The following is a 56,775-nucleotide window of genomic DNA, read 5'->3' as shown; positions in this document are numbered from 1 at the left end:
GGGTGCCTCGGGCGTGCCGGACGGCTGCCGCGGGTCGGTGCCCGTGGCGTCGGTCACCGATCGCTCGGTATCGGCCATGTCGTTCAACTCCCCTTCGCTTGACGCCTGCTGAACGTCCACGGGGCGCCGTGGCCGTTGGCTCGGGTCGGGGTGCGCCGGTCCTGCGGCGCCGTCCCGGAGCGGTGGTCCGTCTCGCGGCGGCCGTGACCCTGGCGCGCCGGGCCCACCAGTTCGGCGAAGAGACCGCGGGCCTCGACCAGCGCCTCCCGCATCTCCTCCGTGCCCGCGCCGTCGCCCCCGGCCCTCGCCGGCACGACGACTACCCGGTGCACCCGGCGGTAGCCCTGCACCTGGTCGGCATGGTGCACGGAGAGCGCCGCGAGCTGCTCCTCGTACTGCGCGCCGTCCGGGAAGCCGCGGGCGCCGGCCAGTTCCGCGATGAGCCGGTCCGCGTCGGCGACCGCGTCCCGCGGCGAGTCGACGAACCGTTCCTGGACGGCCGTCCAGCGCGCCTCGTACCGTTCGCGCTCGGCCGGCTCCAGCGGCCGCTCGCGCAGTCCGCCGTGCCGCTCGACGCGTTCGGTCAACTCCCGCTCGGCCGCCTGCACATCGCCGTCGTATCCGGCCACGGTCCGGTCGTACTCGGGCCCGAAGCGTCGCTTCAGGCCGCCGCCGTGCGCGCCTCGGGCCCGCAGGGCCAGGACGGCCGTCACCGCGACGACGGCCACCACGATCAATATCAGTACGATCATCATGCCTGTCGACATGGCTGCCTTCCGTGTCTCGGCCCAACGGGCCGGTTCCTGGATCGGGTTACCCGGAAGGCACCCCGCAAACGGCGGCCGCGCCGGACCGGCCCCGGGGGCGACCGGGTGCGGCGGCCCGGCCTCCCGGTATTCGGTTGCGGGCCGGGTGGGCCCGCTGGCGAGAATGTCGGTCATGACCTGGACCGTCGCCCCCGAAGCCGTCGACTCGCCCGTGGCCGCCGCCCTCTGGCGGGCGTACTACACCGAGGTCAGCGACCGCTGGTACCTGCTGCACGAGGGCCGTCGCACCGACCCGGACGAGCTGGAGCGCGAGATCGCCGCGAACACGGGCGCCGAACTCGCCCCGCCGGGCGGCCGGCTGCTGGTCGCGCGGTACGGCGGCGAGCCCGCCGGCAGCGCGGGCGTACGGCTGCTGGAGGCCACGACGGCCGAGCTGACCCGGGTGTTCCTGTATCCGGGGATGCGCGGCCGGGGCGGGGCCGCGCTGCTGGTGTCGGCGGCCGAGGACGCCGCCCGCGCCCTCGGTGCCACGCGGCTGGTGCTCGACACCCGCGGCGACCTGGTCGAGGCGCGCGCCCTGTACACCCGGCTCGGCTACACCGAGACCGGGCCGTACAAGGAGGACGAGTACGCCGAGCACTGGTTCCGGAAGCAGCTCGTGGAGCCCGGCGTGCCGGGGACGGACGGGACACCCGGGGTGCCGGGGACGGCCGAGACGTCCGGAGTGCTGGGGACGAACGAGACGCCCGGAGCGCCGGGGACGGCCGGGACGCCCGGGAGGGCCGAGGGCGCGTCGGAAGGAGCCGGGGGGCTCAGCTGACGCCCCGGGGCGCCCCGCGGACGACGGGTGCCGCCCCGCTGTGCGGCTGCTCCTGGTCCGAGCCGCACAGTTCGTCGTTGAGTTCCTTGACGAGCTGGATCAGGTCGGTGGGCCGGTCGGGCCCCCACCAGTCGCCGAGCAGCTCGGCCAGCGACTCCTCGCGGGCCTTCGCCAGCCGGTCGGCGACCACGCGCCCCTGCGCGGTCAGGCTGAGCTCGAGGCCCTCGCGGACGGCCAGTCGGCGCTCCTCCGTCTGCCGGGCGGCGTCGATGACGACCGTCAGCGGGATCGAGGTGCGCTCGGCGAGCACGCCCGGCTCGACCGAGCCCTGTTTCTTCATCCGCAGCAGCAGCCAGCTCGCGGCGGGCAGCAGGTCGTAGCCCGCCCGGTCGGTGATCTTCCGGTAGATCTCGTGCCGTCCCTCGCGCGTGCCGAGCGTCGACAGCGCCCGGCACACCTCGTCGTACGACGAACGCTCGACGGGGTTGGCGGCGAGGGTCTCCGAGAGGTCGGGCGCCGTGACCGAGCCGCGCAGCGGGTCCTCCCTCAGGAACCACGCCAGGACGAAGCCGAGGAGCGCGACGGGAGCCGCGTAGAGGAAGACGTCGGTGATGGACGCGGCGAAGGCGTGCAGGGCGGCCGGGCGCAGGGGGGCCGGCAGGGCGGCTATGCCGCGCGGGTCGGCCTTCAGGGAGTCCGCCGAGAGGCCGGGCGGCAGATGCGCGCCCCGGAAGGCGTCGGCCAGTTTGTCGGCCAGCCGCCCGGCGAAGACCGAGCCGAAGATGGCGACGCCGAAGGAGGCGCCGATGGAGCGGAAGAAGGTCGCGCCGGAGGTGGCGACGCCGAGGTCCTCGTAGGGCACGGCGTTCTGCACGATGAGGACCAGGACCTGCATGACCAGGCCGAGTCCCAGGCCGAAGACGAAGAAGTAGACGCTCATCTCGGCGGTGGAGCTGTTCTCGTCCAGTTGGTGCAGCAGGAGCAGGCCGATGGTCGTGATGCCGGTGCCCGCGACCGGGAACACCTTCCAGCGGCCGGTGCGGCTGACGACCTGACCGGAGAGCGTCGAGGACAGCAGCATGCCGATCACCATCGGCAGCATGTAGAGGCCCGAGACGGTCGGGGAGATGTGGTGGACGACCTGGAGGAAGGTCGGCAGGTAGGTCATCGCGCCGAACATGGCGAAACCGACGATGAAGCTGATGACGGCGGCGAGCGTGAAGGTGCGGATGCCGAAGAGCTTGAGCGGGAGCACCGGCTCGGCCGCCCGCCGCTCGACCAGCACGAACGCCAGCGCCAGGACCACGCCCACCACCAGCAGGCCGATGATCTGCGGCGAGGCCCACGGCCAGGTCGTACCGCCGAGCGAGGCGACCAGCACCAGACAGGTCGCGACGGCGGCGATCAGGAAGGTGCCGAGGTAGTCGATGACGTGCGGCGTGGACCTGCGCGGGATGTGCAGGACGGTCGCGATCACCGCGAGCGCGACGACACCGACCGGCAGGTTGACGTAGAAGACCCAGCGCCAGCTCAACTGCTCGGTGAACAGCCCGCCCAGCAACGGGCCGAGCACACTGGTCGCGCCGAAGACCGCGCCGAACAGGCCCTGGTAGCGGCCCCGGTCCCGGGGCGGGACGATGTCGCCCACGATCGCCATCGACAGCACCATCAGCCCGCCGCCGCCCAGTCCCTGGAGCGCGCGGAAGCCGATCAGCTCCGGCATGTTCTGCGCCATGCCGCACAGCGCCGAGCCGACCAGGAAGATCACGATCGCGGCCTGGAACAGCCTCTTGCGCCCGTACTGGTCGCCCAGTTTCCCCCACAGCGGGGTCGCCGCGGTCGAGGCCAGCAGATACGCCGTGACCACCCAGGACAGGTGCTCCAGCCCGCCGAGATCGCTGACGATGGTGGGCAGCGCCGTCGACACGATGGTCTGGTCGAGGGCGGCGAGGAACATGCCGAGCAACAGGGCGCCGATCGAGACGAGGATGTTGCCGGACACGTGCTGCTGCGCCGCGTCCCCCGTCCTGGCGTGCTCGTCCACGGCCATGGAGACCTCCTGAGGCAATCGTGACCTTTCCATCGTGGTGGGTCTGACCGTTTATGGCCTGTTGAGCCCTCCCGGAACCTCGGATTCCGGGGGGCGTCCGGTCAGGGGCCGCACAAAGGATCTGCATAATCTCTGGAGTTCGCATCGGGAGGGAACGAACACGTGGACGAACGTGGGACCGAAGGCGCGGCCGGCCCGTACCAGGGTGGGCACGGAGGCGGGCGATGGTGCCCGTGGTGCGGCGAGCCGCGGGCCGCGGACGACACCCCGTCGTGCCTGTGCGCCCGGCAGACGGGCGCGCACGTGGACGAACTGGACGAACGTGGGACCGGGGGCGCGGCCGGTCCGAACCGAGGTGGGCACGGAGGCGGGCGATGGTGCCCGTGGTGCGGCGAGCCGCGGGCCGCGGACGACACCCCGTCGTGCCTGTGCGCCCGGCAGACGGCCGACGCGCCGCACGACGCGCGCGCGGCGGAGGCCGCCGCGGCGGAGGGCTTCGACCCGCCGACGCGGATACGGCCGTACGTCGAACCGGAGGACGGCCCGGCCGGCCTCGACCGGCACTCCGCGCACCCCGAGCGGTCCGGGCCGAGCGAGCAGACCGGGCAGGCCGAGCAACCCGCGGCGGCACCGGACGGCTCGGTGCGGAAGTCCGCGGCCGTGCCGCCGGCCGGCGCGGACGTCACCACGACCCTGCGCCGGGTCAAGGCGGCCCGGGGGCTGCCCACGCCCCTCGCACCGCCGCCGGGCGTGCCGGACGCCGAGGACCTGAGCCTGTTCGAGGGGGCGCAGCGGGAGCCGCGGACGGGAGCGTCCGCCTTCGACGTGACGTACGACACCCGGTACGACACCCCCGCGCCGCGGGCCGGACGCCGCCGCCGCGCGGTACTGCTCGGGGCGGGTGCGGTCGTGGCGGTGGCGGCGGCGGCCGGTCTCACCGGCGGGCTGTTCTCCTCCGACACGCCCACGCAGGAGGCCGCGGCCTCGGCCGACGTACGGGTGGCCGCGCCGGACGCCTCGGCCGACGGGGCGGGCGCGGACTCCGCCGACGCGACCGCGGACTCCGCGCAGCCGTCGACGTCCGCCTCGCCGTCCGCGTCGTCGTCGCCGAGCGAGAGCGCCTCGGCGTCGCCGTCGGAGTCGGAGTCGGAGTCCGCGCCCAGCGCCTCCCCCTCGCCGTCCCGCCCGGCCTCGCCGACCGCGACCGCGACGAGCACCGGCACGACGGCCTCCCCGGCGCCCGGGGGCGGCGGCCAGAGTGCGGCCCCGGTCCTGCGCCTCGGCGACCACGGCCCGGAGGTGGCCGAACTCCAGCAGCGGCTGCAGCAGCTGCGTCTCTACAACAACAGGATCGACGGCCGGTTCACCAACCGTGTCGACTACGCCCTGCGCACCTACCAGTGGGCCAGGGGTGTGCGCGGCGACGAGGCGGGCGTGTACGGCCCGGAGACCCGGGCGATGCTGGAGGCGGAGACCTCGTAGCCGTGACCGGACCCCGTGGGCGCGCAGGGCCGCGTCCACGGGCGCGCACGGCGCGTCCGGGGGGTACGGCGGCGCCGGGCCGCCCGCTATCCGATGTGCAGCCGCACCGTTCCGTCGCCCGCCGGCTCCACCCGTACCCGTGTGAGGTCCTGTACGACCACGTCGGGCGCGTGCAGCCCGGCCCTCGGCCCGACGCCCACGACCTGCATCCCCGCGGCGCGTCCCGCGGCGATCCCGGCGCCGGAGTCCTCGAAGACCACGCAGTCGGCGGGAGCGATCCCGAGCTCGGCGGCACCCTTCAGGAAGCCCTCGGGGTCCGGCTTGCTCACCGCGACGGACTCGGCGGTGATCCGGACGTCGGGCAGCGCCAGGCCGGCCGCCGCCATCCGCGCCGTGGACAGGGCGACGTCCGCCGACGTCACCAGCGCGTGCGGCACCCCGCTCAGGGCGGCGAGGAACTCCGGCGCCCCGGGCACCGGCACGACGCCGTCCATGTCGGCCGTCTCCGCGGCGAGCATCCAGGCGTTCTCCGCGTGGTTCTGCTCCATGGGCCGGTCGGGCAGCAGCAGGGCCATCGACGCGTACCCCTGCCGCCCGTGGACGACCTTCATGACCTCGTCGCCGTCCAGCCCGTGCCGGTCGGCCCAGCCGCGCCAGACGCGGTTCACGACGGCGTCCGAGTTGACGAGGGTGCCGTCCATGTCCAGCAGGAAGGCACGGACGGTGAGAACGGTGGGTACGGCGGTGGCCGTCATCGGCAGACTCCAAGCATGGGGGGACAAGGCGGCCCCGCTCGCCGGTCAGGGAAAACGAGCGGGGACCACTTTGTTTCTCTACGGTACAAAAGAACTCACGGTTTGCGCCACCGGCCCGCGCGGCGTTCACCCGATGTTCAGCCGGGCCGGGGCCGCGACCGGGGCGGGACCGGGCCCCCGGCCGGGACCGGCCCGGGGCTCGGAAGCCGGGGCTCAGCCCGCGATCGCCTCCCACAGGCTCCACACTCCGAGCGCCACCATCAGCAGCGCCGCGACCTTGGTGATGAGCGCCAGCGGAACCCGCTTCATCAGCGCCTTTCCGCCCACGATGCCGAGTCCGGCGACCGCCCAGAGCGCGAGCACCGCACCGAGGCCGACGGAGAGCGGGTCGTCGTAACGGGCCGCGAGGTTCGCGGTCATGATCTGGGTGAGATCACCGAACTCGGCGGCCAGGATCAGCATGAAGCCGGCTCCGGCGACCTTCCAGAACGACTGGTTCTCCGGCTTGCGGATCTCCTCGTCGCCGTCGTCCTTCTTCATCAGCAGCACCGCGGCGCCGCCCAGGAAGAGCACACCCGTCAGCGCGTGCACGATCTGCTGGGGCAGCAGCGTCAGCACACTGCCCGCCGCGACGGCGAGCACGACGTGCAGGGTGAACGCGGCGGCGACACCGGCGAAGACGTACGAGGCGCGGTAGCGGGTGCCGAGGACGAGGCCGGCGAGGGCGGTCTTGTCCGGCAGTTCGGCCAGGAAGACGATGCCGAAGACGAGTGCCGTCACGGTAAGGCTGATCAAGGTTCCTCAATCGGTCGGGGCTGCCCCGCCGAGAGTGCTGCGCTCTGCTTCACGACACCTCGGCACGGCAGCACACAGGACCCGCACCGATGGGCGCGGGTGTGCACTGCTTGCCGAAGGTCTCGCTGGCCGGCCCCGTGATCGAGGCCTGCCTCCGGGCGCCGGCTCAGACGAGCTGAGCAGTATGTCGACGGTCCGGCGAAGAGCTACTCCCCTTCTGCTCCGACCATCGTACGCGACGCCCCGGCCGGCCCCCAGGGACGAAAGTCCCGCGGCCCGGCGGCCCACAGCCCGGGGAAAGTTTTGCCGTAAACCTTGTCATGTCATGCACGCGTCATTATTTTCTAACCGCGCACTTACCTCACGGCTACACGCCGCCGCGAGCATTCGTTCGCCCGTACTCCGACACCCCCACACACCAAGGGAGTTCGCATGCCAAAGGTCTACGCGCGTCGACGGCTGAGCATACTCGCGGCCTTCACCGGACTGATAGCCCTGGCCGGTGTTTTCAACGGCCCGACCGCCTCCGCCGCCCTCCCCACCCCGGTCAGCGCCGCCACGGCCCGCACCTACCTCGCCTCGCTCACCGTGGCGACCGAGAGCCGCACCGGTTACTCCCGGGACCTGTTCCCGACCTGGATCACCATCAGCGGGACCTGCAACACCCGTGAGTACATCCTCAAGCGCGACGGTTCCAACGTCGTCACCGACTCCGCCTGTGCCGCCACCAGCGGCAGCTGGTACTCCGTGTACGACGGTGCCACCTGGACCGCCGCCTCCGACGTCGACATCGACCACCTCGTCCCGCTGGCCGAGGCCTGGGACTCCGGCGCGAGCGCCTGGACCACGGCCCAGCGCCAGGCCTTCGCCAACGACGTGACGCGCCCGCAGCTGCTCGCCGTCACGGACAACGTCAACCAGTCCAAGGGCGACAAGGACCCGGCCGAGTGGATGCCCCCGCTCAGCTCGTACGCCTGCACGTACGTCCGCGCCTGGGTGCAGGTGAAGTACTACTACAACCTCAAGGTCGACTCCGCCGAGAAGACCAAGCTGACCTCGGTGCTCAACGGCTGCTGAGCAGGCTGCCTCCCGCCCTTCCCCGGCGTCCCGTGCGGCACGGGACGCCGGGGAAGGGCGCCCGCCGGCCCCCTGCCGGGCCGGTCGGTCAGCAGCCGGCCGCCGGGAGGACGCCGTCGTCGCCGACGAGGGTGACCTTCGCGGTGCCGTCCCCGTCCTGCGCGTAGGCGGCCGTGCACACGAGCTGGCGGCGCGCGCCCGTCGACAGGGGCCGCACGTCCAGCGAGAGGCGGACGATCAGGGTGCCGGGGGCCGACTTCACCTCCGGCCCGGCGGCGACGCTCGGCGGCAGGTCCGTGTGCAGTCCGGCCGAGCGCTCTTCGTCGGAGAGGCCGGCGAGCAGCATGGCGAGGGTCTTCGGGAGCGTCACCGGCACGTCGGCGGCCCAGACGTCCGGCACGAGGGACCGGACAGCCGGTGTCAGCCGGCCGTCCGCGGCGAGGAAGAACAGCACCGCCCGCTGCTTGTACGCGGGATAGACCGGGACGGTGGCCGGCCCGCCCGCCTCGACGACGCCGCTCGCCTGCACTCCGCAGCCGGTGAGCAGCGCGGACGCCGCGGCACAGCCCGCGACGGCACGCCCCACGCGCGAGCGTGTACCCACGGCCGGGCCCGGGCCCGTCCGGCTCATTCCGTCGCCTCCCGGCCGGTCAGGGGTATCTCCACGGTGAGGACGGCGCCGCCGTGCGGGCCGTTCGCGGCGCGGATCGTGCCGCCGTGCAGCCGTACGTTCTCCAGGGTGATGGCCAGGCCGAGGCCGCTGCCCGCCGAACGGCCGCGGGCCGCGTCCGCCTTGTAGAAGCGGTCGAAGATGTGCGGCAGCGCGTCGGCGGGGATGCCGGGACCGGCGTCCGCGACCTCGGTGACGAGCCGGGCGGGCAGCGGGCCCGTACCGTGCGCGCCGCCCGCCTCGGCGGCCCCGCCCGGCCCCGTCGCCCCGGGCGTCCCGGCGTCGTACGGCTCGGTGCGCAGCCGCACCACGACGGGCGCGCTGCCGTGCCGCAGCGCGTTGCCGACGAGGTTGGCGACGACGATGTCGAAGCGCCGGGGGTCGATCCGGGCCCGGATGCCGTCGGGCAGCTCCGTGACGATCTCGCCGGGGTCGGTCCAGCGGCGGCTCGCCAGGGTCTTGCGGATGGTCTGGGCGATGTCGACCTCGTCGGTGTTCAGCTCGGCGGCGCGGGCGTCGAACCGGGAGATCTCCATCAGGTCCTCGACCAGGACCGCCAGCTTGCCCGTCTCGGCGCTGATCAGCCGGACGGCGGCGGCGGTGTCGGGAGCGAGCCGGGCCGCGTCCTCGTCGAGCACCTCGGTGACGGCCAGCATCCCGGCCAGCGGGGTGCGCAGTTCGTGGGAGACGTCGGAGGCGAAGCGGCGGGCACGGGCCTCCGCCGCCCGCAGTTCACCGACGGTCCGCTCCAGTTCGGCGGCGGTCTCGTTGAAGGTGCCCGCCAGATCGGCCAGTTCGTCGCCGCCCCGGACCTGGATACGGGTGTCCAGGCGCCCGTCGCCCATCCGGCGGGCGGCGGTGCTCAGTTCGCGGACCGGGCGCAGCACGCTGCGCGCCGACAGCAGGGCGGGCAGGAGCGCCACCGCGAGACCGGGGACGGCTCCGTCGCGGGCGGCGGTGAGCATGGCCCGGACGTTGGCCTCCTCGTCGGTCAGCGGCATCACGGCGTACAGGATCAGCCCGGTGGGGCGCACGGTCCCGCCGACGCGGAAGACGGTCGGGACGGCCACGGTCAGCCAGGGGGTGCCGTGCTTGTCGACCCGCTGGAAGCTGCCGCGCGCGTGGGCGTGCGCGGCGCGCCGCAGCTCGGGGGTGATCACGCTGGAGACCGGCTCGTAGGCCGAGGAGATCCGCAGCGAGCCGTACTCGGCGAACACCACCCAGGGATGGGGGTTGCCCTGCCGGGCGAGGCGGCGCAACTGCGCCTGGAACACCTTGGGATCCATGGGCAGCGGGGTGCCCAGTTCCTGGACCCGCTCGCGGAAGGCGGACACCGCGGTGTCCTGGGCCTGCTGGAGGATCGCGGTGCGGGCCTCGCGGTAGGTGAGGGTCGCGGTGGTCCCGGCACTGACCGCGGCGACCAGCAGGAAGGCGAGCACCAGGCGGGTGCGCAGCCCGATCAGGGTCCTGCGGCGTCTCACCACGAGGTCACCGGGGCGGTGTCGCGCCGCCCGTCCACGTCGGCGTGCGGGCCGGGGTCCGGCATCACGGCTCAACTCCGCTCGGTGTGCGGGAACGGTCCGAAGCGGTAGCCGAAGCCCCGCAGGGTCTGGATGTAGCGCGGCTCGCCCGGCACGTCCTCGATCTTGTGGCGCAGGCGTCGTACACAGGCGTCGACCAGTCGCGCGTCGCCGTGGTAGCTGTGCTCCCAGACCTGTTCGAGCAGTTGCTGCCGGCTGAAGACCTGCTCGGGCGCGGCCGTCAGGTACAGCAGGAGCTTGAGCTCGGAGGGGGCGAGTGCCAGGCGCTGCCCGGCCTTGGCGACGGTCAGCCCGGCACGGTCGACGGTGAGGTCGCCGTGCGTCTCCACCGTGGGGCGTCCGCCCGGCTCGTCGATACGGCGCAGTACGGCCCGGATGCGGGCCTCGATGACCTCCGTACGGGCGGGTTTGACGATGTAGTCGTCGGCCCCGGCCTCCAGCCCGACCACCACGTCGAAGTCGTCGCCGCGGGCGGTGAGCATGATGATCGGCAGCTGTCCGGCCTCGCGCACCCGGCGGCAGACCTGGACGCCGTTGATGCCGGGCAGCATGAGGTCCAGCAGCAGCAGGTCGGGCCGGAATCCGCCGATGGCCTCGAGCCCGGCCTCGCCGGTGGGGGCGCTGCGCACCTCGTGCCCGCGGCGGCGCAGGCCGAGTTCGATGCCTTCGCGGACGGCGGCGTCGTCTTCGATGAGCAGGACACGTGGCATGTGCGGAGTATTCCATTCGATCAAGTGGCTGACATGGAAGATCAAATGACGGACTCGGGAGGTCAAGTGGCCGTCGGGAGCGCCCGGACGGCCGCCCGGAAACACCAAGGCGCATGCTCGAGCGCCGGGTTGACCGGTGGCCGCTCCCCCGCCGGTCCCCCGCGTCAGCCCCGGCGGCGCCGCGGCCGGGGCACCGCCCGCAGCGCCCCCTCCAGTTCGGTCAGGCGCAGCGGGCGGGCCAGCAGGGCGAAGACCGCCAGGACGGCCGCCGTACCGGCCGCCGCCGACACCGGCGGGCCGAGGAAGGCCGTGCGCCCGGCCGCCGCGTGGCCGAGCAGGACCGCCGGGACCGCGGCCGTCACCAGCCTGGCCAGTCCGGCCACGGCCGGGGAGCGCCACGGCGCGCGCCGGACGCCGGTCGCCGCCCGGAGCCTGCGGTCGAGGACGCGGGCGGTGACCGCCCACCCCACGAACAGCGCCGCCGAGTACGCCCCGGCCATCCCGGTGACCGCCCAGCGCACGGGCAGCAGCGCGCAGGCGGCCGCGGACAGGCCCGCGTTGAGCCCGGCGATCACCAGGTTGAGCAGGAAGGGCGTACGGGTGTCGGAGAGCGCGTAGAAGGCGCGGGAGAGGACGTACTGCCCGGAGAAGGCGATCAGTCCGGGCGCGAAGGCCGCCAGCGCCCCCGCCATGACCGCGATGTCGTCCGCGCCGGTCCTGCCGTACCGGAAGGCGACCGCCATGACCGGCCCGGCCGCGGCGAGGAGCACGCTCGCGGCGGGCACGACGGCGGCCGAGGTGCTGCGCAGGGCGTACGAGACGTCCCGGCGCAGACCGGCCGTGTCGCCGTCGGCCGCCCTGCGGCTCATGCCCGGCATCAGCGCGGTGACCAGGGAGACGGTCACGATGCCGTGCGGGACGGCCCACAGCAGGTACGCGTTGCCGTAGGCGCTGAACCCGGCGCCGCCGTCGATCCCTTGGGCCGCCGCGCGCTGCCCCGCCGAGGTCGCGAGCCGGGTCACCAGCCAGTAGGCGAGCTGGTTGGTGAGGACGAGCAGGACCAGCCAGCCGGCCGAGCGCAGCGGCCGGGACAGCCCGCTGCCACGCCAGTCGAGGCGGGGCCGCCAGCGGAAGCGGGCCGCGCGCAGGGACGGCAGCAGGGCCAGCGCCTGGACGACGATCCCGGCGGTGGTGCCCCAGCCGAGCAGCGCGGTCTCGTCGGGGGTGAGCGGGTGGCCGTCCACGACGGTGGCCAGGTACAGGCCGAAGACGGCGATGACGACCACGTTGTTGAGCACCGGGGTCCACATCATGGCGCCGAACCGGCCCCGGGCGTTCAGCACCTGCCCCAGCAGGGTGAACAGGCCGAGGAAGAAGATCTGGGGCAGACAGGAGCGGGCGAAGGCCACCGTCGTCGCCGCCTGCGCGCCCGTGTAGTCGGTGTAGGCCGCCACCAGGGCGGGCGCGGCGAGCACCGCCCCGGCCGTGATCAGCACCAGCGCGGCCGTGCAGGCGGTGAGCAGCCGGTCGGTGTAGGCGGCTCCGCCGTCCTCGTGCTCCTTGGCGGCCTTGACGAGTTCGGGGACGAAGACGGCGTTGAGCGCGCCGCCGAGGAGCAGCGTGTAGACGATGTTGGGGACGGTGTTGCCGACCGCGTAGCCGTCGGCGGCCAGTCCCGCGCCGAGCGCGGCGGCGACCACGGCGGAGCGTACGAAGCCGGTGGCGCGGGAGACGAGGGACCCGGCGGCCATGACCGCGCCGCTGCGCAGGACCGGCCCGGAACGGCGGGCCGGCCGCTCACGCGTGTCCTTCGTGTCCATCGTGTCGTGCGGGTCGGTCGGGTCCGCCGGGCCGGTCGGGTCCGCCGGGCCGGTCGGGTCCGCCGGGCCGGTCGGGCCCGTCGGGTCCGTCCTGTCGGCGGGGCCGGGGCCGGAGTCGTCCGGGGCGGTCCGGGGCGGGGCGGCGCTCATCGCCGGGCCAGGTACATCTGGAACGCGCGGTACAGCGTGTGGTTGGCGGGACCGTTCAAGGGTGTCTCCCATTCCCCCAGCGTCTCGGCGACCTGTCCTCCGGTGCCGAGCTTCCATCGCAGCAACCCGTACGAACGTTCGCCGGGGTCGAGCGTGGAGGGTATCCCGCGCATGTCGTAGACGTCCGCGCCACGGGCGTGGGCGTCGAGGATCATCTGCCACTGGAGTGCGTTGGAGGGGCGGACCTCGCGCCGGTGGTCGGCCGAGGCCCCGGTCTGGTACCAGACCCGCCGACCCACGGTGATCATGGTGTGGGCGGCCAGGATCTCGCCCTCGTGACGGGCGAGGTAGAGCCTCATCCGGCCGGGTTCCTCGGCGTTGAGGGCCGCGTACTGGCGCTCGTAGTACGCGAGCGAGCGGCCGAGGCGGAAGCCGTCGCGTTCCTCCGTGACCTTCAGCAGCCGATAGAAATCGGGGAGTTCGGCAACCCCGCCCACCGTGACCCGCACACCCGACCGCCGCGCCCGGCGGATGTTGCGCCGCCACTCCTGGTTGAGCCCGGACCACAGGTCGTCGGTGGTGCGTCCGGCCAGCGGCACCCGGAAGACATAGCGTGGCTGGGCGTCCCCGTCGTCGCCCCCGTCGCCGCACCGCCGCCAGCCGCGGGCGCGCAGCCGCTCGGCGACGGCGGTGCCCAGCGGGTCGACCTCGCAGTCGAGCAGGTCGGACAGACGTCGTCCGGGGCCGGCCGCCGCCTTGAGCGCGGCGGCGTTCCACCGGCGGTGGGCGGGCGAGGGCCCGATGCGCACGGCGAACGCGCCCAGGGCGCGCAGATGGCCGAGCAGCGGGGAGAGCCAGTCGTCGAGGTCCGGGTCGGTCCAGTCGGCGACCGGCCCCTCGGGCAGATAGGCGAAGTACCGCCGGGTGCCCGGGAACTGACGCAGCAGTACCAGCGCCACTCCGGTCAGCCGTCCCGCGCCGGAGCCGGACCGCGGTCCCCAGCCCAGCAGTCGGGACCGCCAGCCGTCCTTCACCGTCGCCCAGGACGGGCACTGGAGAAAGCCGGGAGCCAGGGCGGCTCCGGCGCCGGACGCGAGAAAGGCGCGGTACGCCTCGGCGGAGACGGGACCCAGCCACGTCTGCCGCTGTCCGCGTCCTGCCGTCACGAGCAGCGCTGACACTGCGCCTCCTCGGGGGCCGTGGATGTCGGGTGGGAACCGGGCCGTTCGGCTCGGGACGCCAGGAAGATTCACAGCCGTCCGTGACCGTCCCGAGCGGCGTATGTGACGGGACGACGACCGTTTCCCGGCAACCGCCGTCACACGGCCCGCACGCCGTGGTGCGGCGCTTCTCGCGCCCTAGGGTCCAGTTCGTTCCCGGTGTGCTTCGACTCCCACGGAGGTATTTCCGTTGAGCCAGATACGTCACGCGGTCCGCAGGAGCCCGGCCCGGCCCGCGGCCCGCGGCGGTCCGGTCCGCTCCCGCGCCGCCGCTGCCGGGGCGGTCGCCGCCCTGCTGACCGCGGCCCTGGCCGCCTGTTCGTCCGGCGGCACGACGGCCGCCGGCGCGGACGCGAAGGCGGGCGGCGGGAGCGCGCACGGCGGGACGGTCACCGTCACCGTGACACCGGACGGCACCCGGGCGAAGGCGGGCAGGCCGGTCGTGGTCACCGCCCACGGCGGCACGCTCACCTCGGTCACCGTCAGCGACGCCCACGGCGGCAGGCTCGGCGGGACGCTGACGGACGGCGGCCGGACCTGGACCTCCGAGCGCAACGCCGTGCCCGGCGCCTCCTACACCGTCGAGGCGGACACCCGGGCGCAGGACGGCACCACGGGGACCCGGCGGGCGTCCTTCGGCACGGCCGCCGCGGGCCGGGTCAACAAGGTGGACTGGCGGCCCGGCGACACCACGACCGTCGGCGTGGCCCAGCCGATCTCGCTGGTCTTCGACCACCCCGTGCGCGACAGGGCGGCGGTGGAGCGGCAGTTGAGGGTCACCACCTCGAACGGCACCGAGGGCTCCTGGGGCTGGCTGAAGGACTGGTCGGGCAAGGACCGGGTCGACTGGCGGCCCCGGGAGTACTGGCGTCCCGGCACCGAAGTGACCCTGGACGCCCGGCTGAACGGCACCGACTCGGGGCCGGACGGCGGCTGGTTCGTCCGCGACTACCGGCTCGGCTTCACCGTCGGCGCACGGCAGGTGTTCGAGGTCGACCTCGACAGCAAGCGGCTCACCCTGGAACGCGACGGCCACGACGTACGGTCCTTCCCGGTGTCCGGCGGCACGCCCGGCCCCGAGACGGGCTCCTGGCGCGGCACCGAGGTGGTGCTGGCGAAGGAGGGCACGATCCGCATGAACTCCGAGACCGTGGGCCTCGGCGACGCCTACGACCAGGAGGTCGACTACGCGGTGCGGCTGACCTGGTCGGGCACCTACGCGCACGCCGCTCCGTGGAACGCCGCCTACTTCGGCGTGGCCAACAAGAGCCACGGCTGCATCGGCATGAGCGACGCGGACGCCCGGTGGCTCTACGAACGGGTCCGTGTGGGCGACCCGTTCGAGGTCAAGGGCGCGCAGACCAAGGGGGCGGTCGCGCTGAACAACGGTCTCGGCGACTGGAACGTCGACTGGGAGCACTGGCGCACGCTGAGCGCCCTGCGCTGACCGCGGCCGGGGAGCCTGGATCGGGGGCGTACATACCCTTTGCCGGTTACAGGTGATGCGTGCCGTGCATGCCCTTATCGAAAATCCGCCCGCCCCACCTGGAACTCCTGTCACACTTCCGGCGTACGCTGTATGGCTGTCATGGCCGCCCCTGCCGCAGCCCCGCTACCTCGCGGCGCGGCAGGGCCACGGGGGGAATAGCAGGGAGTTTGCGGTGCTGGAGGTTGTGGGGGCGCTGACGGGCAGTCCATGGATATACGCCATGGTGGCCGTATCGGTCCTCTTCGATGTGTTCGTGCCGGTGCTGCCGAGCGGCGTACTGGTGATCACGGCCGCCACGGCGGCGGCCGCGGGCTCGGGCGCCGCCGTGGCCGGGGAGGTGCCCGCCCGGGTCCCCGACATCCTGTTCCTGATCCTCTCCGCCGCCACCGCCTCGGTCCTCGGTGACATGGCGGCCTACCGTCTGGCCTGGCGCGGCGGTGAGCGCCTCGACCGGGCGATCGCCCGCTCGCGTCGGCTGCGCGTCGCGCAGGAGCGGCTCGGCGCGGCCCTCGCCCGGGGCGGCGGCGCCCTGGTCGTGCTGGCCCGCTTCGCCCCGGCCGGCCGCTCGGTCGTCTCGCTGGGCGCGGGTGCCGCCCGCCGCCGCGTGCGCGACTTCCTGCCCTGGTCCGCGCTGGCCGGTCTCTCCTGGGCCGTCTACAGCGTCGCGCTCGGCTACTTCGGCGCGCAGTGGCTGGGCGCCACCTGGCTGGCCACGGGCGTGTCGGTGCTGGCGCTGTTCGGGGCCGGTTCCGGAGCCGCACTCCTGATGCGACGCCAGCCGGCGTCGTAGCCCCCGAGCGCCGGGCTCCCGCACCGGATCCGCCCCGATCCGGCGTCCATCCCGCGTCCGGCACGCGCACGAGGCGGGCGCACGGACGCGTCCGGCACACGCACGGGACGGGCGCGCGGACGCGTTCCGGCACGCACACACGCCAGGCGCAGGCACGGACCCCGGGCACACCCGCGTCCGGCACACGCACCAGTCGAGCGCAGGGCGCGGGACACACCAGCGTCCGGCGCGGGCACGCGTCGAGCCCAGACACGGGCCCGGCGCCGCACGCGCGCGGGACACGTACGTGCCGGGCGCAGACGCGGGTCCGGGCGCACGGACGCGTGCGGAACACAGGACGCACGCGCCCGCGCGGCACGCGCACAGGCCCGGCAGCGCGTCCCGGTCCACCGGCCCAGCGGGCCGCCGCGCGCCCGGTTCACCCGGGCCGGAACCCGTTCCGGCCCCGAAGCGCTCAGCCCCCCTGGCGGACCGCCTGTCCGCGGACCTCCAGGCCGTCGAGGAGTTCCGCGGTGGCCCGCGCGACGGCGTCCACGGCGCGTTCGAACACCTCCTGGTTGTGGGCGGCGGGCGCACGGAACCCGGAGACCTTGCGCACGTACTGGAGAGCGGCGGCGCGGATCTCCTCCTCCGTGGCCTCCTCGGGCAACGCGGGCGGACGGAGCGTCTTGATGCTGCGGCACATGACTCCAGTGTGGACCCCCGCGCACGGGCCCCGCGGCAAGTCGCCGCGAGGGCCGCTGCGATGATCCTCGTCGAGGCAGCCACCGTGACGGGGCCGACCGACGAGAGGAGCCATCCATCATGGCGAACGACGAACTCACCGTGGCCGTCCTGGGTCCGGGCGGCGTGGGCGGCCTGCTGGCCGCGCTGCTGGCCCGCGCCGGGCACCGGGTGATCTGCCTGGCGGGCGACGAGACCGCCCGCACCCTGCGTACCGACGGGATCCGCGTCCGCAGCGCTCTGTTCGGCGACTTCACGGCCCGGGTCGAGGCGGCCGCGGAACTGGGCGAGCCGGTCGACGCCTGTCTGATCGCCGTCAAGCACACCGCGCTCGACGCGGCCCTGACCCGGGTCGCGCCCCCGGCCCTCGGCGACGCCCTCCTCGTACCGTTCCTGAACGGTGTGGAGCATCCGGCGGCCCTGCGCGGGCGCCACCGCCCCGACCGGGTGGCGCCCGCCGTCATCCGTGTCGAGTCGACCCGCGTCGCGCCCGGGGTGATCGAGCACGGCAGTCCGTTCGCGGAGGTCGACCTGACCGGCGACCCGGTCCCGCGCGCCCGACTGGACCGGCTCGCCGAGGCGTTCACGGCCGCCGGACCGGCCACCCGTGTCCTGCCCGACGAGGTGGCCGCGCTGTGGGCGAAGATGTCGTTCCTCGCTCCCCTCGCCCTGCTCACCACCCGTTACGGCCTCCCCCTGGGCGACATCCGCACCCACCACCGCGAGGAGTTGGCGGCCCTGGTGGCGGAGACGGCCGCGGTGAGCCGGGCCTGCGGCGGCCCGTCCGACCCGGCCGCGGCGCTGGCCCGCTACGACGCCTTCCCGCCGGGGACCAGATCGTCGATGCAGCGCGACGCCGAGGCGGGCCGTCCGCTCGAACTGGACGCGATCGGCGGGGCGTTGCTGCGGGCGGCCGGACGGCACGGCATTCCGGTACCCGTGGCGGCCCGTGTGGTGGGGCAGTTGGCGGACGCCGCGCACTGACCGCGGGACCTCCCGCGACCTCGCGGCCCCGCCCTCCGCACACCCTCTACGATCGAACGTCAGTTCGGAACACTCGTTCGTATGAACCTTCCGGAAGGAGCTCGCACCGCAAAATCGAACAGGCGTAGCATTGTCGCGTGGCTACGACCTATGACTTCCCCAGTGACCTCCGCGCCGGTCAGGAGGAGCTGCATCAGGTCCGGGGCGAACTGTCGGCCCTGCTGAAGCGGCTCCCCTGGTCGGTCGAGCCGCTGGACGGCTTCAGCGACGACAACGGCTGGCGCAAGGTGGAGCGCCCCGCCTCCCCGGGCTGGACGGCGGACGAACAGGCCGAGGTGGAGAAGCTGCGGCAGCGGGAGCACGAGCTCGCGGTGTTCGTCAGCTGCCACCGGTTCTGGGCCGAGGTCGCGGCCGCGGACCGGATGGAGGCACGCACCCGGCTCAAGCACGCCCACGAGGCCGCGCCCGCGGACGGCGTCGCCCCCTGACGGTCCCCGCCGTCGGCCCGCGCGACGGCGCCGGCACCCGCGAGAGCGGCGGCACGCGCCGGGGCGCCGGACACACGAAAGGCCCCCGCGGAATCCGCGGGGGCCTTTCGCACCGGCACTTCGGCCGGTCCCGGTGGGCGCGGACGGTTTCGAACCGCCGACATCCTGCTTGTAAGGCAGGCGCTCTACCCCTGAGCTACGCACCCAGGACGAGTCGACAGCCTACATCGCCGGGGGCACTGTCCGGCAAACGCGTTTCGCGGGAACGCCCCGGTCGGGGGCCGCCGCCGCCCGGTGGCGGACCGGCACGCGCCGGCCCGGGGGGAAAGTCACGGTCCGTACCGTGAACCGACCGGCCGGTGTGTTCGTCCTCCACCGGTGGGAGAATGACACCGGGCAGGGCGGATGACAGCACGGGAGAGGGATGTGACGGCGACACCAGGACAGCCGTACTCGCCGTCGGTGCCGGGGGCACCCCGTCCCGTGCGACGCGCGCTGCGGGACGTGCGGGACACCCTGGCGCTGATGGGTCTGCCGCTCGCCGTCGCCCTCGCGCTGCCCGCCGCGTTCGCCGGGGGCGGCACCCGGCGCTGGTTCGGCGGGCGGGCGGAGAGCCAGCGCGCCGAGGCGCAGGCCGCGAAGGACGCCGCCGCGTCCGCGTTCTACGAGCTGGACACCGCCCAGCGCGATCTGCGCATCTCCATCGAGACGATCACGGCCGTCGACGGCACCCCCGCGGCCCGGCGCGCGGTCGCCGACTTCGAGGCGCTCGGCAGACGGATCGACGAGGCCAGTCAGCAGTACATCAACACCGTGGACGCGCACGACCTCGACCGGGACGACCTGGAGGCCTCGGCGGCGGTCCGCGCCCGGACCGAACTCACCCGGGCCAAGGACGAACTCGACCGCGTCAAGCAGGAACTGGACCGGTTCACGGACGGGCTCGGGCCGCTGCTCGGCAAGGCCGAGACCCAGCTCGCCCGGCTCGCGCCCGCCGTCGAGCGGGCCCGCCAGGCCCTGCTGGCCGCCTCGAACGCCCTGGACGGCGCCCGCGCGGCCGGGCTGCGGGCGGACGACCTGGCCGCCCGCCTCGCCGCCCTCGGGCCGGAGCTGACCCGGCTGAACCAGGGGGCGGGACAGCACGGCGTCGCGGGGACCCTGGAGCGGGCCGAGCGGGTCTCCCGGGAGGCCGAGGCGATCCGCGCGAAGGCCGGCCGGCTGCCGGAGCAGGCCGCCGAGATCGACCACCGGCTGGTGTCGCTGCGTACCCGGGCCCAGGCCCTGACCACGCGTGCCGCGCAGGTCGACCCGGTCCTCAGCGAGCTGCGGCGGCGGTTCGCGGCCGCCTGCTGGCAGGACCTCCAGGGCGTGCCGGAGCAGGCCGCGCAGAACGTGCGGCAGGCCGAGGCGAAGCTGACGGAGGCGCAGACCGCGCGGGAGGCGCAGCGCTGGCCCGAGGCGACCGCGCTGCTGTCGACCGTGCGGGCGCTGCTGAACACCACCGACGAGGCGGTGTCGGCCGCGGGTGACCGGCTGACCCGGCTGAACGCCGTGCAGAAGGACCCGCAGCAGGAGATCGAGCGCACCAGGTTCGCGATCCGGGACGCCCAGCGGCTGGCCATGTCGGGGCGTACGACGCCGGACCCGCGGGACGCGCGGCCGCTGGACGACGCGGTGGCCCGGCTGGAGCGGGCGATCGGCACCCTGGAGGGGCGTCACCCCGACTACTGGCACTTCCTGACGGAGACGGAGGCGGTGCGGCGGTCGGCGGCACAGGTCGTCTCGCGGATCCGCGAGGAGCGCGGCTCGGGACACTGAGCGGCCCGGGCCGGCCCCACGGACACGCCCACCGTCCCGGACGGTCCGGACGGACCGAGCGGGCGCGGCGGGCGCGGGCTTCTCAGGTGCGGTAGGCGTAGAACGCGGCGTTGGGGTACGACGCGACCAGGCTCGCCACCGACCGGCGGAAGGTGTTCGTGGAGTGGTACGTCACGTACGGCACGCCGTCGGGGCTGCGGTAGGTGACGATCATCGTGTGGTCCTTGGACCCGTCCTTGTCGAAGTCCATCTGGATGACATCACCGATGTCCGCCTGGTAGACGTTCGCGAGGGGGGTGACCCGCTTCGAGTTCAGCCCGAACCACGAGAACTCGTTGACACCGACGAACGAGTCCGACTGGATGTCGGCGTTGCCGAACCACTTGGTGTAGTCGTACACGTAGCCGGGGACGTGCTTCCAGCCGCCCGCCTTCAGCGACTGGCTGACGAAGTTGGTGCAGTCACCGCCGTCCCCGTGACCGTTGTAGTCCGGGTAGTCGGTGTTGTAGGTGCTCCAGTACTTCTCCGCGTACGCGGCCATGGCCTTGTAGTCGTACGTGGTTCCGGTGAAGCTCTTGGGGTTGGCGGGCGCCGGCCGGGTGGTGGCCGCGCGCGGGGTGTCCGGCGTGGTGGTGTCGGCGGTCGTCGGGGAGGCCGAGGCCTTCACCGTCGGGGAAGCAGACGCCTTGACCGTCGGAGAGGCCGAGGCCTTCACCGTCGGGGAGGCCGAAGCCTTGGCCGTCGCCTTGCCCGTCGGGGAGGGCGAGGCCTTGACCGCCGGGTTGGACGCCGGGTTCGCCACCTGGTTGACGGCGAGGTAACCGGTGTCGGTCTCCTTGATGCCGGTCAGCTGCCAGTTGCCGTGGCTGTCCGCGGTGAACGTCAGCTCGTGGTGGGCCTGGAAACCGGTGGTCTTCGGCTCGTTGCCGCGGACCTTGGCGTAGGTCAGGGTCGTGGTCTCGGTGACCGCGGCCTTGGCCGTACGGCCCTTCACGTTGGTGGCGTCCAGCGTGACGGTGGTGCTGCCCTTGCTGTACTTCTCGCCGAGCTTGGCGAGCAGGTCCTTGCGCTGGTCCAGCGTGGACAGGGCCGAGTCCTGCTTGTGGGCCTGCCCGGAGGACATCTTGACGCCTCCGGAGAAGGTGTCCGTCAGCGGCTTGGCACGGTTGCCCTGCTTGCTGCTGACCAGGGCGTCCGTACGGTCGGTGAAGACCGCGTCCGCCAGCCGCTGGAAGGTCGCCTTAGTCTTGGCGTCCACCTTGGGGTCGTCGACGACCGCCGCGCCGGCCATCCAGTTGGGCAGCAGCGCAGCACCGGCGACGACCGAGACGGCGGCCGCCCCGATTATCGTGACGCGACGGCGCGTCCCTTTCAATTTCCTTGACTTCACTGATGTTTCCCCTCTAACCCGGCACTGGGGACGCCGGGAACGGCATCTTCGCACGCCGTGTGTGGCTCCTGTGAAGGGGGCTGCGGTTGAGGTTTGATTACCGCGTCAGGGCTGTCGCGACGTCCGCATTTGCCACAACTGCCGCGTCCGACAGGGCGATCACTCCACCACCGTCGACCAGTCGGGCGACTGGCCCGGGTCCAGACTGCGCAGCCGCTCCAGGGTCTCGGGCTTCTGCACGTCCATCCACGCGGCCAGCTCCTTGAAGGACACGCACTTGACGCCCTCCTTGGTGCACACGTTCTTGATGACCTGGTCGATGGCCTTCATGTAGATGCCGCCGTTCCAGTCCTCGAAGTGGTTGCCCACGAACAGCGGTGCCCGGCTGCCGTAGTAGACCCGGTTGAAGCCCGCCATGTACGAGTTGACGGTCTCCTGCTCCCACTCGGGGTACTTGGCCGCGTCGCCCTCGGTCTCGCCCTCGGACTGGTTGTAGAGGAAGTTGAAGTCCATGGACAGGCCCTGGTACTTGCCGCCCTCGTACGGGAGCATCTGGAGCGGGAAGTCCCAGATGCCGTCCTTCTTCTTCGGCCATATCTGGAAGTCGCCGGCCGAACTGGCGTCGTAGGCCCACTTGTAGCTCTTGATGGCCTTCAGCAGGTTCGCCTGGCCCTCCAGACAGGGGGCGCGACCGCCGGTCACCTCCTTCTTGAAGTCGAAGGGCAGCGGGGCGATGTCGGTGAAGCCGGTGTTGGTCTTCCAGTGCTCCACGAAGTCGTAGAACTGGTCGATCTCGCTCTTCCACTCCTCGACGCTCCAGTCGCCGCCGCCCTTGGCGCCGCAGAAGTGCCCGTTGAAGTGGGTGCCGATCTCGTTGCCGTCCTTCCAGGCCTCGCCGAGCTGCTCCAGCGTGGTGCGGATGTGCGGGTCGGTGGCGTAGCTGATCGCGGCCGAACCCCGTGAGTGCTGGGGCGGGTTGTAGAGGTCGCTCTTGCTCTTGGGCAGCAGGTAGATGCCCGTGAGGAAGAACGTCATGTGGGCGTCGTACTCCTTGGCCAGCTCCCGGTAGTGCGAGAACAGCTCGTCGTCGCCCTGGAGGGCGCCGTCCCAGGAGAAGACGACGAACTGCGGCGGCTTCTCGCCCTTCTTCAGCGGTACGGGCTTCAACTCGCCGGGCTGCGGGCCGGTGTAGGAGGTGGATCCGTCCCCGAGCACCTTCGTCTTCCCGTCCCAGGGCGTCTTCTTCGCCTTGGGCAGCGTCTGCTTGCCCGCGGACGCCGTCGGGGCGGTGCTGTCGGAACGGGTCAGGACCAGGTAGCCCGCGACCAGGGACGCCGCGACCAGGAGGACCGCCAGGGTGAGGAACCCGGGCCGGGTGGCGCGGATCGGGGCACGGCCTGCGCGGCGGCGGCCGGATGGTGACTTCATGCGCGGCTCATTCTCCGTGGGGGGTGGATGGCGAGTGCCCGGGGCCGGGTCAGCCGAGCGGGCTCATGGCGCCCGACCAGATGTCGTACGGGACGCTGTCGGCGGGTGTGCCCGCGATCCCCTCCAGGGGCAGCGGTTCGAGGCTCTTGCCCAGGTCGATGCGGTAGACCACCACCGCCGTCGACACGGACCTGGCCGTGCCCACGTACCACAGGGCCGTGTCGTCCTGGGTGGTGCCGATCTTCCCGGTGACCTCCGCGGAGGCGGGGGCGGCCGTGGGATGCGCGGTGCGGAACGCGTCCGAGAGCGCGGAGTTGACCTCCTCGGCCACCTTGGCCCGCACCGCGCGCCGCGACTCGGGCTTCTTCAGCACGACCTTGGACCCGTTGCGGGTGATCCGGCTCACCGAGTACGGCTCGGTGTGCCGGCCGGCGTCGGCGAACGTCCCGTAGGCGCTCGCCATCCGGATCGCGCTGGGTGTGGAGTTGCCCAGGGACAGCGCGGGGACCTGGGCGCCGAAGCTGGAGGACAGCAGCCCGGAGGCCTCCGCGGTGGCACGCACCGTGTCGAGGCCGGTGTCCATGCCGAGCTGCATGAACGGGGTGTTGACGGAGTCGGCGAGCGCCCGGTGCAGGCTGATCCGCCCGTAGGACCTCTCGCCGTCGTTGCGGGCGGCGACCTTCTTGCCGCTGCGGTCCCAGTACGGGCCCTCCGGCGTGGTGACGGGCACGTTGTCGTCGCCGTTGTAGAGCGCGTCGCCGGTGATCGGGGTGGCGGGGGTGTCGCGGGAGGTGCGGACGCCGTGCTCGAGTCCGGCGGCGTAGACGAACGGGGTGAAGGCCGAACCGGCCGGGACCGTGGTGGCGTTGGACTCGTTGTAGCCCTGGGTGCGGTGGTCGGGGCCGCCGTAGACGGCGAGGATCCGGCCGTCGGCGGCGATCGACGAGGCGCCGTAGTGGGCGGCCTCGGCGAGGTCCGCGTCCTTTCGCTTCGCCTGCTTGCGGGCCTTGGCGACGGCGTTGGTCAGCGCCGTCTCCCGTTTGCGGTCGAACGTCGTGTAGATCTGGTAGCCGCCGAGGTCGAAGTCCTTGTCCGAGATGCCGGCGGCCTTCTTGGCGTACTGCTGGGCCAGTTCCACCAGATAGTCGCTCTGGCTTCCGGTGTAGAAGGTCTTCGACTGCTTCAGCGGCTCGGGGAAGGTCTTGTACTTGGCCCGCTCGGCGGGGGACAGCTTGCCGAGGTCCACCATGCGGTCGAGGATCCAGCCCCAGCGCTCCACCGCGCGGGCGTGGTTGGCCTTGCTCAGGGACGGGTCGAACAGACCGGCGCCCTTGAGCAGGGAGGCCAGGAAGGCGGCCTGGCTGACGTCGAGTTCGCCGACGTCCTTGCCGTAGTACGCCTGGGAGGCGCGCTGGATGCCGTAGGTGCCGCGGCCGAACCAGCTGGTGTTGAGGTAGCCCTCGAGGATCTTGTCCTTGCTCATCCGGTTGTCGAGCTTGAGGGAGATCATGGCTTCGGTGAACTTGCGGCTGATAGTCTGATTTTGGGTCAGATAGACGTTCTTGACGTATTGTTGGGTGATGGTGGAGCCACCCTGGGTGTCGCCCGAGCCGACCGTGCGGTACAGGGCGCGCCCGATGCCGGAGAGGGATATGCCCGGGTCGGAGTAGAAGCTGGCGTTCTCGGCCGCCAGCACCGCCCAGCGGACGTCCTCGGGTATGTCCTTCAGGGGCATGTCCTGCCGCTGCACCCAGCCGGTGCGGGCCATGGGTGTCCCGTCGGACCAGAAGAAGACGTTGTCCTGCTGGGTGGCGTAGGAGTTGAGGTTCTGCGGGATGTCGGTGGCCGCGTACGCGACGACCAGGAGCGCGCCGGTCATGCCGATGGCCGAGAACACGGCGCCCACCGACTGCCGCCAGGAGGGTATCCAGCGACGCCAGTCGGCGCGGCCGGGGCGCGGGTACTGCGGTCTGAGCTTGCGGGCGTACGGCTCCAGCCGCCGCACATAAGGGGACAGACGCTCCGTCAGGGGGGCAAGTCGTGCTGTCACCGGCGCCAGGAGACGGGCCAGCGCGGCCAGCAGCGGCGCGGCCGCCGCGGCGAGACGGCCGACGGGCGGGACCGGCGAAGCAGCCGGGGCCGACGGGGTCCCGCGTCGGCCGGTGGAACGGGCGGGCAGCTCCGAGGGCTTGACCACCCTCAGCTCCATGGTGGCGTCGGCCGGCGGAGGCGGCTCGAACCGCAACTGCATGGTGGCGTCGGCCGGCTGCGGCGGCTCGAACCGCAGCTGCATGGTGACGTCCGACATCGGAGGCGGCGGCGCGGACGTCGGCGGCACCGGCGGCTCGAACCGCAGCTGCATGGTGACGTCGGACGGCTGCGGCTCCTGGTCAGGCGCCCCGGTCGCGCCGACCGGCGCCTCCGGCTCCGCACGTCGACGGCGGGAACGATTCGGCGCCGCGCGGCGACCGCGCGGCGGACCGTCACCCCCGTGGGCCTCCGCCCCCTGCCCTTCGTCGGTCACGACTGCGTCTCCCTCCGCACTCCGTGGTGCTCGCGCGGGTCGACACAACTACCGCCTGTACGGCGGTTATCCCCCTGTGTCACCGGACCAGGGTCAAACCCTGCGGCTCATCGCGGCTCTGCCAAATTACCAGCGATCTTTGCGAATTCTCCGCACAAGAAAGAGACAGAAGCGATCGCATGACAAACCAAGACCGCACATTACGGTCGCGCCGGTGAGGACCCGTTCGACGGATCGGACCGCCGGACGCGGAGGCCGGCACGCCCTCCTCCGGCGGCGGGAGTCGCTGCGGCGTCGTCGTCGGTCGCCGACTGCCCCATCGCGCCGACACCGTCCTCCGCCTTGCGGCCGGACGCCCCGGACCCCGCTCACCTGGACCGATACGACATCGATGCCTTCCTGCGACTCGATGCGCCGGGCAGGCCCTAGCCTTGAGCCATGCCTCGCTACGAATACCGCTGCCGGACCTGCGGCGACACCTTCGAACTCAGCCGCCCCATGGCGGAATCGGCCGATCCGGCCGACTGCCCGGCCGGACACGCCGACACAGTGAAGTTGCTCTCAACGGTCGCGGTGGGCGGGTCGGCGGCCGCGACCGCCCCCGCGCCCAGGGCGGGCGGGGGCGGCGGCGGTTGCTGCGGCGGAGGCTGCTGCGGCTGACGGCCGACCGGACTCCGGGGACGGGCCCCGCTGCACGGCGTCGCCGCGCCTCGCTGTACGGCACCGCCCCGCCCGTGGCACGGCACCATCTCGCCCCGCGGCACGGCAGCGCCGCGCGCCGCCGTACGGCACCGTGCGATGCCGTACGGCGGTGGCCGGCGCTCAGCCGCGGGTGGCGTGCAGGAACTCCCGCAGGATGCGCTCGCCCGCCAGCACGCCCCGCTCGGGCAGCGCGGTGACCGCGGGGGCCGTCCAGTCGTCGTCGGCCAGTTCGCCGTGGCCCGGCCGCCAGCCCCGGTCCGCCACCAGCAGCAGGTCCGCGTCGAGCAGGGAGTCGCCCGCGGTGAGGGTGAGTTCGGCGCCGGTGCGGCGGACGACCTCACGCACGGCGGCGCTCTTGGTGAGCGGCTTCGGCACCGCGTAGATCTTGCGGCCCTGGAGCGACACCGTCCAGCCGAGGTTCTCCGCCCAGGCCGCGAGCTCCTTCACCCACTCCTCGGGCAGCAGCTCGCGCTCCACGACCAGATACGCGAACAGGTCCTCGGCGACCCGCTGCTTGCGCAGCCAGACCGGATCCGCCGAGCGGGTGAGGTGCTCCTGCACCTGGGCCAGCGGCGCGCACTCGTCGGCCAGCCGCGCGGTCACCTGCGCGTGCCAGTCCGGATCCGACACGCCGTCCACCAGCAGATGGCCGCCGTTGGCGCAGATCGCGTACGTCGGCGCCGGGCCCGGCAGGTTGATGCGCAGGTACTGCTTGCGGGTCCGGGTGGTGGTCGGCACGAACACCGCCGTGTCACCCAGCTCCGTGAGCAGTGCGGCCGCCGTCTCCGTCATGTACGACAGCGGCTTGTTCTCGTGCACCTCCACGCACAGCAGCCGCGGGGCCCGCGCGTCGGGCATGGTCAGCGCGAGCGCCGCCGCGGAGTAGATGAGCGTACGGTCGAGGTCGCTCGCCACCAGCACCGGCATCAGACCGTCACCGCCCTGCCGTCGGCGCCGGTCGCCCCGCGGGTGTACTTGGGGTGGATCAACCCCACGCAGGTGTAGGGCAGTCCGTCGACCTCCTCGACGGGCACGCCTCTCTGCTCGGCCAGCAGGCGCACATGGTCGAGGTCGGCGCCCGCCCCGGCGCGGGCCAGGATCTTCCACGGCACCCGGCGCAGCAGCACCCGGGTGGTCTCGCCGACGCCGGGCTTGACGAGGTTGACGTCGTGGATGCCGTACTCCTCGCTGATCCGCTCGACGGCCGCCCAGCCCTCCCAGGTCGGGGTGCGGTCGGCGGCCAGCAGCTCCTTGACCGCCACGTCCACCGCGTCCACCACCTCGCCGAAGCGCGCGGCGACCGTGTCGAGGAAGTCCACCGAGACGTCCGCACCGGCGAGTTCGCGGTAGAACTTCGCGCCGTGGAAGTCGTTCGGGCCCACCAGGTCCGCGCGCAGCACCGTGCGCGAGATCAGGCCCGACACGGTCGAGTTGAGGCAGGCGGAGGGGATGAGGTAGTCCTCACGGGTGCCGTAGGTGCGTACGCACGAGCCCGGGTCGGCCAGCACCGCGATCTCCGGGTCGAAGCCGGTGATGCCCTCGGACTCCTCGAACTCCTCGATGGCGTCGGCGAGCTCCCGGGTGATGGCGCCCTTGCCGGTCCAGCCGTCGACGAAGACCACGTCGGCGGGGTCGTGGTGGGCGGCCAGCCAGCGCAGCGCGTTGGCGTCGATGCCCCGGCCGCGCACGATCGAGACGGCGTAGTGCGGCAGTTCCAGGCCGTAGCGGAACCGGGCCCAGCGGCGCATCAGGACGCCGACCGGCGTGCCCGCGCGGGCCAGCGAGACCAGGACCGGGCGTGCCGCCGCGTTCTCCTCGCCGGAGCGCGTCTGCGCGCGCTCCGCGAGCACGGTCTCGGTGACCACGCCGACGGCGTGGGCGATCCGGGCCGCCGAGGTGGCCAGCGCCGCGTGGAAGAGTCGCTGGTAGTGCTCGCTCGGCTGGTACTCCACCGGCAGCGACTCGGCGTAGTGGGCGCCACCGCTCTGGATGGCCTCCTCGCGCTCCTCGGTCGGCGCCTCCAGTGTGACGTCCGAGAGGTCCTGGAGCAGCCAGCCCACCTCCTCCGGCGCGTACGAGGAGAAGGCGGGGCCGCGAAGGGGCTCGGGCAGCATGGCGGGCCTTTCGGGTACGTGCGGCGGTTCGGGGACGTACGAGGGCACGACCGCGAGCAGGACGTGCGGGGCGTGCGCGGCGAGCTGGGCGAGCAGGCCGTCGGGCGCGTGCAGTGGCGGGGTGTCGGCGGCCGAGTCCACGACCGCCACGACCGCGTCGAAGCCCGCGCCGGCCACGTTGTAGGCGTAGCGCTCGCCGGGGCCGTCGGCCGGGTCGTCGTGGGCGGGGAAGACCAGGCGGCTGCGTATCGCGTAGCCGGGGTCGTCGACGGCCAGGACGGGCGAGCGGGTGGTGGTGGAGTAGCGCACCTCGGCGGCCACGGCCCGTTCGAGTTCGCGGGCCAGCCTGAGCGGTGCGTACATCAGCTCTTCGAAGCCGAGGACGAGGACGCGCCGGGCGTCGCCGGGTATCGCCTCGGCGAGCCGGACCGCCATCGCGGGCAGCGCGGACTCCAGCCGGGCGCGGTGACCCGGGGTGAAGCCGTGCCGTCCGCCGTCGGGCACGGCGCGCGGCCAGAGCAGGTCGACGCGCTCGACCCGGCCGTCCGGGCCGGGGGCGGCCGGCGCGGCGGACTCGTGCCGGGCGACCAGCGCCTGCCCCTTCTCCAGCACGCCCTCGGGCAGGCGTACGGTCCCGGAGGCGGCCGCCACCAGGTCGACCCGGGCTCCGATCTCCGCGGCGAAGTCCGCCAGCCGGCCCGCGTCGGCCGCCGAGCGCATGTCGACGAGCGCGACCACGACGTAGCGTCGGCGCGGGTAGCGCCCGTGCAGCTCACGGATGGTGTTCAGGACGGTGTTGCCGGTGGAGAACTCGTCGTCGACCAGGATCAGCGGGCCGTCGCCGCGCAGCAGCGCGGGGTCCTCGGGCAGCAGCAGGTGGGAGGTGGCGTGCGAGTGGGACTCCTCGAAGCCGCCCGCCTGGTCCACGCCGGGGACCGGGCGGCGGGTGGAGTGCAGGTAGGGGGCGAGGCCCACGCCGTCGGCGACGCAGTGGCCGAGGCCGGTGGCGGTCTCCGCGTAGCCGAGGACGACCGCCCGGGCCGCCTCCTCGTCGCCGAGCAGGTCGCGCACCCGGCGGCCGAGGTCGAAGCCATGGCCGTAGACGACGGCCGGGGACTGCGGCACGTGTTTGCCCAGCACGTTCGACACCAGCAGGTGGGCCCGCTTGGGGTTGCGGCGCAGGGCCAGCCCCAGCAGGTCGTCCAGTTGATCGTCGCCCACCAGTTCGAGCCCGAGCCGTTCGGCGACCCAGGTTCCGGACCAGACCCCGTCGTTCACTGCGTTGTTCATACGTCCCTTGTGTATAGCCGGTTCGTCGGTCGGATTCACCGGCCGGATCGCCGGCCGGGTTCGTCGGTCGGGCTCGCCGGCCGGGTGCCCGGCCGGTTCAGCCGGAGATGACTGCGGCGAGCAGGTCCACGAAGCTGACGTCCTCGTGCGCCACGCCGAAGACCTCCGCGCGCAGCATGGTCCGCTCGGCCCAGGCGCGGTGCGGCTTCACCTCGTTCATCTTGTTGGTGTACGCCGACCGCAGCACACCCCCGCCGCCGCGCTCGGGCCGCAGGATGTCCGCCGCGTCGCTGAACTCCTCGTGGCTGACGACGGACAGCGCGTGCACGGCCGGCACGTGGGAGGGGTGGATGCAGGTCTTGCCGAGCAGGCCGTTGGCCTGGTCCAGGGAGATCTCCCGCAGCAGCCCGTCCATGGCGTGCTCTATGAGTATCTCGCGCAGCTCGACGGCCTGTCCCTCCAGGAAGGGGCTGTGCCGCAGCATCGGCTTGAACATGCGCTCCGGGACCCGGAAGTACTCCCACACCGGTCCGGTCACCGTGAAACCGGTGCCGTCGGCGCGGCCCAGCATGTTCACCACGTCGGCGATCACGGAGGCGACGATCTGGACGTCGTACGCCGTCATGTCGGGGGCCCGGCGCAGACCGTAGGAGGAGCAGAAGTCGGTCACCCCCAGGCGCAGCGCGAGCACCCGGTCGCGGAACTTGTCGACGGCGCGGGCGATGCCCTCCAGCGTGTCGACGCGCGACTCGCGGTACAGCAGCTCGGGCGACTCCAGCACCGGCATCGCGAACAGGCGCCGGCCGCTCGCCGACTCCGCCGCGGCGAGCGCCTCCAGGAAGGGGACACCGCGCTGCTCGGTGAACTTGGGCATGACGAACCCGGACAGCCGCCGGACGGTGGGACCGAGGCGGCGGACCAGGTCGGGGATCTGCTCGGGGGTACGGACCCGGATGAACAGCAGCGGAAGGTCGGGGCCGGTGCGCGCGTCGAGGTCGGCGAACTGGCGGACGAGGTTCTCCTCGCCGTGCTCGACGTCCGCGTCGGCGATCGAGTCCTCGAGGCACAGCACCATCGAGACCACGCCGCGCTCGGCCTGCTTGACGATGTCGTCGGCGAGCCGCGGGCGGATCGCCGGACTGTAGAGCGTGGCTCCCAGGGCCGCGGACAGCAGCCGGGCCGGGGAGTCCGTGGTGAACTCGCACGGCTCCTGGACGAAGAGGCGCTTCCGCACCTCAGGGGCGATGTGCCCGAAATGACGCATTGAGCTCCCCCATGGTGATGGAACGGCGCATGGATCTGGCCTGTGAAGTGTCTACGTGTGGCCGGTAATAGTACGTAGGGATCCAAGGAGCAGGTTCCCTCCGGGCGTGAAGTTCAGGTAACGCCGACAAACACAGTGGGTCACCATGCCCGGATTCACCCCCACATTGTCGTGATCAGGACCGAGAGGGCAGGATGACCGCATGACGCACGCGATGCTGAAGGGGTCGAACGCCCCTCTCGAGGCCACGACGGTGCGCGCCGTGCTGCGCTGGACGCCCGACCAGGGCGCCCCCGACGTGGACGTGTCCGCACTGCTCCTGGGCCCCGACGGACGGGTGCGCTCCGACGAGGACTTCGTCTTCTACAACCAGCCCCGGCACCCCTCCGGGAAGGTCTGGCGGCTCGGCAAGAAGCGGGTGGCCGAGGGCCTCACCGATACGATCCAGACAGATCTGGTCGGTGTCGAGCCCAGCGTCGGCCAGATTCTGCTCGTCGCTTCGGCGGACGGCGTCACGTTCGATCGCGTACGGTCACTGCGCATCGTGCTGTACGACGCCGCGGTCACCGAGGGCGAACCGCTGGCCTATTTCGACATCAAGCCGGAGACCGGCGAGGAGACGGCGCTGATCTGCGGTGAGCTCTACCGGCGCGGGGACGGCTGGAAGTTCCGGGCCCTGGGCGAGGGCTACTCGAACGGGCTCAAGGGCCTCGCGACCGACTTCGGCATCTCCGTGGACGAGGCGGAGGCCGTGCAGGAGTCGCAGTCCGTCCAGCCCCCGCCGCCCACCACCTCCCAGCCGCTGCCCCCGGAGCAGCCCGCGAACGTCCCCGCGCAGCCCGCCTACGGCTATCCGCAGCCGCCCGCGACGACGCAGCCGGCCTACGGCTACCCGCACCCGGCCGGCCAGCCCGCGTACGGCTATCCCCAGCCCGTCCCGGCCGCCCTCGGGGAGTTCCGGCTGCCTCCGCAGGGCCCGCAGTTCATCGGCCGCTGACCGCACCGGGTTCCGCGGCCGCCGGCGCGGGGCCGTACGGGCCCTGTGCGGCCTCTGTGCGGGCCCTGTGCGGCCCGTACGGGAGGCCTGGCGCTCCCGGCCGTGCCGGACCCGCCCGAAACCCGTCCGCGGCCCGGCCTGCGGAACCGGGCGTCAGCCCTCGACCTTCGTCTTGTAGCCCCGCCCCCATTGCAGTCCCCAGCCGTACAGCCGGTCCAGTTCGGCCTGGAAGCCGTAGACGAACTTCACCTCGCGCCGGACGATCAGCTCGCCCTTGACGTTCTCGATCATCACGACCGCGCAGGAGCGGGCCTGCGGATGGCGTTCGTCCAGGCCGATCTCGATCCGCGGACCGTTGCTCGGATACAGAGTGACGATGGCGTGCGTACGGTCGAAGGCGGGTGTCTGGTCGTATATGTAGACGAACACCAGCAGACGCTTGATGTCGTCGCGGTGGTCGAGGTTGATGTACATGGTCTCGCCGGACGCCGAGCCGAAGCGGTCGTCGCCGCTGAGTTTCACGTACGGCGGCGCGTTGACGTCGCCCAGGTAGCCGCCGAGCGGCTGGACGACGCCCTTGGTGCCGTCCGCGAGCTCGTACAGGCAGCCCAGGTCGAGGTCGACGTTGACCATGCTCTGGCTGTGGCCGACGACCTCCGGGGGCTTGAGCGCCTTGAAGGGGTGCCGCAGCAGGCTCTCGCGCTGGTTGCCGCCGAAGTCGGAGGTCCGCATCCGCCAGGTCAGGTTGATGCGCAGGTTGCCGGTGGACGCTCCCTGTTTGGTGAGGGAGACATAGTGATGCCGTTTGGTCAGCTCGATCGCGTTGCTCGCCGCGCTGCCCGAGTCGAATTCGAGCGCACGCCCGCGCCAGAGCCCGTCGAAGAAGCCCATGCCCTGCCCCCACCCCTGCCTTCACCCACACCCGAAATGCCGGCGGGGCGGCCGGCGGACCTCTGTCGCCTGCCGCCCCGCTCGAAGCGTTCCCCCGGTCCGCCGGTCGTCACACCCCGGACGAGACCTCGGCCTTCTCGTCCGACCCCGCTTCGCCTCCGGCCGCCGCCAGCGCGCGGTTGCGGCGCACGGAGGACCAGAAGGACAGGGCGATCAGGACGACGCCGACGAGGCCGGTGATGACCTCGTTGATCTGGTGCTGAATGGTGACCATGAGGATCACGGCCAGCGCGCCGATCGCGTAGTGCGCGCCGTGCTCCAGGTAGACGTAGTCGTCGAGGGTGCCCTGGCGGACCAGGTAGACGGTGAGCGAGCGGACGTACATCGCGCCGATGCCGAGGCCGAGGGCCATCAGGACGATGTCGTTGGTGATGGCGAAGGCGCCGATCACCCCGTCGAAGGAGAACGACGCGTCCAGGACCTCGAGGTAGAGGAACATGAAGAACGCGGCCTGGCCGGCCAGCACGACGGCCGGCTTCTTCCGGCCGGTCCGCTCGGCCTCCTCCTCCGCCTCGTGCTCGCGCTCCTCCTCTTCCTCCAGCTTGTCCTCGAAGTAGCCGGAGAGCCCGCCGACGACCATGTACGTGATCAGGCCGGCGATGCCCGCGATCAGCACCGTCTGCGCCTTGTCGACGTGCGCGCCGCCGTGCTGGTGGGCGTGGGCCGCGAAGGTGAAGGAGGTGATCAGCAGGACGACCAGGGCGATGCAGACCGACAGCATGTCGACCTTGCCGAGCTTGGCCAGCGGCCGCTCGATCCAGCGCAGCCACTGGATGTCACGGTCCTCGAAGATGAAGTCGAGGAAGATCATGAGCAGGAACATGCCACCGAAGGCGGCGATCGCCGGGTGGGCGTCGGTGACCAGCTGCTGGTACTGGTCCTTGTTGTTGAGCGCGAGGTCGACCGCGTCGATCGGTCCGATCTTGGCGCTGATGGCGACGATGACGACGGGAAAGACCAGCCGCATCCCGAAGACGGCGATCAGCACACCGACCGTGAGGAAGATCTTCTGCCAGAAGGCATTCATCTTCTTCAGGATTCCGGCGTTGACCACCGCGTTGTCGAACGACAGCGAGATCTCCAGGACGGAGAGGATCGCCACGATGCCGAAAGCCTCCCACCCCCCGTAGAAGACCGCTGCGACCAAGCCGAGCGCGGTGACCGCGAACGACCAGCCGAAGGTTTTCAGAAGCACTGGCTACCCAATCCTGTGTGAGGGGGAACGTCCCGGACGGAGTCCGGGTGAGCGCCTCCCCCGCGCCACACTCGGCTTTACGAAGTGTTGACCCCGAAGTCTAGAGGGAGAGCTCTCCGGACAACACGGGCGGGCCCATGTGCCTTGCCTGAAGAGCCGCGGTCCACCCGGTGACCGGGCCCGGCCCGCTCACCGTCGCGGCTTTACGAGACGTTGACCCCGAAGTCCAGGGCGATACCCCGCAGACCCGACGCGTACCCCTGTCCCACCGCCCGGAACTTCCATTCGCCCTGGTAGCGGTAGAGCTCACCGAAGATCATCGCGGTTTCCGTGGAGGCGTCCTCGGACAGGTCGTAACGGGCGAGTTCCTGGCCGTCCGCCTGATTGGCGACGCGGATGAACGCATTGCTGACCTGACCGAAAGTCTGACCGCGTTCGTCGGCCATGTGGATCGACACCGGAAAAACGATCTTGTCGCAGTGGACGGGCACCTTGGAGAGGTCCACGATGATCGACTCGTCGTCGCCCTCGCCCTCACCGGTGAGATTGTCGCCCGTGTGCTGCACCGAGCCGTCCGGGCTGGTGAGCTGGTTGTAGAAAACGAACCACTCGTCGCCCAGGACTCTTCCGTCCTTGCACAGCAGCGCGCTGGCGTCGAGGTCGAAAGGCGCTCCGGTGGTGGAACGCGCGTCCCAGCCGAGCCCGACCATCACCTGTGTGAGGTTCGGCGCGGCCTTGGACAGGGAGACGTTGCCCCCCTTGGCAAGCGTGACGCCCATGATGCTGGTCCTCCCCTAGGTCGTGCTTCTTCGGTTGTCCTGCGCGTCCGGCGCCGCCCGTAAACGGGACGGCGCCGGACGGAACGTCATGCCTTGCGATCGGGTCTCAGACGTTGACGCCGAAGTCCTGCGCGATGCCGCGCAGGCCCGAGGCGTACCCCTGGCCGATGGCGCGGAACTTCCACTCCGCGCCGTTGCGGTACAGCTCGCCGAAGACCATCGCGGTCTCCGTCGAGGCGTCCTCGGACAGGTCGTAACGGGCGATCTCCGCGCCGCCGGCCTGGTTCACCACGCGGATGAACGCGTTGCGGACCTGACCGAAGGACTGCTGGCGGTTCTCCGCCTCGTAGATCGAGACCGGGAAGACGATCTTGTCGACGTCGGCCGGGACGGTCGCCAGGTCGACCTTGATCGCCTCGTCGTCCCCCTCGCCCTCACCGGTGAGGTTGTCACCCGTGTGCTCCACCGAGCCGTCGGGGCTCTTGAGGTTGTTGAAGAAGACGAAGTTCGCGTCGTTGGCGACCTTGCCCGCCGTGTTCAGCAGCAGCGCGCTGGCGTCCAGGTCGAAGTCCGTACCGGTGGTGGTGCGCACGTCCCACCCCAGGCCGACGATGACCGCCGTCAGGCCGGGGGCCTCCTTCGTCAGCGAAACGTTGCCGCCCTTGCTGAGGCTGACTCCCACGAGTCCTCCATTGGTGTCCGGGGGCGGGGAGCCCCTGCGTGCTCTGGCATCGGATCAACGACTCGATCCTAGTGACGGGTTCCCGCACCTCGCAGTGCGTGGAACCGAACCGTCACAGGGTGTCGAGCGCCTTGACGTAGTCGTTCAGGTCCCGCGCGTCCGGCAGGGCGTTGACGACGGTCCAGCGCACGACGCCCGTCTTGTCGATGACGAAGGTGCCGCGCACCGCGCAGCCCTTGTCCTCGGCGAAGACGCCGTAGGCGCGCGAGACCTCGCCGTGCGGCCAGAAGTCGGACAGCAGCGGGTACTCCAGGCCCTCCTGCTCGGCGAAGACGCGCAGGGTGTGGATGGAGTCGTTGGAGACCGCGAGCAGCTGGGTGTCGCGGTCGGCGAACTGCGGCAGGTTGTCACGCAGCTCGCACAGCTCACCGGTGCAGACACCGGTGAAGGCGAACGGGTAGAAGAGCAGGACCACGTTCTTGCTGCCGAGGAAGTCGGAGAGCCTCACGGCGCTGCCGTGGTTGTCCTTGAGCTCGAAGTCGGGGGCCTTGTCGCCGACCTGGATCGCCATCGTCGTGCTTCCCTTTCGGTGGGCTGCTCGGGTGAGAGCGCTGACAACGCCGAGGACACTGAGAGCGCTGAGCCCAGCCTACGCATCGGGCACGACGAACCTGCGGACGGGCTGACCTTGACCGTCAGCCCGTCCGGGGGTGGGACGGGACCTACTTCTTGGTCTTGGCCGCCTTCGGGGTCAGCAGCCGACTGCCGATCCAGTCCTTGCCCACGCTGACGCTCTTGGAGGCCGACAGCCCCGCCGTCGTCGCGGCTTCCGAGATGTCGCTCGGCTCCACGTAGCCATCACGTCCGGTCTTCGGCGTGAGAAGCAGGATCGCGCCACCCTCTTCGATGTACGTGGTGGCGTCCACCAGCACATCGGTCAGGTCGCCGTCCTCGTCGCGGAACCACAGCACCACGGCATCGGCTACGTCGTCGTAGTCCTCGTCCACCAGGTCGCTGCCGACAACTTCTTCAATGGCCTCGCGGAGTTCCTGGTCTACGTCGTCGTCGTAGCCGATCTCCTGGACCACCTGCTCGGGCTGGAACCCCAGCCTGACGGCAGGGCTCGTCCGCTCCTCCGCGTGGTCCGCGGTCGCGCTCACGGGTTGCCTCCTGATCATGTCTTGGTGAATATCTCAGCCACGCGCGTGCGCGAAGCATTGGCCGTAGTCCACACGGGCGGGGCGGATCGCGCAAGTACCCGACGGTTCAGACCGCCGAAACGGTGACGATCCGGGCCGTGTCGCCCCAACTCCAGGCACGCCGCAGCAGCCGGAAGTGAACCACACCACACCCTTGTGCCCCCTTTGCCCCTTTGGGAATCAGGGGGAAGTGACACAGAACCGGGTTACCCCTCGGTAGAGATGACGTTTGTCGCACTGAGGTACACGATGGGGAACGGCGCAGACAGACCGAGAACCCGGGAAAGAACAGCAAAAGCAGCCCTCTGACAGGTAAGGACCAGCGTGGCTTCCGGATCCGATCGAAACCCGATCATCATTGGCGGCCTTCCGAGTCAGGTTCCTGACTTCGATCCCGAAGAGACCCAGGAGTGGCTCGACTCCCTGGACGCCGCCATCGACGAGCGCGGCCGGGAGCGTGCCCGGTACCTCATGCTCCGGCTGATCGAGCGGGCCCGCGAGAAGCGGGTGGCCGTGCCGGAGATGCGCAGCTCGGACTACGTCAACACCATCCCGACCAGGGCCGAGCCGTTCTTCCCGGGGAACGAGGAGATCGAGCGCAGGATCCTCAACGCGACCCGCTGGAACGCGGCCGTGATGGTCTCGCGCGCCCAGCGGCCGGGCATCGGCGTCGGCGGCCACATCGCCACCTTCGCCTCCTCCGCCTCGCTCTACGACGTCGGCTTCAACCACTTCTTCCGGGGCAAGGACGAGGGGGACGGCGGCGACCAGGTCTTCTTCCAGGGCCACGCCTCGCCGGGCATCTACGCACGCGCGTACCTGCTGGACCGCCTCAGCGAGCGCAACCTGGACGCGTTCCGCCAGGAGAGGTCGAGGGCGCCGTACGGGTTGTCCTCGTACCCGCATCCGCGGCTGATGCCGGACTTCTGGGAGTTCCCGACCGTGTCGATGGGCCTCGGCCCGATCGGCGCGATCTTCCAGGCCCGGATGAACCGCTACATGCACGCGCGCGGGATCGCCGACACCTCCAGGTCGCACGTGTGGGCGTTCCTCGGCGACGGCGAGATGGACGAGCCGGAGTCGCTCGGCCAGCTCACCATCGCCGCCCGCGAGGGCCTGGACAACCTGACGTTCGTGGTCAACTGCAACCTCCAGCGGCTCGACGGCCCGGTGCGCGGCAACGGCAAGGTCATCCAGGAGCTGGAGTCGGTCTTCCGGGGCGCCGGCTGGAACGTGATCAAGCTGATCTGGGACCGGACCTGGGACCCGCTGCTCGCCCAGGACCGCGACGGCATCCTGGTCAACAGGATGAACACGACTCCGGACGGCCAGTTCCAGACGTACGCCACCGAGTCGGGCGGGTACATCCGCGACCACTTCTTCGGCGACGACCAGCGGCTGCGCGCCATGGTCGAGCACATGACCGACGATCAGATCCTGCACCTGGGCCGCGGCGGTCACGACCACAAGAAGATCTACGCCGCGTTCAAGGCCGCCGTCGAGCACCGGGACCAGCCCACGGTCATCCTCGCCAAGACCGTCAAGGGCTGGACGCTGGGCCCGAACTTCGAGGGCCGCAACGCCACGCACCAGATGAAGAAGCTGACGGTCGCCGACCTCAAGGGCTTCCGCGACCGGCTGCACCTGCCGATCTCCGACCAGGAGCTGGAGTCCGGCCTGCCGCCGTACTACCACCCGGGCCGCGACTCGGAGGAGATCCAGTACATGCACGACCGGCGCAAGGGACTCGGCGGGTACGTGCCGACCCGGGTGGTGCGCGCCGAGCCGCTGACCCTGCCGGACGACAAGACGTACGCGACCGTGAAGAAGGGCTCCGGCCAGCAGTCGATCGCCACCACCATGGCGTTCGTGCGACTGCTGAAGGACCTGATGCGGGACAAGGAGATCGGCAGGCGTTTCGTGCTGATCGCGCCGGACGAGTACCGCACGTTCGGCATGGACTCCTTCTTCCCGAGCGCGAAGATCTACAACCCGCTCGGCCAGCAGTACGAGTCCGTCGACCGCGACCTGCTGCTCGCCTACAAGGAGTCGCCCACCGGGCAGATGCTGCACGACGGCATCTCCGAGGCGGGCTGCACGGCCTCCCTGATCGCGGCCGGCTCGGCCTACGCGACCCACGGCGAGCCGCTCATCCCGGTCTACGTCTTCTACTCGATGTTCGGCTTCCAGCGCACCGGCGACCAGTTCTGGCAGATGGCCGACCAGCTGGCGCGCGGATTCGTCCTGGGCGCGACCGCCGGACGTACGACCCTGACCGGGGAGGGACTCCAGCACGCGGACGGCCACTCGCAGCTGCTGGCCTCGACGAACCCCGGCTGTGTCGCCTACGACCCGGCCTACGGGTACGAGATCGCGCACATCGTGCAGGACGGCCTGCGCCGGATGTACGGCCCCGACAGCGAGAACGTCTTCTACTACCTCACCGTCTACAACGAGCCGATCCAGCACCCGGCGGAGCCCGCGGACGTCGACGTGGACGGCATCCTCAAGGGCATCCACCGGATCGCCGCCGGCACCTCGGGCACGGTCCCGGCGCAGATCATCGCCTCGGGCGTGGCGGTGCCCTGGGCCCTGGAGGCGCAGCGGATGCTGGCCGAGGAGTGGAACGTGCGCGCCGACGTCTGGTCGGCGACCTCCTTCAACGAACTGCGGCGCGAGGCCGTGGAGGTCGAGCGGCACAACCTGCTGCACCCGGAGGAGGACCAGCGGGTGCCGTACGTGACGCGGAAGCTGAGCACGGCCGAGGGGCCGTTCGTGGCGGTCTCCGACTGGATGCGTTCGGTCCCGGACCAGATCTCCCGCTGGGTGCCGGGGACCTACCAGTCGCTGGGCGCGGACGGGTTCGGGTTCGCCGACACCCGGGGCGCGGCACGCCGGTTCTTCCACATCGACGCGCCGTCGATCGTGGTCGCGGTGCTGACCGAGCTGGCGCGCGAGGGCAGGGTCGACCGTTCGGTCCTGAAGCAGGCCGTCGACCGGTACCAGTTGCTCGACGTGGCGGCGGCGGATCCGGGGACGGCCGGGGGCGACGCGTGACACCGCGCGCCTGAGCGCACGTCAGGGCGGTGGGGCCGATCGGTCCCGCCGCCCTTATGCGTTCCTTACGATGCGCTCATGCAGGAACAATCGGGACAGGCCCGCTGGGAGCAGCGCACCCAGCGGCCGCTGCTGGCCCTCGCCGTGGTGTTCGCCCTCGCCTATGCCGTGCCGATCGTGGACAGCTCCGCCGGGCACGCGCTGACGGTCGCGTGCACGGTGACCGAGTGGACGGTGTGGGGGGCGTTCGCCGCGGACTATCTGGTGCGCCTGGCGATGTCCGGGCACCGGCGGGAGTTCGTCCGTACGCACTGGCTGGACCTGGGCGCGGTGGTGCTGCCGATCCTTCAGCCACTGCGGCTGCTGCGGCTGGTGGCGACCCTGATGCTGGTGGGCCGGCGGGCGCGGATGGCCTCCCAGATCCGGCTGACGACCTATGTGGGCGGGGCGGTCGTCGGGCTGCTGATGTTCGGTTCGCTGGCCGTGCTGTCGGTGGAGCGGGACTCGCCCAACGGGAACATCCGAACGCTGGGTGACGCCGTGTGGTGGTCCTTCACGACGATGACGACCGTCGGGTACGGGGACCACGCGCCGACGACCGGGATGGGCCGGGTGCTCGCCGTCGGGCTGATGCTGTCCGGGATCGCCCTGCTGGGTGTGGTCACCGCGAACATCGCCGCGTGGTTCATCGCCCGGTTCGAGAAGGACGACGTGGAGGAGCGGCGCCGGACGGAGGCGATCGAGCGGCTGACGGAGGAGGTCCGGGCGCTGCGCGCGGAGGTCGCGGCGCTGTCGCGGGCGGCGGCCGTACGGGAGCCGGTCGGCGGGGAACAGACGCGCTGAACCCTGGAAGTCCGGGGAAAGGGTCGGTCACGCCGGGCGCGGCATCCCGGGGAGCGAACGACCGGCGTCGCCACCGGAGTCCGGCGTCGGCGGCGGAGGACCGGCGTCGCGCCGGAGGGGCGGACGCGCACCCGCGTTCGCGGGTGCCGCCGCGCCCGCCCTCCGGCGCGTCCGGTCTCACCGCAGGGGCGGCTAGACGCCGCCCGCGAGCCACATGATCGCCATGAGGGTGTCTATGGCACCCAGCACCAGGGCGACCAGGGCCGGGATCGGCCGGGCGCCGGACCAGGTACGGCCCATGGCGAGCCAGCCGCAGACGACCGCCGCGGGACCCAGGATGATCCCCAGGGTGAAGAAGCCCGCGATCGCGCAGATGACTCCGATGATTGCCAGGGTCGCACGGTCCGGCCCGCTCCGCGGTCCCATCCGGCCGCGTGAGCGGGGGTATCCGCGTGTTCGCTGTCCGAAGCCCGCCATCATCAACTCCCAGAACCCCGGGATCTGTTGGATGTGCATCGGGGTTCGGAGGTGCGGGTACCCCCGATCGGGCCGCCAAGTCATGGGCCCGCGGGCCGTCGGACCGGGGCTCGCGGGCCTCGGCGCGCTGCCCCCCTCCGGCAGCGCGCCGCAGCCCGGCCGCCTCCTTGCCGTACGGACATGCCTGTGGAACATGCCGTACCGGAGGACTTGACCCACTGTGACGTGCGGCGCCTGCCGGTGGACAGGATTCTCTGGCGTTGTCACCCTCATAGGGGAATTACGGTGAAAACGCCGCCAGATTCCCGTCAGATGTGAGCTGCTCCCATGCCCGCTTCGGCGTTCTCACCGCGCTTGGTGAGGAAGGCGACGAAGACCGCCACCACCGCGACACCGGCGGCGACGAGGGACGCCAGGCCCATACCGGAGATGAAGGTGTCGTGCGCGACGTCCGTGATCTTCGCGACGATCGCCGCCGGGGTGCCCGGGGCCACCGGCGCCACGCCGACCTGGACCGCCTCGGAGGCCTGGTCCAGCTGCGCGGAGGTGAGCGGCGGCAGGCCCGCGGCCGTCCAGTTGCCGGGCAGGTCGCTGTCCACCTTGGACGCCATGACCGCGCCGAGGACGGCCGTGCCGAGGCTGCCGCCGATCTGCATCGCCGCCTGCTGGAGGCCGCCGGCGACACCGGAGAGCTCCATCGGGGCGTTGCCGACGATGACCTCGGTGGCGCCGACCATGACCGGCGCGAGGCCGAGGCCCAGCAGGGCGAACCAGACCGACATGACACCGCTGCCGGTGTCCGTCTCCAGCGTGGACATGCCGTACATGGCGATCGCGGTGGCCGCCATGCCGCCCGCCAGCGGGACGCGCGGGCCCAGCTTGGTGATCGCCAGGCCGGCCAGCGGCGAGCCGACGATCATCATGCCGGTCAGCGGCAGCAGGTGCAGGCCGGCGTCGATCGGGCTCATGCCGTGCACGTTCTGGAGGTAGAACGTCACGAAGAACAGGCCGCCCATGAAGGCGATGGCCATCAGGACCATCAGGACCACGCCCGCCGACAGCGGGACCGAACGGAACAGCGCCAGCGGGATCAGGGGCTCGGAGACCTTCGTCTCCCAGAAGCCGAACGCCGCGAAGAGCACGGCGGAGCCGACGACGAAGGCCCACGTCTTGCCGTCGCCCCAGCCCCAGGCCGGAGCCTTGATCAGGGCCCAGACCAGGCAGAACATCGCGCCGGAGAGCAGCACGATGCCCAGGAGGTCGAAGGAGCGCGGGGCGTTCTCGGCCCGGTGGTCGAGCAGGATCAGGCTGCCCAGGACGAGGGCCAGGACGCCGACCGGCACGTTGATGAAGAACACCGACTGCCAGCTGACGTGCTCGACGAGCACACCGCCGAGGATCGGGCCGCCGGCGGTGGAGGCGCCGATGACCATGCCCCAGATGCCGATGGCCATGTTGAGCTTCTCGGCCGGGAAGGTGGCCCGCAGCAGGCCCAGCGCGGCCGGCATCAGCAGCGCGCCGAACAGACCCTGGAAGACGCGGAAGGTGACGACGAGCGCGATGCTGTCGGACAGGCCGATGGCGCCCGAGGCGGCGGCGAAGCCGACGACGCCGATGAGGAAGGTCTGCCGGTGGCCGAAGCGGTCGCCGAGCTTGCCCGCGGTGATCAGGGAGACCGCGAGGGCGAGGAAGTAGCCGTTGGTGATCCACTGGACCTGGGCGAAGGTGGCGCCGAGGTCCTTCTGGATCGCCGGGTTGGCGATGGCCACGATGGTGCCGTCGAGGGCCACCATCATGACGCCGACGGCGACGGTTATGAGGGTGAGCCACGGGTGCCCGCGCAGTCCGGTGGCCTCCGGGCCCGGACCGGACGGGGCGGCGGCCGGCGCCTTGTCCCCCGGCCCCGTCGTGTCGATGGTGGTCTGACTAGTCATGCCTTCGAGGCTAGTGACAGCCACTGACAATTGACAAACCAGTTCACAAGTCGGTAACTGTCACGCCGCGTACCGAACAGGCAGGAGAGACCCCATGGACACCGCGCCACCGCCCGGACTGCGCGAGCGCAAGAAGCAGCGCACCCGGGAGGCGCTGCTGCGGGCCGCCCTCGACCTGTTCACCGGCCGCGGTTACGAGCAGACCACCGTCGACGACATCGCCGAGGCCGTCGAGGTCTCGCAGCGCACCTTCTTCCGCCACTTCGCCGGCAAGGAGGACGCCGCGTTCGCCGTCCAGGAGATGGCGGAGGCGCACTTCGTCGCGTCGGTGGCGGCGCGTCCGCCGGGCGAGGCTCCCATGGAGGCCCTGCGCAACGCGCTGCTGGACGACTGGGACCGGCTCAGCGAGGCGATCGAGGCCGTCGTACCGGTCGAGCTGTACGTACGGATGTACCGGACGATCGAGTCGACGCCCGCCCTGCTCGCCGCCCATCTGCGCCGCTCGGCGGAGACGGAGGAGCGCATCGCGCGCGTGCTGGCCGAGCGCGAGGGACTCGACCTGGACACCGATCCGCGGCCCCGCCTCGCGGTGGCCGTCTTCGGCGGGGTGATCCGGGTGACGGAACGCCAGTGGAGCACCGGCGAGGACTTCAGCCCGCGGGCGATCCGGGAGCTGACGGCCCGCTACCTCGACCAGGTCGGCGTGGCCCTCACCGGACACTGGCGCGCGCCCGCCGATCCCGCCTGAGAACGGGCCGGGACCTCGCTCCGGCGGTGCCCGAAGTCCCCCGGGACCATCGACACTCACATCGAAACGTGATCCCTGTCACTCGGTTAACGCGTGGCCCTCTCGTTCTCCTAGGGTGTCCTCCCAGTGACTTCCTTCGGCACCTCCCCGCAACTCAACGTCTGGCGCGCGCTGCTCGCTCTGGCCGTCGTGTTCGTGATGCTGGCGACCACCGGCTGGACGGCTCTGCGCCAGCAACGGGAGACGACCGCCCTCCAGGCCTCGCTGACGGCCTGGCAGCACGGCAGCATCGGCGGACACCGGCTGCCCGACCCGCACTCGGCCCCCGCCCGGCTGTCCCGGTTCTTCGCCTCGCTCACCCCGGGGCAGCGCAACGCGCTCGCGACCGGCTACCCGCTCGCGGTCGGCAACATGAACGGGGCCCCGGCCCGGCTGCGCTACCGCGCCAACCGGGTCGCGCTCGGACAGGCCCGCGAGGTCGAGCGGGCGCGCATGCACGACAGCCGGCTCAGCCCGGCGGGGCAGCAGGAGGCGGGGCGCAGGATGCACCGCTTCGAGTCGATGATGAGCGGCGGCCGCAAGATCCTCGCCTTCGACCCGGAGAGCTCCGGCCGCGCCGCCGAGGTGTTCGGGGATCTCACCGCGGCCGAGCGGATCTCGGTCGTCGTCCCCGGCGTCGACACCGACCTGCTCACCTTCCAGCGCACCAACCGCAGGTACTCGGCGCCGGTCGGCATGGCCAAGTCCCTCTACGCCGCCGAGCGGGCCGTGCGCCCCGCGGTCCGTACCGCCGTGATCGCCTGGGCCGACTACACCGCCCCCGCCGGACTCGGCATCGACTCGGCCACCGCGATGCGCGCCGAGGACGGCGCCGTCCGGCTGAACGCGCTGCTGCGCGCGCTGCCCGGCGACGCGCCGGTCGCCATGTTCTGCCACAGCTACGGCTCCGTGCTGTGCGGGGTCGCCGCGCGCGACATGCCCCGCCGGGTGGTCGACATAGCCGTGGCCGCCAGCCCCGGCATGCGGGTGCCGAGCGTCGACCGTCTGGGCACCTCCGCCCGGGTGTGGGCGATGCGGGACGCGAGCGACTGGGTACAGGACGTGCCGCACCTGGAGGTCGGGGGCCTCGGCCACGGCGCCGACCCGGTCTCCCCCGCGTTCGGCGCCCGGGTGCTGTCGGCGCGTGACGCGCAGGGGCACAGCGGCTATTTCGAGCCGGGCACGGACAGCCTGCGCAACCTCGCCGACATCGGCACGGGCGCGTACCGGTCGGTCCGGTGCGCCCAGCAGGACAAGGGGTGCCGGGCGGGCCTGCCCGGCAAGGCGACGGCAGAACGCGCGTAGAGACGCAGAAATCGCGGTCTGCCCGGGGAGGCGACGGAGGAGCTCGTGCCGCATACGATGAGCCGTATGGGTGACGTACTGGCCGGATTTCATGCCGCCTGGGAGTTCGAGTCCGACTCCGTGCTCATCCGCTACGAACGGGGGATCCGTACACCGAAGCTCTTCCAGGCGCTGGGTGAACGGCGCGTCCCGCTCGCGGCGATCGAGGCGGTGACCCTCACCCCCGGCAGACGCGGCACGGTCGTGCTGCGGGCCGAGCCCCGGCCGGGCGCCGACCCGCTGATGGAGGCGGCCGACGGGCAGCTCAAGGAGGGGGCCGACCCCTACCGGCTGGTGCTGCCGGCCGAGCGCGAGACGCTCGCCGAGTACTACGCCGACGAACTGCGCGCCCTGCTCACCGAGTCCGGCCCGGCCGAGCGCCATCTGGTGCCCGCCCCCGAGGCGCCCCGGCAGTTCAAGGCGTACGACGCGAAGGCGTCCTTCGACGGCCGGACGGTGAACTTCCGCTGGTTCTGGACGGGCGCGTCCTCGGCCAAGTGGAAGGCCGGCGACCAGAGTTTCCCGGTCACCGGCCTCGCCGGGGTCGAGTGGCGCTCCCCCGAGGTCCTCGAGGGGCATCTGCGACTGCTGCTGCGGGACCCGGCCGAGCAGCAGGCCGCGCAGGCGGACCAGGACCCGGCGGCGGTGGTGTTCGGCCTGGGGTACGGACCGGTGCACGAGTCGCTGCCGTTCGCCGCGGCCGTGCTGGCCGCGGTGCGCGCCGGCGGGACGGCGGCCGCGCCGGCCGTACCCGCGGCCGCGCTCACCGTCCCGGCGCCGCGCCGCGATCCCGCCGACCTCGCCGAGCGGATCCGTCATCTCGGCGAGCTGCACCGGGCCGGGCTGCTGACGGACGAGGAGTTCTCGGTGAAGAAGGCGGAGCTGCTCGCGGAGTTCTGACGCTCCCGGCCGGGACGGTCAGCCCGCCCGCTCCGCGGCGTGGACGTGCCCGGCGTCCGCGTAGAAGGAGATCTTCCGGTCGAGCACCGCGAGCGTGTCGTGGAGCTCGGCGATCCGGGCCAGGACGTCGTGCCGGGTGGCCACCAGCAGGTCGCGCCGCTCCTCGTAGGTGTTCTCGCCCTCGCGCACCAGCTCCGCGTACCGGACCATGTCGGCGACCGGCATGCCCGTCAGCCGCAGCTTGCCGACCAGGCCGAGCCAGTCCAGGTCCCGGTTGTTGTAGCGGCGCTGACCGGTGTGCGACCGGTCGATGTGGGACATCAGGCCGATCCGCTCGTACCAGCGCAGGGTGTGCGCGCTCAGCCCGGTGAACGCGACGACCTCACTGATGGTGTAGCTGTCCCGGCCGTCGGGGCGCGGATGCGGTGGCGGCGGGGCGGAGCAGCTGTCTGCGGAGGCGGGGGCTTGCTCGGCGGCCGCGGGCGTCGTCTGCATCACCGTCATGACCTCCACGCTATGACCTTCGAGCGCACTCCAGGCAAGCCACGCCGTGAAGAAGCCGGCGGGCGTGGCGTGATCGGGCCGGCCGGCGCCCCGGCGCGGCACGGCACGCGGCGGACGGTGATCGGGCCGGCGGGGGGTGTCGCGAGCCCGGGCTCGGGTCCGCTTAGGCTCGACGTCATGTCTGCACAGAGCTTGGCGTTGATCGAGAACTGGCCGGTTCCCACCGCTGCGGCGGGTGTCGTACGGGCCGACGGCACGGTCCTGGGGACCCACGGTCCCGTCGGGCGGCGTTTCCCGCTGGCCTCGGTCACCAAGCCGCTCGCCGCCTACGCCGCGCTCGTCGCGTACGAGGAGGGGGCGATCGAGTTCGACGAGCCGGCCGGCCCCGCGGGGTCGACGGTCCGTCATCTGCTCGCCCACGCCTCGGGGCTGGCGTTCGACGAGCACCGGGTGATGTCGGCGCCCGGGGAGCGGCGGCTGTACTCCAACGCGGGCTTCGAGGTGCTCGGGGAGCACATCGCGAAGGCCACGGACATCCCGTTCGCCGAGTATCTGCGGCAGGCGGTGCTGGAGCCGCTCGGCATGACGGACACCGGCCTCGACGGCTCACCGGCGAAGGACGGGGTGTCGACGGTGGCGGACCTGCTGCGCTTCGCCGCGGAGGTGCAGGCGCCGCGGCTGCTGGATCCGCGTACCGTCGCCGAGGCGATGACCGTGCAGTACCCGGGCACCAAGGGCGTCCTGCCGGGCTACGGTCACCAGAACCCCAACGACTGGGGCCTCGGCTTCGAGATCCGGGACGGCAAGTCGCCGCACTGGACGGGCGCCTCGTCCTCGCCGCGGACGTTCGGGCACTTCGGGCAGTCGGGTACGTTCCTGTGGATCGACCCGGACGCGGGGATCGCGTGCGTCGCCCTGACCGACCGCGCCTTCGGGCCCTGGGCCGTCGAGGCGTGGCCCCCCTTCACCGACGCGGTGCTCGCCGAACTCGCCCGCTGACCCGCGGGGTCCGGGCGGGGCGCAGAGGCGGCGGGCCGGTCAGGCCGCCGCCATCTCCCAGAGCAGCAGTTCCGCCGCCGTCACCCCCACCGCCTCCAGGTCCTTCGCGTCGGTGATCCGCGCCGCGTCCCCCGCCGCCAGCTCCGCGCCGTCCAGCCGTACCGCGCCGCGGACGACATGGACGTACACCTGGGCCGCGTCCGGTACCGCCGTCCGCTCCCCCGCGGCCAGCCGCCGCACGTGCAGCATCGCGGCCGCCTCCGGGACCGCGTACGGGGTGGAGTCGGCGATGCCCCGGACGATCTCGTAGACCGGGTCGCCGCCCGGCTCGCGCGGGGCCAGCCACATCTGGACGAAGGTCAGCGGTGCGGCGGCGTCGTTGCGCTCCACGTGCCGGACACCGGACGCCGCGCTCAGCCGCTGGACGTCCCCGGCGCGCACCACCGTCTCGCGGCCGAGGGAGTCGCGGTGGGTCAGCTCGCCCTCGACCACCCACGTCACGATCTCCGTGTGACTGTGCGGGTGCTCGTCGAAGCCGGCGCCCGGGGCGAGGCGCTCCTCGTTGCAGGCGATCACCGCGCCGAAACGGAGGTTGCCGGGGTCGTAGTGGGGGCCGAAGGAGAAGGCGTGCCGGGAGTCGATCCCGGCCCGCGGATCCCCTCCGCGGTAGCGCTCGCCCGCGCGCCGTACGTCCATCACGACCACCACGGTAGCCCCGCGGAGGACCCGCCGCGGACCGCGCGCGCGACCCGGCGGCACACGTCGGCGTCCCGATAAGGCAGTCTTGTCCCGTGCCCGAACCCGAAACCAGCAAGTCCCCCACCGCAGCGCACGACGCCCAGACGCACGCCGCGACCCTGAAGCGGCTGGAGAAGTCCGCCGGGACCCTCGCCGTCCAGGCCATCGCCCGGATGGACGAGACGCTGCCGTGGTATCGGGCGATGCCCCCGGAGAACCGCTCCTGGATCGGGCTCGTCGCGCAGGCCGGTATCGCCGCCTTCACCGAGTGGTTCCGGCATCCCGACGCCCCCCAGGCCATCTCCACCGACGTGTTCGGGACCGCGCCGCGCGAGCTGACCCGGGCCATCACCCTGCGCCAGACCGTCGAGATGGTGCGCACCACCATCGAGGTCATGGAGAGCGCGATCGACGAGGTCGCGGCCCCGGGGGACGAGCGCGTGCTGCGCGAGGCGCTGCTCGTCTACGCCCGTGAGATCGCCTTCGCCACCGCCCAGGTCTACGCCCAGGCCGCCGAGGCACGCGGTGCCTGGGACGCGCGTCTGGAGTCGCTCGTCGTCAACGCCGTGCTCAGCGGGGAGGCCGACGAGGGCGCGGTGAGCAGGGCCGCCGCGCTGGGCTGGAACGCGCCGGAACACGTGTGCGTGGTGCTGGGCACCGCCCCGGACGGCGACTCCGAACTGACCGTGGAGGCCATCCGGCGGGCCGCCCGGCACGCCAAGCTCCAGGTGCTCACCGGGGTGCTGGGCAGCCGGCTCGTGGTGATCGCCGGCGGCAGCGACAACCCCCTCGCGGTGGCCAAGTCGCTGATCGGGCCGTTCGCGCAGGGGCCGGTGGTGGCCGGTCCCGTCGTCCCCGACCTGCTGGCCGGCACCCGGTCCGCGCAGGCCGCCGCGGCGGGGCTGAAGGCGTGTTCCGCCTGGCAGGACGCCCCGCGTCCGGTGCTGGCGGACGATCTGCTCCCGGAGCGCGCGATCGCCGGCGATCCCGGCGCGCGCGAGCAGTTGGTGGAGGAGATCTACAGACCGCTGGAGGAAGCCGGGTCCGCGCTGCTGGAGACGCTCAGCGTCTACCTGGAGCAGGCGAGCAGCCTGGAGGGTGCCGCCCGGATGCTGTTCGTGCACCCCAACACCGTGCGCTACCGGCTCCGACGTGTGACGGACGTCACCGGCTGGTCGCCATCCGATGTACGATCCGCGTTCACACTGAGGATCGCGCTGATCCTGGGGCGTCTGGTCGATGGAGATCCCCAGACCTAGGTTTGTCGAAGGCCTACAAAACCCCCTGCTGTTCTTCGTCCCTGTCCCCACGGGCGGCCGCGGCCGTCCCCAAGAGAGAGTGTGAGAGTGCTCGTACTCGTCGCTCCCGGCCAGGGCGCTCAGACGCCCGGCTTCCTGACCCCCTGGCTCGAACTGCCCGGTGCCGCCGACCGCCTCGCCGCGTGGTCGGACGCCATCGGGCTGGACCTCGTCCACTACGGCACGCAGGCCGACGCGGACGCGATCCGGGACACGGCTGTCGCGCAGCCGCTCCTGGTCGCCGCCGGACTGCTGTCCGCCTCGGCACTCGGTGCCGTCACGGACCTCGCCCCGGGCGCGGTCGCGGGCCACAGCGTCGGCGAGATCACCGCCGCGGCCTTCGCGGGCGTCCTCGACGACACCACCGCGCTGAGCCTCGTGCGCAAGCGCGGCCTGGCCATGGCCGAGGCCGCCGCGATCACCGAGACCGGCATGTCGGCGCTGCTCGGCGGCGAACCCGAGGTGACCGTCCCGCACCTGGAGAAGCTGGGCCTGACCGCGGCCAACGTCAACGGCGCGGGCCAGATCGTGGCCGCGGGCACGCTGGAGCAGCTCGCGGCGCTGGAGGCCGACAAGCCCGAGGGCGTGCGCCGGGTCGTCGCGCTGAAGGTGGCCGGCGCCTTCCACACGCACCACATGGGTCCCGCGGTCGAGAAGCTGGCCGAGGCCGCGAAGGAGCTCGTGCCCGCCGACCCGAAGGTCGTGTACGTCTCCAACAAGGACGGGCGGACCGTCGCCACCGGCGACGAGGTCGTCGCCCGGCTGGTCGGCCAGGTCGCCAACCCGGTCCGCTGGGACCTGTGCATGGAGACCTTCAAGGAGCTCGGCGCGACGGCGCTGATCGAGGTGTGCCCCGGCGGCACGCTGACCGGTCTGGCCAAGCGCGCGCTGCCCGGCGTCACGACGCTGGCCCTGAAGACCCCCGACGACCTGGACGCGGCTCGCGAACTCATCGCCGAGCATGCCTGACGACCCGAGGAGCCGACCGATCATGTCGAAGATCAAGCCCAGCAAGGGCGCCCCGTACGCGCGCATCCTCGGCGTGGGCGGCTACCGTCCCACCCGGATCGTGCCGAACGAGGTGATCCTCGAGACGATCGACTCGTCCGACGAGTGGATCCGCTCGCGCTCCGGCATCGAGACGCGGCACTGGGCGAGCGACGAGGAGACCGTCGCCGCGATGTCGGTCGAGGCCTCCGGCAAGGCGATCGCCGACGCCGGGATCTCCGCCGAGCAGATCGGCGCCGTCGTCGTCTCGACCGTCTCGCACTTCAAGCAGACCCCGGCCGTCGCCACCGAGATCGCCCACAAGCTGGGCACCGCCAAGGCGGCCGCCTTCGACATCTCGGCGGGCTGCGCGGGCTTCGGCTACGGCCTGACCCTCGCCAAGGGCATGATCGTCGAGGGTTCGGCGGAGTACGTCCTGGTCATCGGGGTCGAGCGGCTGTCCGACCTGACCGACCTGGAGGACCGGGCCACGGCCTTCCTGTTCGGTGACGGCGCGGGCGCGGTCGTCGTGGGCCCCTCCAAGGAGCCGGCCATCGGCCCGACCGTCTGGGGCTCGGAGGGCGACAAGTCCGAGACCATCAAGCAGACCGTGCCGTGGACGGACTACCGCAACGGCGAGGTCGAGAAGTTCCCCGCGATCACCCAGGAAGGCCAGGCGGTGTTCCGCTGGGCCGTGTTCGAGATGGCGAAGGTCGCCCAGCAGGCGCTGGAGGCGGCCGGGATCACCTCGGACGAACTGGACGTCTTCATCCCGCACCAGGCCAACGAGCGGATCATCGACTCGATGGTGAAGACACTCAAGCTGCCGGGGACCGTCACGGTCGCGCGTGACGTGCGCACCACCGGCAACACCTCGGCCGCCTCGATCCCGCTCGCGATGGAGCGGCTCCTGGCGACCGGCGAGGCGAAGAGCGGCGACACCGCGCTCGTCATCGGCTTCGGGGCGGGTCTCGTGTACGCCGCGACGGTCGTTACCCTCCCCTAGGCACTCCGTGCCGGATCATGCATCCGGTACGGGAAACGCACCACCCGCCGCGCTCGCGGTGGGAGCCACACCCTCTGGAACATCTACGAAGGAGCGCCGACATGGCCGCCACTCAGGAAGAGATCGTCGCCGGTCTCGCGGAGATCGTGAACGAGATCGCCGGGATCCCGGTTGAGGACGTCCAGCTGGACAAGTCCTTCACCGACGACCTGGACGTCGACTCGCTGTCCATGGTCGAGGTCGTCGTCGCCGCCGAAGAGCGCTTCGACGTCAAGATCCCCGACGAGGACGTCAAGAACCTCAAGACCGTCGGTGACGCGACCGAATACATCCTCAAGCACCAGGCCTGAGCAACCCCTTAGGCCGGGAGCTGCCGGCCCCGCCACCCGGCGGTGGCGCCGCTGAATCCTCGTATCCGTTGGAGAAAGAATTCCCGTGAGCCCGACCAATCGCACCGTGGTCGTCACCGGTATCGGCGCAACCACACCGCTGGGTGGCGACGCAGCCTCTACCTGGGAGGGCCTGATCGCCGGTCGTTCCGGCGTCAAGCCCCTGGAGAAGGAGTGGGCGGCCGACCAGGCCGTCCGTATCGCGGCCCCGGTCGCCGTGGAGCCCACCGAGGTCATCCCGCGGCCGCAGGCCCGCCGTCTGGACCGTTCGGCGCAGTTCGCGCTGATCGCGGCCCAGGAGGCCTGGGCCGACGCCGGCTTCACCGCTCGCGCGGGTGAGGACGGCGCGGTCGACCCCGACCGTCTCGGGACCGTCATCGCCTCCGGCATCGGCGGTGTGACGACCCTCCTCGACCAGTACGACGTGCTCAAGGAGAAGGGCGTCCGCCGCGTCTCCCCGCACACCGTGCCGATGCTCATGCCGAACGGCCCGTCCGCCAACGTGGGTCTGCTCGTGGGCGCCCGCGCGGGTGTGCACACGCCGGTCTCCGCCTGCGCGTCGGGCGCCGAGGCCATCGGTTACGCCATCGAGATGATCCGTACCGGCCGTGCCGACGTCGTCGTCGCCGGTGGCACGGAGGCGGCGATCCACCCGCTGCCCATCGCCGCGTTCGGCAACATGATGGCGATGTCCAAGAACAACGACGACCCGCAGGGCGCCTCGCGCCCCTACGACGTCGACCGCGACGGCTTCGTCCTCGGCGAGGGCGCCGGCGTGATCGTCCTGGAGTCGGCCGAGCACGCCGCCAAGCGCGGTGCCCGGGTGTACGCGGAGGCGGTCGGCCAGGGCATCTCCGCCGACGGCCACGACATCGTGCAGCCGGAGCCGGAGGGCCGCGGCATCTCGCACGCCCTCCAGCACCTGCTGGACAGCACGGACCTGGACCCGGCGGAGATCGTGCACGTGAACGCGCACGCCACCTCCACGCCGGCCGGTGACATCGCCGAACTGAAGGCGCTGCGCAAGGTCTTCGGCGACGACACGGACCACATGGCCGTCTCGGCGACCAAGTCGATGACCGGTCACCTGCTCGGTGGCGCGGGCGGTGTCGAGTCCGTCGCGGCCATCCTCGCCCTGTACCACCGGGTGGCGCCGCCGACCATCAACGTGGAGAACCTCGACCCGGAGGCGGCGGCCAACGCCGACATCGTCCGCGGCGAGGCGCGCAAGCTCCCCGTCGACGGCCGGATCGCCGCGCTGAACGACTCGTTCGGCTTCGGCGGCCACAACGTGGTGCTGGCCTTCCGCACGATCTGAGCTCACCGTCCTCGCCGATGACTTCGAGGACCTCCGACGGCCCGTCCCCCGTGCTCCGGCGCGGGCGACGGGCCGCGGTCCGTTCCGGGACGGGCCGCGCGGGGGCGGGTCCGGAGCGGGGCGCGGATGCGGCCCGTCGTGCGCGTGCCGCCTCGGGAAGCCGCGGGACGGGTGCGCTGCCGCCCTCGTGCCATGCCGCGGGACGGGTGCGTCGCGGCCCCCGCGCCATGCCGCGCGACGGGCCCGTGCCAGGCTCGCGTGAGGCGTGCGCGACGGACGTGCACGACGACGTGCGCGATGGACGTACGTGACGACGTGCGCGACGGACGTGCACGACGACGTGCGCGATGGACGTACGTGACGACGTGCGCGACGGACGTTACGTGACGGCGTTCGCGGCGGACGTCACGTGACGGCATACCCGGCGGGTGTGCGGGCGTGCGGACGGGGGCCGCGTCGGCGGCTGGGCGCGGTGGCGGATCGGGCCGGGCCGCGGGTCAGACCACCTGGTGCAGCCAGCGCACCGGGGCGCCCTCGCCCGCGTACCGGAACGGCTCCAACTCGTCGTCCCAGGGCTTGCCGAGCAGCTTGGCGAGTTCGGCCTCCAGGTCGGTCTCGCCGCGCTGGGAGCGCTGGAGGGCGGCGCGCAGCCGGTCCTCGGGGATGAGGATGTCGCCGTGCATCCCGGTGACCGCGTGGTAGATGCCGAGGTCGGGGGTGCAGCTGTAGCGCTCGCCCTCGGCGGTGGGGCAGGGCTCGGCGGTGACCTCGAAGCGCAGCATCTGCCAACCGCGCAGGGCGGAGGCGAGCTTGGACGCGGTGCCGACCTCGCCCTGCCAGGAGAACTCCGAGCGCCAGGTGCCCGGCGCGGCGGGCTGCCGGATCCAGTCGAGGTTGACGCGCGTACCGAGCACCCCGGCGACGGCCCACTCGACATGCGGGCACAGCGCGCGCGGCGCGGAGTGCACGTACAGAACTCCACGTGTCGTCACCGGGACCTCCGGGCAGAGCGGGACATCTTGCTACTGGGGCCATGCTCAGTGGCGCGTCGGCCACGTTGATGGCGAGGCTACCGTGCGGCGACGCAAGGAGTGTGACGTACCGTCGGTCCCGGTACCCACAATCGCCTGCCATTCACCCAGGGGGACGCTTGTACGCGGTACGGCGTTGCACCGGACCGGGCGGGAACCCCCGCACGTTGTGATGGAGGGGGAGGACGTACGGGACGACCGAGGGGATGGCCGAGGATGCGGAAGCGGAGCAGCCGGCTGCGAGCCGTCGTCGCCGTCGTGGCGGCGGCCGTCCTGGGTGCCGGGGGGTGCGACGCGGCCGGCGGCGACCCGCCGGGTTCGGGCGGGGCGCAGGGTCGGGCGAAGCCGTCGCCCACCCCGGTGTGGGACCGCAGCCCGGACTCGGTGGCGGCGGTCGGTGACTCCATCACCCGCGGCTTCGACGCCTGCGCGGTCCTGTCGGACTGTCCTGAGGTGTCGTGGGCGACGGGCAGCTCGGCGAGGGTCGACAGCCTCGCCGTACGGCTGCTGGGGGCGGCGGGCGCGGCCGGGCACAGCTGGAACTACGCGGTGACCGGGTCCCGGATGGCGGACCTGCCCGCGCAGGTCGAGCGGGCGGCGGCGCGGCGGCCGCAGCTGATGACGGTGATGGCGGGGGCCAATGACGCCTGCCGGTCCACCGTTTCGAGCATGACGCCGGTCGCGGACTTCCGGGCGGACTTCGAGGACGCGCTGCGCATCCTGCGCGAGGAGCTGCCGAAGACGCAGGTGTACGTGGCGAGCGTGCCGAACCTGAAGCGACTGTGGTCGCAGGGGCGTTCCAACCCGCTCGGCAAGCAGATCTGGCGGCTCGGCATCTGCCCGTCCATGCTGGGCGACGCGGACGCGCTGGACGCGGCGGCGACGGCCCGGCGCGACACGGTGCAGCAGCGGGTGGAGGCGTACAACAGGGTGCTGGAGGAGGTGTGCGCGAAGGACGACCGGTGCCGCTTCGACCGGAACGCGGTCTACGACTACCACTTCGGCACGGACCAGCTCAGCCACTGGGACTGGTTCCACCCGAGCACGGACGGGCAGGCGCGGCTCGCGGAGATCGCCTACCGCACCGTCACGGCACGGGAACCGTGACCTAGGGTTTCCCACATGAGCGAACTTTTCGGCACACTTCCCGACGGCACCCCGGTCCATGTCTGGACCCTGGAACGGGCCGGGACCCGGGTCCGGATCCTGTCGTACGGCGGGATCGTGCAGTCCCTGGAGGTCCCCGACCGGGACGGGCGCCCCGGGGACGTGGTGCTGGGGTTCGCCGACCTGGCCGGCTATCTGGCGCACCCGGGACCGTATCTCGGCGCGCTGGTCGGCCGGTACGCCAACCGGATCGCGGGCGGCCGTTTCCCGCTGGGCGAGCTCACCTACGCGCTGGAGCCCAACAACCCGCCGAACTCGCTGCACGGCGGTGAGCGCGGCTTCGACAAGCGGGTGTGGGACGTGACGCCGGTCGAGCACGGGGTGCGGCTGAGCCGGGTCAGCCCGCACGGCGAGGAGGGCTTCCCGGGCCGGCTGGAGGTCTCGGCGACGTACGCCCTGGAGGCGTCCGGGGCGCTGCGGATCTCCTACGAGGCCACCACGGACGAGCCGACCGTGGTCAACCTCACCAACCACAGCTACTTCGACCTGGGCGGCGGGGCCGGGAGCACCGGCGGACACGAGCTGCGGATCGACGCCTCGCGCTACACGCCGGTCGACGCGGACCTGATCCCGACCGGTGTGCTGGAGGACGTGACGGGCACCCGGTTCGACTTCCGCACGGCCCGCAAGGTGGGCACCGGCTACGACCACAACTTCGTCCTGGACAAGGGGGTGACGCCGGCCGTCGAGGAGGTGGCCGAGCTGCACGACCCGGGGTCCGGGCGGGTGCTGACGGTGGCGACGACCGAGCCGGGGATGCAGCTGTACACCGCGGACCACCTTCAGGCCCCGTTCGCGCCCGGCGACGGGGTCGCGCTGGAGACGCAGCACTTCCCGGACTCCCCGAACCGTCCGGAGTTCCCGAGCACCGAGCTGCGGCCGGGCTCGGTGTACCGCTCGGCGACGGTGTACGCGTTCTCGACCCGCTGACCGGTCCCGGGAAGTGAATGAGCCCCGGTCCGGAGGTCAGGTCACCGGACCGGGGCTGCTTCGGGGGGCGCCGGAGCCCCTGGGCCCGGAGGGCCCGGGACGTAGGCGCCCGGATCAGACGTTAACCGTCGTGCTCGCTCCGCGGTCGGCGATCGAGCGGACGAGGCGAAGTTCGTACTAACCCTTCACAAATACCCACCAGCTCGCCTTCTATCCCAAATCTCGAGAGAACCGCTGCGGAATCTCCGTCGCGACCGCGGTCCTCCCGCCCGGCACGGCCTCGGCACCCGGGAAACCGGCAGGTCGGCGGGGCGGCGGGGCGGCGGGAGGGGCCCTGCCCGGCTCGTCGTGCGCCGGCGCACGACGAGGCGCCCCTGCGCGGACGGTCCACGCGGCGGCGGG

General features: G+C 72.1%; 50 protein-coding genes, 1 tRNA gene and 1 pseudogene (1 of these 52 only partly in view). 23 read left to right on the top strand and 29 right to left on the bottom strand.

The features are described from left to right. Both ACZ60B_RS34450 and ACZ60B_RS34445 read right to left on the bottom strand, forming a co-directional pair. A protein-coding gene (locus tag ACZ60B_RS34450) for a hypothetical protein (protein WP_469394105.1) crosses the window boundary here: on the bottom strand, positions 1-78 show its start. Its footprint begins 585 nt before the window's first position; 78 of the gene's 663 nt are visible here — the first part of the coding sequence; it begins with the start codon at positions 76-78; its stop codon lies beyond the left edge, outside the window. A 5-nt stretch (positions 79-83) separates the two neighbouring features. Continuing rightward, on the bottom strand, positions 84-767 hold the full coding sequence (locus ACZ60B_RS34445; protein ID WP_469394103.1) for a hypothetical protein: 684 nt from the start codon (positions 765-767) through the stop codon (positions 84-86). Between the two features lie 172 nt (positions 768-939). Here ACZ60B_RS34445 and ACZ60B_RS34440 point away from each other — a divergent pair. Then, positions 940-1,425: pseudogene (locus ACZ60B_RS34440) on the top strand (GNAT family N-acetyltransferase); the annotation flags it as partial. Positions 1,426-1,579: 154 nt separating this feature from the next. On the opposite strand, the gene ACZ60B_RS34435 reads toward ACZ60B_RS34440, so the two are convergent. Next, positions 1,580-3,637: an MDR family MFS transporter gene (locus ACZ60B_RS34435; protein WP_469394101.1), complete on the bottom strand. Its 2,058-nt coding sequence runs from the start codon at positions 3,635-3,637 to the stop codon at positions 1,580-1,582. A 162-nt stretch (positions 3,638-3,799) separates the two neighbouring features. Here ACZ60B_RS34435 and ACZ60B_RS34430 point away from each other — a divergent pair, with 162 nt between their 5' ends. Next, positions 3,800-5,119, top strand: coding sequence for a peptidoglycan-binding domain-containing protein (locus ACZ60B_RS34430; protein ID WP_469394099.1), 1,320 nt, complete (start codon positions 3,800-3,802; stop codon positions 5,117-5,119). A gap of 86 nt (positions 5,120-5,205) precedes the next feature. Here the strand turns inward: ACZ60B_RS34430 and ACZ60B_RS34425 are convergent, their stop codons facing one another. Together ACZ60B_RS34425 and ACZ60B_RS34420 are read right to left on the bottom strand one after the other, a co-directional pair. Beyond that, entirely contained in the window at positions 5,206-5,874 is a 669-nt protein-coding gene (locus ACZ60B_RS34425; protein ID WP_469394097.1) for an HAD-IA family hydrolase, read from the bottom strand. Between the two features lie 213 nt (positions 5,875-6,087). Then, positions 6,088-6,669, bottom strand: a complete 582-nt coding sequence (locus tag ACZ60B_RS34420; RefSeq protein ID WP_469394095.1) for a TMEM165/GDT1 family protein — start codon at positions 6,667-6,669, stop codon at positions 6,088-6,090. 432 nt (positions 6,670-7,101) lie between these two features. Here ACZ60B_RS34420 and ACZ60B_RS34415 point away from each other — a divergent pair, with 432 nt between their 5' ends. Next, on the top strand, positions 7,102-7,746 hold the full coding sequence (locus ACZ60B_RS34415; protein WP_469394093.1) for an HNH endonuclease family protein: 645 nt from the start codon (positions 7,102-7,104) through the stop codon (positions 7,744-7,746). An 88-nt stretch (positions 7,747-7,834) separates the two neighbouring features. Here the strand turns inward: ACZ60B_RS34415 and ACZ60B_RS34410 are convergent, their stop codons facing one another. The 5 genes from ACZ60B_RS34410 to ACZ60B_RS34390 all read right to left on the bottom strand — a co-directional run bounded on the left by ACZ60B_RS34410 (position 7,835) and on the right by ACZ60B_RS34390 (position 13,818). Next, a complete protein-coding gene (locus tag ACZ60B_RS34410) occupies positions 7,835-8,332 on the bottom strand; it encodes a hypothetical protein (RefSeq protein WP_469394091.1) in 498 nt (165 codons plus the stop codon). Between the two features lie 41 nt (positions 8,333-8,373). After that, positions 8,374-9,897: an ATP-binding protein gene (locus ACZ60B_RS34405; protein WP_469394089.1), complete on the bottom strand. Its 1,524-nt coding sequence runs from the start codon at positions 9,895-9,897 to the stop codon at positions 8,374-8,376. Between the two features lie 71 nt (positions 9,898-9,968). Continuing rightward, the gene (locus ACZ60B_RS34400) at positions 9,969-10,667 is read right to left on the bottom strand and encodes a response regulator (RefSeq protein ID WP_469394087.1); all 699 of its coding nucleotides are present in this window, start codon (positions 10,665-10,667) and stop codon (positions 9,969-9,971) included. A gap of 164 nt (positions 10,668-10,831) precedes the next feature. Continuing rightward, positions 10,832-12,487 (bottom strand): murein biosynthesis integral membrane protein MurJ, encoded by a 1,656-nt coding sequence (murJ, locus tag ACZ60B_RS34395; RefSeq protein WP_469394121.1) that lies wholly within the window; start codon positions 12,485-12,487, stop codon positions 10,832-10,834. A 146-nt stretch (positions 12,488-12,633) separates the two neighbouring features. Next, complete coding sequence (locus tag ACZ60B_RS34390) at positions 12,634-13,818, bottom strand: lipid II:glycine glycyltransferase FemX (protein ID WP_469394085.1); 1,185 nt, start codon at positions 13,816-13,818, stop codon at positions 12,634-12,636. A 229-nt stretch (positions 13,819-14,047) separates the two neighbouring features. Between ACZ60B_RS34390 and ACZ60B_RS34385 the strand changes: the two genes are divergently transcribed. Next, positions 14,048-15,304: a L,D-transpeptidase gene (locus ACZ60B_RS34385; protein ID WP_469394083.1), complete on the top strand. Its 1,257-nt coding sequence runs from the start codon at positions 14,048-14,050 to the stop codon at positions 15,302-15,304. 214 nt (positions 15,305-15,518) lie between these two features. Further along, the gene (locus tag ACZ60B_RS34380) at positions 15,519-16,136 is read left to right on the top strand and encodes a DedA family protein (protein ID WP_469394081.1); all 618 of its coding nucleotides are present in this window, start codon (positions 15,519-15,521) and stop codon (positions 16,134-16,136) included. 454 nt (positions 16,137-16,590) lie between these two features. Here the strand turns inward: ACZ60B_RS34380 and ACZ60B_RS34375 are convergent, their stop codons facing one another. Next, positions 16,591-16,821: a DUF2277 domain-containing protein gene (locus ACZ60B_RS34375; protein ID WP_469394079.1), complete on the bottom strand. Its 231-nt coding sequence runs from the start codon at positions 16,819-16,821 to the stop codon at positions 16,591-16,593. Positions 16,822-16,940: 119 nt separating this feature from the next. Here ACZ60B_RS34375 and ACZ60B_RS34370 point away from each other — a divergent pair, with 119 nt between their 5' ends. Together ACZ60B_RS34370 and ACZ60B_RS34365 are read left to right on the top strand one after the other, a co-directional pair. Next, on the top strand, positions 16,941-17,843 hold the full coding sequence (locus ACZ60B_RS34370; RefSeq protein ID WP_469394077.1) for a ketopantoate reductase family protein: 903 nt from the start codon (positions 16,941-16,943) through the stop codon (positions 17,841-17,843). A gap of 137 nt (positions 17,844-17,980) precedes the next feature. Continuing rightward, on the top strand, positions 17,981-18,331 hold the full coding sequence (locus ACZ60B_RS34365; protein WP_469394075.1) for a hypothetical protein: 351 nt from the start codon (positions 17,981-17,983) through the stop codon (positions 18,329-18,331). Positions 18,332-18,465: 134 nt separating this feature from the next. On the opposite strand, the gene ACZ60B_RS34360 is transcribed toward ACZ60B_RS34365, so the two are convergent. After that, positions 18,466-18,537, bottom strand: a tRNA-Val gene (locus ACZ60B_RS34360). 220 nt (positions 18,538-18,757) lie between these two features. Here ACZ60B_RS34360 and ACZ60B_RS34355 point away from each other — a divergent pair. Then, positions 18,758-20,149, top strand: a complete 1,392-nt coding sequence (locus ACZ60B_RS34355; RefSeq protein WP_469394073.1) for a hypothetical protein — start codon at positions 18,758-18,760, stop codon at positions 20,147-20,149. Positions 20,150-20,231: 82 nt separating this feature from the next. On the opposite strand, the gene ACZ60B_RS34350 is transcribed toward ACZ60B_RS34355, so the two are convergent. The 3 genes from ACZ60B_RS34350 to ACZ60B_RS34340 form a co-directional block, all read right to left on the bottom strand. Then, the gene (locus ACZ60B_RS34350) at positions 20,232-21,539 is read right to left on the bottom strand and encodes an amidase domain-containing protein (protein WP_469394071.1); all 1,308 of its coding nucleotides are present in this window, start codon (positions 21,537-21,539) and stop codon (positions 20,232-20,234) included. Positions 21,540-21,698: 159 nt separating this feature from the next. Further along, positions 21,699-22,967: a polysaccharide deacetylase family protein gene (locus tag ACZ60B_RS34345; RefSeq protein ID WP_469394069.1), complete on the bottom strand. Its 1,269-nt coding sequence runs from the start codon at positions 22,965-22,967 to the stop codon at positions 21,699-21,701. Between the two features lie 49 nt (positions 22,968-23,016). Further along, positions 23,017-25,260: a transglycosylase domain-containing protein gene (locus ACZ60B_RS34340; RefSeq protein ID WP_469394120.1), complete on the bottom strand. Its 2,244-nt coding sequence runs from the start codon at positions 25,258-25,260 to the stop codon at positions 23,017-23,019. A 669-nt stretch (positions 25,261-25,929) separates the two neighbouring features. On the opposite strand from ACZ60B_RS34340, the gene ACZ60B_RS34335 reads away from it, so the two are divergent. Continuing rightward, entirely contained in the window at positions 25,930-26,151 is a 222-nt protein-coding gene (locus ACZ60B_RS34335) for an FmdB family zinc ribbon protein (RefSeq protein WP_469394067.1), read from the top strand. A gap of 162 nt (positions 26,152-26,313) precedes the next feature. Here ACZ60B_RS34335 and ACZ60B_RS34330 read toward each other — a convergent pair whose 3' ends face one another. The 3 genes from ACZ60B_RS34330 to ACZ60B_RS34320 all read right to left on the bottom strand — a co-directional run bounded on the left by ACZ60B_RS34330 (position 26,314) and on the right by ACZ60B_RS34320 (position 30,861). Then, complete coding sequence (locus tag ACZ60B_RS34330) at positions 26,314-27,120, bottom strand: HAD family hydrolase (RefSeq protein ID WP_469394065.1); 807 nt, start codon at positions 27,118-27,120, stop codon at positions 26,314-26,316. Then, positions 27,120-29,597 (bottom strand): phosphoribosyltransferase, encoded by a 2,478-nt coding sequence (locus ACZ60B_RS34325; RefSeq protein ID WP_469394063.1) that lies wholly within the window; start codon positions 29,595-29,597, stop codon positions 27,120-27,122. The genes ACZ60B_RS34330 and ACZ60B_RS34325 overlap by 1 nt, the downstream gene beginning before the upstream one ends. Before the next feature lie 97 nt (positions 29,598-29,694). Continuing rightward, positions 29,695-30,861: an HpcH/HpaI aldolase/citrate lyase family protein gene (locus ACZ60B_RS34320; RefSeq protein WP_469394061.1), complete on the bottom strand. Its 1,167-nt coding sequence runs from the start codon at positions 30,859-30,861 to the stop codon at positions 29,695-29,697. Between the two features lie 202 nt (positions 30,862-31,063). Here ACZ60B_RS34320 and ACZ60B_RS34315 point away from each other — a divergent pair, with 202 nt between their 5' ends. Beyond that, entirely contained in the window at positions 31,064-31,858 is a 795-nt protein-coding gene (locus ACZ60B_RS34315; protein WP_469394059.1) for a TerD family protein, read from the top strand. 153 nt (positions 31,859-32,011) lie between these two features. Here ACZ60B_RS34315 and ACZ60B_RS34310 read toward each other — a convergent pair whose 3' ends face one another. The 6 genes from ACZ60B_RS34310 to ACZ60B_RS34285 all read right to left on the bottom strand — a co-directional run bounded on the left by ACZ60B_RS34310 (position 32,012) and on the right by ACZ60B_RS34285 (position 36,625). Beyond that, positions 32,012-32,749, bottom strand: coding sequence for a TerD family protein (locus tag ACZ60B_RS34310; protein ID WP_469394057.1), 738 nt, complete (start codon positions 32,747-32,749; stop codon positions 32,012-32,014). Positions 32,750-32,858: 109 nt separating this feature from the next. Further along, positions 32,859-34,004, bottom strand: coding sequence for a DUF475 domain-containing protein (locus ACZ60B_RS34305; RefSeq protein ID WP_469394055.1), 1,146 nt, complete (start codon positions 34,002-34,004; stop codon positions 32,859-32,861). Positions 34,005-34,207: 203 nt separating this feature from the next. Then, positions 34,208-34,783: a TerD family protein gene (locus tag ACZ60B_RS34300; RefSeq protein ID WP_469394053.1), complete on the bottom strand. Its 576-nt coding sequence runs from the start codon at positions 34,781-34,783 to the stop codon at positions 34,208-34,210. A 106-nt stretch (positions 34,784-34,889) separates the two neighbouring features. Beyond that, entirely contained in the window at positions 34,890-35,465 is a 576-nt protein-coding gene (locus tag ACZ60B_RS34295) for a TerD family protein (protein WP_469394051.1), read from the bottom strand. 112 nt (positions 35,466-35,577) lie between these two features. Beyond that, positions 35,578-36,036, bottom strand: coding sequence for a peroxiredoxin (locus ACZ60B_RS34290; protein ID WP_469394049.1), 459 nt, complete (start codon positions 36,034-36,036; stop codon positions 35,578-35,580). A gap of 151 nt (positions 36,037-36,187) precedes the next feature. Then, on the bottom strand, positions 36,188-36,625 hold the full coding sequence (locus ACZ60B_RS34285; protein ID WP_162468281.1) for a DUF3052 family protein: 438 nt from the start codon (positions 36,623-36,625) through the stop codon (positions 36,188-36,190). Positions 36,626-36,988: 363 nt separating this feature from the next. Here ACZ60B_RS34285 and aceE point away from each other — a divergent pair, with 363 nt between their 5' ends. Together aceE and ACZ60B_RS34275 are read left to right on the top strand one after the other, a co-directional pair. Beyond that, positions 36,989-39,721: a pyruvate dehydrogenase (acetyl-transferring), homodimeric type gene (gene aceE, locus ACZ60B_RS34280; RefSeq protein ID WP_469394047.1), complete on the top strand. Its 2,733-nt coding sequence runs from the start codon at positions 36,989-36,991 to the stop codon at positions 39,719-39,721. A 78-nt stretch (positions 39,722-39,799) separates the two neighbouring features. Continuing rightward, the gene (locus ACZ60B_RS34275) at positions 39,800-40,564 is read left to right on the top strand and encodes a potassium channel family protein (protein WP_469394045.1); all 765 of its coding nucleotides are present in this window, start codon (positions 39,800-39,802) and stop codon (positions 40,562-40,564) included. Between the two features lie 192 nt (positions 40,565-40,756). Here ACZ60B_RS34275 and ACZ60B_RS34270 read toward each other — a convergent pair whose 3' ends face one another. Beyond that, complete coding sequence (locus ACZ60B_RS34270; protein WP_469394118.1) at positions 40,757-41,044, bottom strand: small hydrophobic protein; 288 nt, start codon at positions 41,042-41,044, stop codon at positions 40,757-40,759. Positions 41,045-41,349: 305 nt separating this feature from the next. Then, entirely contained in the window at positions 41,350-42,975 is a 1,626-nt protein-coding gene (locus tag ACZ60B_RS34265) for an MFS transporter (protein WP_469394043.1), read from the bottom strand. 94 nt (positions 42,976-43,069) lie between these two features. Between ACZ60B_RS34265 and ACZ60B_RS34260 the strand changes: the two genes are divergently transcribed. From ACZ60B_RS34260 to ACZ60B_RS34250, 3 genes are all read left to right on the top strand, one after another. After that, positions 43,070-43,723 carry a TetR/AcrR family transcriptional regulator gene (locus ACZ60B_RS34260; protein WP_469394041.1) on the top strand — a complete coding sequence of 218 codons (654 nt, stop codon included), beginning with the start codon at positions 43,070-43,072 and terminating at the stop codon, positions 43,721-43,723. A gap of 126 nt (positions 43,724-43,849) precedes the next feature. Then, the gene (locus ACZ60B_RS34255) at positions 43,850-45,067 is read left to right on the top strand and encodes an alpha/beta hydrolase (protein ID WP_469394039.1); all 1,218 of its coding nucleotides are present in this window, start codon (positions 43,850-43,852) and stop codon (positions 45,065-45,067) included. A 66-nt stretch (positions 45,068-45,133) separates the two neighbouring features. Further along, entirely contained in the window at positions 45,134-46,006 is an 873-nt protein-coding gene (locus tag ACZ60B_RS34250) for a DUF4429 domain-containing protein (RefSeq protein ID WP_469394037.1), read from the top strand. Between the two features lie 18 nt (positions 46,007-46,024). Here the strand turns inward: ACZ60B_RS34250 and ACZ60B_RS34245 are convergent, their stop codons facing one another. Then, the gene (locus ACZ60B_RS34245; protein ID WP_469394035.1) at positions 46,025-46,510 is read right to left on the bottom strand and encodes a MerR family transcriptional regulator; all 486 of its coding nucleotides are present in this window, start codon (positions 46,508-46,510) and stop codon (positions 46,025-46,027) included. 177 nt (positions 46,511-46,687) lie between these two features. Between ACZ60B_RS34245 and ACZ60B_RS34240 the strand changes: the two genes are divergently transcribed. Then, positions 46,688-47,509, top strand: a complete 822-nt coding sequence (locus ACZ60B_RS34240) for a serine hydrolase domain-containing protein (protein ID WP_469394033.1) — start codon at positions 46,688-46,690, stop codon at positions 47,507-47,509. A 39-nt stretch (positions 47,510-47,548) separates the two neighbouring features. On the opposite strand, the gene ACZ60B_RS34235 is transcribed toward ACZ60B_RS34240, so the two are convergent. Next, positions 47,549-48,205 carry a pirin family protein gene (locus ACZ60B_RS34235; protein WP_469394115.1) on the bottom strand — a complete coding sequence of 219 codons (657 nt, stop codon included), beginning with the start codon at positions 48,203-48,205 and terminating at the stop codon, positions 47,549-47,551. Positions 48,206-48,300: 95 nt separating this feature from the next. On the opposite strand from ACZ60B_RS34235, the gene ACZ60B_RS34230 reads away from it, so the two are divergent. From ACZ60B_RS34230 to ACZ60B_RS34210, 5 genes are all read left to right on the top strand, one after another. Continuing rightward, positions 48,301-49,506 carry a PucR family transcriptional regulator gene (locus tag ACZ60B_RS34230; RefSeq protein ID WP_469394031.1) on the top strand — a complete coding sequence of 402 codons (1,206 nt, stop codon included), beginning with the start codon at positions 48,301-48,303 and terminating at the stop codon, positions 49,504-49,506. Positions 49,507-49,593: 87 nt separating this feature from the next. Continuing rightward, positions 49,594-50,514, top strand: a complete 921-nt coding sequence (locus ACZ60B_RS34225) for an ACP S-malonyltransferase (RefSeq protein ID WP_469394029.1) — start codon at positions 49,594-49,596, stop codon at positions 50,512-50,514. A gap of 22 nt (positions 50,515-50,536) precedes the next feature. After that, complete coding sequence (locus ACZ60B_RS34220; RefSeq protein WP_469394027.1) at positions 50,537-51,538, top strand: beta-ketoacyl-ACP synthase 3; 1,002 nt, start codon at positions 50,537-50,539, stop codon at positions 51,536-51,538. Positions 51,539-51,639: 101 nt separating this feature from the next. Further along, entirely contained in the window at positions 51,640-51,888 is a 249-nt protein-coding gene (locus ACZ60B_RS34215; RefSeq protein ID WP_029384719.1) for an acyl carrier protein, read from the top strand. Positions 51,889-51,973: 85 nt separating this feature from the next. Continuing rightward, complete coding sequence (locus ACZ60B_RS34210; protein ID WP_469394025.1) at positions 51,974-53,245, top strand: beta-ketoacyl-[acyl-carrier-protein] synthase family protein; 1,272 nt, start codon at positions 51,974-51,976, stop codon at positions 53,243-53,245. A gap of 497 nt (positions 53,246-53,742) precedes the next feature. On the opposite strand, the gene ACZ60B_RS34205 is transcribed toward ACZ60B_RS34210, so the two are convergent. Continuing rightward, a complete protein-coding gene (locus ACZ60B_RS34205) occupies positions 53,743-54,237 on the bottom strand; it encodes a DUF3145 family protein (RefSeq protein ID WP_162468288.1) in 495 nt (164 codons plus the stop codon). Between the two features lie 255 nt (positions 54,238-54,492). Here ACZ60B_RS34205 and ACZ60B_RS34200 point away from each other — a divergent pair, with 255 nt between their 5' ends. Then, on the top strand, positions 54,493-55,383 hold the full coding sequence (locus ACZ60B_RS34200) for an SGNH/GDSL hydrolase family protein (RefSeq protein ID WP_469394022.1): 891 nt from the start codon (positions 54,493-54,495) through the stop codon (positions 55,381-55,383). A 15-nt stretch (positions 55,384-55,398) separates the two neighbouring features. Continuing rightward, positions 55,399-56,373 (top strand): aldose epimerase family protein, encoded by a 975-nt coding sequence (locus ACZ60B_RS34195; protein WP_469394020.1) that lies wholly within the window; start codon positions 55,399-55,401, stop codon positions 56,371-56,373. Positions 56,374-56,775: the final 402 nt, after the last annotated feature.

The organism is Streptomyces sp. NPDC104096, from assembly GCF_055584385.1.
Note: the sequence above shows the minus strand (reverse complement) of the source record. Positions and strands in the feature narration are given on the sequence as shown.

Excerpts from the sequence above, each read along its gene's own strand:
- ACZ60B_RS34445 (WP_469394103.1), bottom strand. The coding sequence starts at position 767 with ATGTCGACAGGCATGATGATCGTACTGATATTGATCGTGGTGGCCGTC.
- ACZ60B_RS34435 (WP_469394101.1), bottom strand. The coding sequence starts at position 3,637 with ATGGCCGTGGACGAGCACGCCAGGACGGGGGACGCGGCGCAGCAGCAC.
- ACZ60B_RS34425 (WP_469394097.1), bottom strand. The coding sequence starts at position 5,874 with ATGACGGCCACCGCCGTACCCACCGTTCTCACCGTCCGTGCCTTCCTG.
- ACZ60B_RS34415 (WP_469394093.1), top strand. The coding sequence starts at position 7,102 with ATGCCAAAGGTCTACGCGCGTCGACGGCTGAGCATACTCGCGGCCTTC.
- ACZ60B_RS34400 (WP_469394087.1), bottom strand. The coding sequence starts at position 10,667 with ATGCCACGTGTCCTGCTCATCGAAGACGACGCCGCCGTCCGCGAAGGC.
- murJ (WP_469394121.1), bottom strand. The coding sequence starts at position 12,487 with ATGGACACGAAGGACACGCGTGAGCGGCCGGCCCGCCGTTCCGGGCCG.
- ACZ60B_RS34375 (WP_469394079.1), bottom strand. The coding sequence starts at position 16,821 with ATGTGCCGCAGCATCAAGACGCTCCGTCCGCCCGCGTTGCCCGAGGAG.
- ACZ60B_RS34370 (WP_469394077.1), top strand. The coding sequence starts at position 16,941 with ATGGCGAACGACGAACTCACCGTGGCCGTCCTGGGTCCGGGCGGCGTG.
- ACZ60B_RS34345 (WP_469394069.1), bottom strand. The coding sequence starts at position 22,967 with ATGAAGTCACCATCCGGCCGCCGCCGCGCAGGCCGTGCCCCGATCCGC.
- ACZ60B_RS34340 (WP_469394120.1), bottom strand. The coding sequence starts at position 25,260 with ATGCAGCTGCGGTTCGAGCCGCCGCAGCCGGCCGACGCCACCATGCAG.
- ACZ60B_RS34335 (WP_469394067.1), top strand. The coding sequence starts at position 25,930 with ATGCCTCGCTACGAATACCGCTGCCGGACCTGCGGCGACACCTTCGAA.
- ACZ60B_RS34330 (WP_469394065.1), bottom strand. The coding sequence starts at position 27,120 with ATGCCGGTGCTGGTGGCGAGCGACCTCGACCGTACGCTCATCTACTCC.
- ACZ60B_RS34325 (WP_469394063.1), bottom strand. The coding sequence starts at position 29,597 with ATGAACAACGCAGTGAACGACGGGGTCTGGTCCGGAACCTGGGTCGCC.
- ACZ60B_RS34320 (WP_469394061.1), bottom strand. The coding sequence starts at position 30,861 with ATGCGTCATTTCGGGCACATCGCCCCTGAGGTGCGGAAGCGCCTCTTC.
- ACZ60B_RS34315 (WP_469394059.1), top strand. The coding sequence starts at position 31,064 with ATGACGCACGCGATGCTGAAGGGGTCGAACGCCCCTCTCGAGGCCACG.
- ACZ60B_RS34310 (WP_469394057.1), bottom strand. The coding sequence starts at position 32,749 with ATGGGCTTCTTCGACGGGCTCTGGCGCGGGCGTGCGCTCGAATTCGAC.
- ACZ60B_RS34300 (WP_469394053.1), bottom strand. The coding sequence starts at position 34,783 with ATGGGCGTCACGCTTGCCAAGGGGGGCAACGTCTCCCTGTCCAAGGCC.
- ACZ60B_RS34290 (WP_469394049.1), bottom strand. The coding sequence starts at position 36,036 with ATGGCGATCCAGGTCGGCGACAAGGCCCCCGACTTCGAGCTCAAGGAC.
- ACZ60B_RS34275 (WP_469394045.1), top strand. The coding sequence starts at position 39,800 with ATGCAGGAACAATCGGGACAGGCCCGCTGGGAGCAGCGCACCCAGCGG.
- ACZ60B_RS34270 (WP_469394118.1), bottom strand. The coding sequence starts at position 41,044 with ATGATGGCGGGCTTCGGACAGCGAACACGCGGATACCCCCGCTCACGC.
- ACZ60B_RS34265 (WP_469394043.1), bottom strand. The coding sequence starts at position 42,975 with ATGACTAGTCAGACCACCATCGACACGACGGGGCCGGGGGACAAGGCG.
- ACZ60B_RS34260 (WP_469394041.1), top strand. The coding sequence starts at position 43,070 with ATGGACACCGCGCCACCGCCCGGACTGCGCGAGCGCAAGAAGCAGCGC.
- ACZ60B_RS34250 (WP_469394037.1), top strand. The coding sequence starts at position 45,134 with ATGGGTGACGTACTGGCCGGATTTCATGCCGCCTGGGAGTTCGAGTCC.
- ACZ60B_RS34245 (WP_469394035.1), bottom strand. The coding sequence starts at position 46,510 with ATGACGGTGATGCAGACGACGCCCGCGGCCGCCGAGCAAGCCCCCGCC.
- ACZ60B_RS34240 (WP_469394033.1), top strand. The coding sequence starts at position 46,688 with ATGTCTGCACAGAGCTTGGCGTTGATCGAGAACTGGCCGGTTCCCACC.
- ACZ60B_RS34235 (WP_469394115.1), bottom strand. The coding sequence starts at position 48,205 with ATGGACGTACGGCGCGCGGGCGAGCGCTACCGCGGAGGGGATCCGCGG.
- ACZ60B_RS34220 (WP_469394027.1), top strand. The coding sequence starts at position 50,537 with ATGTCGAAGATCAAGCCCAGCAAGGGCGCCCCGTACGCGCGCATCCTC.
- ACZ60B_RS34215 (WP_029384719.1), top strand. The coding sequence starts at position 51,640 with ATGGCCGCCACTCAGGAAGAGATCGTCGCCGGTCTCGCGGAGATCGTG.
- ACZ60B_RS34200 (WP_469394022.1), top strand. The coding sequence starts at position 54,493 with ATGCGGAAGCGGAGCAGCCGGCTGCGAGCCGTCGTCGCCGTCGTGGCG.
- ACZ60B_RS34195 (WP_469394020.1), top strand. The coding sequence starts at position 55,399 with ATGAGCGAACTTTTCGGCACACTTCCCGACGGCACCCCGGTCCATGTC.